The sequence below is a fragment of the Janthinobacterium sp. HH106 genome (genome assembly GCF_001758725.1).
GTDB lineage: Bacteria > Pseudomonadota > Gammaproteobacteria > Burkholderiales > Burkholderiaceae_D > Janthinobacterium.
Map to the genome: position 1 here is coordinate 56,974 of NZ_LRIC01000058.1, position 55,308 is coordinate 112,281.

The 55,308-nt window shown below is 64.5% G+C and carries 57 protein-coding genes (2 of these 57 cut by a window edge); 25 read left to right on the forward strand and 32 right to left on the reverse strand.

Annotated features, from left to right (window positions below; all coding sequences use genetic code 11):
- Nucleotides 1-466, reverse strand: the 5' portion of a protein-coding gene (locus tag JAB8_RS22330) for a LysR family transcriptional regulator (protein WP_070291460.1). 458 nt of this gene lie to the left of the window's left edge; only the first 466 of its 924 coding nucleotides appear in the window; the start codon lies at nt 464-466; its stop codon lies beyond the left edge, outside the window.
- A 123-nt stretch (nt 467-589) separates the two neighbouring features.
- Between JAB8_RS22330 and JAB8_RS22335 the strand changes: the two genes are divergently transcribed.
- Complete coding sequence (locus JAB8_RS22335) at nt 590-1,351, forward strand: SDR family oxidoreductase (RefSeq protein WP_070291461.1); 762 nt, start codon at nt 590-592, stop codon at nt 1,349-1,351.
- Here the strand turns inward: JAB8_RS22335 and JAB8_RS22340 are convergent.
- From JAB8_RS22340 to JAB8_RS22385, 10 genes are all read right to left on the reverse strand, one after another.
- Nucleotides 1,279-2,247, reverse strand: coding sequence for an NAD(P)/FAD-dependent oxidoreductase (locus JAB8_RS22340; protein ID WP_083287867.1), 969 nt, complete (start codon nt 2,245-2,247; stop codon nt 1,279-1,281). The two genes, JAB8_RS22335 and JAB8_RS22340, sit on opposite strands and share 73 nt — an antisense overlap.
- Complete coding sequence (locus JAB8_RS22345) at nt 2,234-2,686, reverse strand: Rrf2 family transcriptional regulator (protein ID WP_070291462.1); 453 nt, start codon at nt 2,684-2,686, stop codon at nt 2,234-2,236. Before JAB8_RS22345 ends, JAB8_RS22340 begins: the two co-directional genes overlap by 14 nt.
- Nucleotides 2,687-2,803: 117 nt before the next feature.
- Complete coding sequence (locus JAB8_RS22350) at nt 2,804-4,213, reverse strand: cytochrome c (protein ID WP_070291463.1); 1,410 nt, start codon at nt 4,211-4,213, stop codon at nt 2,804-2,806.
- Complete coding sequence (locus JAB8_RS22355; RefSeq protein ID WP_070291464.1) at nt 4,210-5,820, reverse strand: GMC family oxidoreductase; 1,611 nt, start codon at nt 5,818-5,820, stop codon at nt 4,210-4,212. The genes JAB8_RS22350 and JAB8_RS22355 overlap by 4 nt, the downstream gene beginning before the upstream one ends.
- Before the next feature lie 9 nt (nt 5,821-5,829).
- Nucleotides 5,830-6,354, reverse strand: coding sequence for a sorbitol dehydrogenase family protein (locus tag JAB8_RS22360; protein WP_254679570.1), 525 nt, complete (start codon nt 6,352-6,354; stop codon nt 5,830-5,832).
- 28 nt (nt 6,355-6,382) lie between these two features.
- Nucleotides 6,383-7,549 (reverse strand): porin, encoded by a 1,167-nt coding sequence (locus tag JAB8_RS22365; RefSeq protein ID WP_254679571.1) that lies wholly within the window; start codon nt 7,547-7,549, stop codon nt 6,383-6,385.
- 300 nt (nt 7,550-7,849) lie between these two features.
- Complete coding sequence (gene hpaR / locus JAB8_RS22370) at nt 7,850-8,305, reverse strand: homoprotocatechuate degradation operon regulator HpaR (RefSeq protein WP_227741981.1); 456 nt, start codon at nt 8,303-8,305, stop codon at nt 7,850-7,852.
- 86 nt (nt 8,306-8,391) lie between these two features.
- Nucleotides 8,392-9,381, reverse strand: a complete 990-nt coding sequence (locus JAB8_RS22375) for a DMT family transporter (RefSeq protein ID WP_070291467.1) — start codon at nt 9,379-9,381, stop codon at nt 8,392-8,394.
- Nucleotides 9,382-9,446: 65 nt separating this feature from the next.
- Nucleotides 9,447-11,264 (reverse strand): DUF885 domain-containing protein, encoded by a 1,818-nt coding sequence (locus JAB8_RS22380; RefSeq protein ID WP_139143141.1) that lies wholly within the window; start codon nt 11,262-11,264, stop codon nt 9,447-9,449.
- A 65-nt stretch (nt 11,265-11,329) separates the two neighbouring features.
- Nucleotides 11,330-12,370, reverse strand: a complete 1,041-nt coding sequence (locus JAB8_RS22385) for a LacI family DNA-binding transcriptional regulator (protein WP_070291468.1) — start codon at nt 12,368-12,370, stop codon at nt 11,330-11,332.
- Nucleotides 12,371-12,474: 104 nt separating this feature from the next.
- Between JAB8_RS22385 and JAB8_RS22390 the strand changes: the two genes are divergently transcribed.
- A complete protein-coding gene (locus tag JAB8_RS22390) occupies nt 12,475-13,668 on the forward strand; it encodes a phytanoyl-CoA dioxygenase family protein (protein ID WP_070291469.1) in 1,194 nt (397 codons plus the stop codon).
- Nucleotides 13,669-13,702: 34 nt separating this feature from the next.
- The gene (locus JAB8_RS22395; protein WP_070291470.1) at nt 13,703-14,821 is read left to right on the forward strand and encodes a Gfo/Idh/MocA family oxidoreductase; all 1,119 of its coding nucleotides are present in this window, start codon (nt 13,703-13,705) and stop codon (nt 14,819-14,821) included.
- 13 nt (nt 14,822-14,834) lie between these two features.
- Here JAB8_RS22395 and JAB8_RS22400 read toward each other — a convergent pair whose 3' ends face one another.
- Nucleotides 14,835-16,544: a glycoside hydrolase family 3 N-terminal domain-containing protein gene (locus JAB8_RS22400; protein WP_217494239.1), complete on the reverse strand. Its 1,710-nt coding sequence runs from the start codon at nt 16,542-16,544 to the stop codon at nt 14,835-14,837.
- Complete coding sequence (locus JAB8_RS29725; RefSeq protein ID WP_217494240.1) at nt 16,504-16,848, reverse strand: hypothetical protein; 345 nt, start codon at nt 16,846-16,848, stop codon at nt 16,504-16,506. Before JAB8_RS29725 ends, JAB8_RS22400 begins: the two co-directional genes overlap by 41 nt.
- 217 nt (nt 16,849-17,065) lie before the next feature.
- Here JAB8_RS29725 and JAB8_RS22405 point away from each other — a divergent pair, with 217 nt between their 5' ends.
- A complete protein-coding gene (locus tag JAB8_RS22405; RefSeq protein WP_175445231.1) occupies nt 17,066-18,103 on the forward strand; it encodes an AraC family transcriptional regulator in 1,038 nt (345 codons plus the stop codon).
- A gap of 221 nt (nt 18,104-18,324) precedes the next feature.
- On the opposite strand, the gene JAB8_RS22410 is transcribed toward JAB8_RS22405, so the two are convergent.
- The 3 genes from JAB8_RS22410 to JAB8_RS22420 form a co-directional block, all read right to left on the reverse strand.
- A complete protein-coding gene (locus JAB8_RS22410; RefSeq protein WP_070291472.1) occupies nt 18,325-21,393 on the reverse strand; it encodes an efflux RND transporter permease subunit in 3,069 nt (1,022 codons plus the stop codon).
- A complete protein-coding gene (locus tag JAB8_RS22415) occupies nt 21,390-22,496 on the reverse strand; it encodes an efflux RND transporter periplasmic adaptor subunit (RefSeq protein ID WP_070291473.1) in 1,107 nt (368 codons plus the stop codon). The genes JAB8_RS22410 and JAB8_RS22415 overlap by 4 nt, the downstream gene beginning before the upstream one ends.
- An 82-nt stretch (nt 22,497-22,578) precedes the next feature.
- Nucleotides 22,579-23,199, reverse strand: coding sequence for a TetR/AcrR family transcriptional regulator (locus JAB8_RS22420; RefSeq protein WP_070291474.1), 621 nt, complete (start codon nt 23,197-23,199; stop codon nt 22,579-22,581).
- Between the two features lie 94 nt (nt 23,200-23,293).
- Here JAB8_RS22420 and JAB8_RS22425 point away from each other — a divergent pair, with 94 nt between their 5' ends.
- Nucleotides 23,294-24,769, forward strand: a complete 1,476-nt coding sequence (locus JAB8_RS22425) for an efflux transporter outer membrane subunit (protein ID WP_070291475.1) — start codon at nt 23,294-23,296, stop codon at nt 24,767-24,769.
- A gap of 220 nt (nt 24,770-24,989) precedes the next feature.
- Here the strand turns inward: JAB8_RS22425 and JAB8_RS22430 are convergent, their stop codons facing one another.
- Nucleotides 24,990-25,385 (reverse strand): helix-turn-helix domain-containing protein, encoded by a 396-nt coding sequence (locus tag JAB8_RS22430; RefSeq protein WP_070291514.1) that lies wholly within the window; start codon nt 25,383-25,385, stop codon nt 24,990-24,992.
- Nucleotides 25,386-25,547: 162 nt separating this feature from the next.
- Here JAB8_RS22430 and JAB8_RS22435 point away from each other — a divergent pair, with 162 nt between their 5' ends.
- The 4 genes from JAB8_RS22435 to JAB8_RS22450 all read left to right on the forward strand — a co-directional run bounded on the left by JAB8_RS22435 (nt 25,548) and on the right by JAB8_RS22450 (nt 27,516).
- Nucleotides 25,548-26,120 carry an NAD(P)H-dependent oxidoreductase gene (locus JAB8_RS22435; protein ID WP_070291476.1) on the forward strand — a complete coding sequence of 191 codons (573 nt, stop codon included), beginning with the start codon at nt 25,548-25,550 and terminating at the stop codon, nt 26,118-26,120.
- Between the two features lie 121 nt (nt 26,121-26,241).
- A complete protein-coding gene (locus JAB8_RS22440) occupies nt 26,242-26,529 on the forward strand; it encodes a putative quinol monooxygenase (RefSeq protein WP_070291477.1) in 288 nt (95 codons plus the stop codon).
- A 124-nt stretch (nt 26,530-26,653) separates the two neighbouring features.
- A complete protein-coding gene (locus JAB8_RS22445) occupies nt 26,654-27,181 on the forward strand; it encodes a hypothetical protein (RefSeq protein ID WP_254679572.1) in 528 nt (175 codons plus the stop codon).
- Nucleotides 27,181-27,516, forward strand: coding sequence for a hypothetical protein (locus JAB8_RS22450; RefSeq protein ID WP_070291478.1), 336 nt, complete (start codon nt 27,181-27,183; stop codon nt 27,514-27,516). Before JAB8_RS22445 ends, JAB8_RS22450 begins: the two co-directional genes overlap by 1 nt.
- On the opposite strand, the gene JAB8_RS29245 is transcribed toward JAB8_RS22450, so the two are convergent.
- Nucleotides 27,471-27,767: a hypothetical protein gene (locus JAB8_RS29245; RefSeq protein WP_070218501.1), complete on the reverse strand. Its 297-nt coding sequence runs from the start codon at nt 27,765-27,767 to the stop codon at nt 27,471-27,473. The genes JAB8_RS22450 and JAB8_RS29245 overlap by 46 nt on opposite strands.
- Before the next feature lie 74 nt (nt 27,768-27,841).
- Entirely contained in the window at nt 27,842-28,327 is a 486-nt protein-coding gene (locus JAB8_RS29250; RefSeq protein WP_139143142.1) for a hypothetical protein, read from the reverse strand.
- A gap of 360 nt (nt 28,328-28,687) precedes the next feature.
- On the opposite strand from JAB8_RS29250, the gene JAB8_RS22460 reads away from it, so the two are divergent.
- Complete coding sequence (locus JAB8_RS22460) at nt 28,688-28,948, forward strand: hypothetical protein (protein ID WP_070218503.1); 261 nt, start codon at nt 28,688-28,690, stop codon at nt 28,946-28,948.
- A gap of 135 nt (nt 28,949-29,083) precedes the next feature.
- Here the strand turns inward: JAB8_RS22460 and JAB8_RS22465 are convergent, their stop codons facing one another.
- The 6 genes from JAB8_RS22465 to folE2 form a co-directional block, all read right to left on the reverse strand.
- Nucleotides 29,084-30,622, reverse strand: coding sequence for a cryptochrome/photolyase family protein (locus tag JAB8_RS22465; protein ID WP_070291479.1), 1,539 nt, complete (start codon nt 30,620-30,622; stop codon nt 29,084-29,086).
- Between the two features lie 31 nt (nt 30,623-30,653).
- On the reverse strand, nt 30,654-33,104 hold the full coding sequence (locus JAB8_RS22470) for a transglycosylase domain-containing protein (RefSeq protein ID WP_070291480.1): 2,451 nt from the start codon (nt 33,102-33,104) through the stop codon (nt 30,654-30,656).
- Between the two features lie 74 nt (nt 33,105-33,178).
- Nucleotides 33,179-33,574 (reverse strand): hypothetical protein, encoded by a 396-nt coding sequence (locus JAB8_RS22475; protein WP_083287869.1) that lies wholly within the window; start codon nt 33,572-33,574, stop codon nt 33,179-33,181.
- Nucleotides 33,571-34,389 (reverse strand): class D beta-lactamase, encoded by an 819-nt coding sequence (gene blaOXA / locus JAB8_RS22480; protein ID WP_070218506.1) that lies wholly within the window; start codon nt 34,387-34,389, stop codon nt 33,571-33,573. The genes JAB8_RS22475 and blaOXA overlap by 4 nt, the downstream gene beginning before the upstream one ends.
- A gap of 86 nt (nt 34,390-34,475) precedes the next feature.
- The gene (locus JAB8_RS29595) at nt 34,476-34,643 is read right to left on the reverse strand and encodes a hypothetical protein (RefSeq protein WP_175445233.1); all 168 of its coding nucleotides are present in this window, start codon (nt 34,641-34,643) and stop codon (nt 34,476-34,478) included.
- A gap of 33 nt (nt 34,644-34,676) precedes the next feature.
- Entirely contained in the window at nt 34,677-35,588 is a 912-nt protein-coding gene (gene folE2 / locus JAB8_RS22485) for a GTP cyclohydrolase FolE2 (RefSeq protein ID WP_070291481.1), read from the reverse strand.
- Between the two features lie 127 nt (nt 35,589-35,715).
- Here folE2 and JAB8_RS22490 point away from each other — a divergent pair, with 127 nt between their 5' ends.
- Genes JAB8_RS22490 through JAB8_RS22500 form a run of 3 tightly spaced genes read left to right on the forward strand, consistent with a single transcriptional unit; the run spans nt 35,716 to nt 36,795 of the window.
- On the forward strand, nt 35,716-36,048 hold the full coding sequence (locus JAB8_RS22490) for a winged helix-turn-helix domain-containing protein (RefSeq protein WP_070291482.1): 333 nt from the start codon (nt 35,716-35,718) through the stop codon (nt 36,046-36,048).
- A gap of 21 nt (nt 36,049-36,069) precedes the next feature.
- The gene (locus JAB8_RS22495) at nt 36,070-36,327 is read left to right on the forward strand and encodes a hypothetical protein (protein ID WP_070291483.1); all 258 of its coding nucleotides are present in this window, start codon (nt 36,070-36,072) and stop codon (nt 36,325-36,327) included.
- A 36-nt stretch (nt 36,328-36,363) separates the two neighbouring features.
- Nucleotides 36,364-36,795 carry a hypothetical protein gene (locus JAB8_RS22500; RefSeq protein WP_070291484.1) on the forward strand — a complete coding sequence of 144 codons (432 nt, stop codon included), beginning with the start codon at nt 36,364-36,366 and terminating at the stop codon, nt 36,793-36,795.
- Here the strand turns inward: JAB8_RS22500 and alkB are convergent.
- The gene (gene alkB / locus JAB8_RS22505) at nt 36,767-37,429 is read right to left on the reverse strand and encodes a DNA oxidative demethylase AlkB (RefSeq protein ID WP_070291485.1); all 663 of its coding nucleotides are present in this window, start codon (nt 37,427-37,429) and stop codon (nt 36,767-36,769) included. The two genes, JAB8_RS22500 and alkB, sit on opposite strands and share 29 nt — an antisense overlap.
- A gap of 83 nt (nt 37,430-37,512) precedes the next feature.
- Between alkB and JAB8_RS22510 the strand changes: the two genes are divergently transcribed.
- Nucleotides 37,513-37,983, forward strand: coding sequence for a heme-degrading domain-containing protein (locus JAB8_RS22510; RefSeq protein WP_070218512.1), 471 nt, complete (start codon nt 37,513-37,515; stop codon nt 37,981-37,983).
- Here the strand turns inward: JAB8_RS22510 and JAB8_RS22515 are convergent, their stop codons facing one another.
- From JAB8_RS22515 to JAB8_RS22525, 3 genes are read right to left on the reverse strand one after another with little or no spacing between them, the layout of a single operon-like run.
- Nucleotides 37,984-38,676, reverse strand: a complete 693-nt coding sequence (locus JAB8_RS22515) for an amino acid racemase (RefSeq protein WP_070218513.1) — start codon at nt 38,674-38,676, stop codon at nt 37,984-37,986.
- 15 nt (nt 38,677-38,691) lie between these two features.
- Nucleotides 38,692-39,459: an SDR family oxidoreductase gene (locus tag JAB8_RS22520; protein ID WP_070291486.1), complete on the reverse strand. Its 768-nt coding sequence runs from the start codon at nt 39,457-39,459 to the stop codon at nt 38,692-38,694.
- Nucleotides 39,434-40,162 carry a GntR family transcriptional regulator gene (locus JAB8_RS22525; RefSeq protein WP_070291487.1) on the reverse strand — a complete coding sequence of 243 codons (729 nt, stop codon included), beginning with the start codon at nt 40,160-40,162 and terminating at the stop codon, nt 39,434-39,436. Before JAB8_RS22525 ends, JAB8_RS22520 begins: the two co-directional genes overlap by 26 nt.
- 142 nt (nt 40,163-40,304) lie before the next feature.
- On the opposite strand from JAB8_RS22525, the gene JAB8_RS22530 reads away from it, so the two are divergent.
- Together JAB8_RS22530 and JAB8_RS22535 are read left to right on the forward strand one after the other, a co-directional pair.
- Nucleotides 40,305-40,745, forward strand: a complete 441-nt coding sequence (locus JAB8_RS22530) for a thioesterase family protein (protein WP_070291488.1) — start codon at nt 40,305-40,307, stop codon at nt 40,743-40,745.
- A gap of 151 nt (nt 40,746-40,896) precedes the next feature.
- Nucleotides 40,897-42,261, forward strand: a complete 1,365-nt coding sequence (locus JAB8_RS22535; RefSeq protein WP_070291489.1) for an amino acid permease — start codon at nt 40,897-40,899, stop codon at nt 42,259-42,261.
- Between the two features lie 88 nt (nt 42,262-42,349).
- Here JAB8_RS22535 and JAB8_RS22540 read toward each other — a convergent pair whose 3' ends face one another.
- Nucleotides 42,350-43,957: a hypothetical protein gene (locus JAB8_RS22540; protein ID WP_139143144.1), complete on the reverse strand. Its 1,608-nt coding sequence runs from the start codon at nt 43,955-43,957 to the stop codon at nt 42,350-42,352.
- Between the two features lie 423 nt (nt 43,958-44,380).
- Between JAB8_RS22540 and JAB8_RS22550 the strand changes: the two genes are divergently transcribed.
- The 6 genes from JAB8_RS22550 (at nt 44,381) to JAB8_RS22575 (ending at nt 50,371) form a co-directional block, all read left to right on the forward strand.
- Entirely contained in the window at nt 44,381-46,090 is a 1,710-nt protein-coding gene (locus JAB8_RS22550) for a methyl-accepting chemotaxis protein (protein ID WP_175444826.1), read from the forward strand.
- Between the two features lie 24 nt (nt 46,091-46,114).
- Nucleotides 46,115-46,744, forward strand: a complete 630-nt coding sequence (gene cysC / locus JAB8_RS22555; protein ID WP_070218576.1) for an adenylyl-sulfate kinase — start codon at nt 46,115-46,117, stop codon at nt 46,742-46,744.
- Nucleotides 46,745-46,777: 33 nt separating this feature from the next.
- On the forward strand, nt 46,778-47,896 hold the full coding sequence (locus tag JAB8_RS22560; RefSeq protein WP_070291492.1) for a sulfotransferase: 1,119 nt from the start codon (nt 46,778-46,780) through the stop codon (nt 47,894-47,896).
- A gap of 194 nt (nt 47,897-48,090) precedes the next feature.
- Nucleotides 48,091-49,431 (forward strand): diguanylate cyclase, encoded by a 1,341-nt coding sequence (locus tag JAB8_RS22565; RefSeq protein ID WP_070291493.1) that lies wholly within the window; start codon nt 48,091-48,093, stop codon nt 49,429-49,431.
- Between the two features lie 41 nt (nt 49,432-49,472).
- Nucleotides 49,473-49,859: a DUF2946 family protein gene (locus tag JAB8_RS22570; RefSeq protein WP_070291494.1), complete on the forward strand. Its 387-nt coding sequence runs from the start codon at nt 49,473-49,475 to the stop codon at nt 49,857-49,859.
- Between the two features lie 68 nt (nt 49,860-49,927).
- Nucleotides 49,928-50,371 carry a DUF411 domain-containing protein gene (locus JAB8_RS22575; RefSeq protein ID WP_070291495.1) on the forward strand — a complete coding sequence of 148 codons (444 nt, stop codon included), beginning with the start codon at nt 49,928-49,930 and terminating at the stop codon, nt 50,369-50,371.
- Nucleotides 50,372-50,495: 124 nt separating this feature from the next.
- On the opposite strand, the gene JAB8_RS22580 is transcribed toward JAB8_RS22575, so the two are convergent.
- Nucleotides 50,496-52,727: an NADP-dependent isocitrate dehydrogenase gene (locus JAB8_RS22580; RefSeq protein WP_070218577.1), complete on the reverse strand. Its 2,232-nt coding sequence runs from the start codon at nt 52,725-52,727 to the stop codon at nt 50,496-50,498.
- Between the two features lie 373 nt (nt 52,728-53,100).
- Complete coding sequence (locus tag JAB8_RS22585) at nt 53,101-53,271, reverse strand: hypothetical protein (protein WP_343216114.1); 171 nt, start codon at nt 53,269-53,271, stop codon at nt 53,101-53,103.
- 214 nt (nt 53,272-53,485) lie between these two features.
- Between JAB8_RS22585 and JAB8_RS22590 the strand changes: the two genes are divergently transcribed.
- The 3 genes in view from JAB8_RS22590 to JAB8_RS22600 are tightly spaced (at most 52 nt apart) and all read left to right on the forward strand, a layout consistent with a single transcriptional unit that may run on beyond the window.
- Complete coding sequence (locus tag JAB8_RS22590) at nt 53,486-53,773, forward strand: hypothetical protein (RefSeq protein ID WP_071650141.1); 288 nt, start codon at nt 53,486-53,488, stop codon at nt 53,771-53,773.
- Between the two features lie 52 nt (nt 53,774-53,825).
- Entirely contained in the window at nt 53,826-55,241 is a 1,416-nt protein-coding gene (locus tag JAB8_RS22595) for a pilus assembly protein TadG-related protein (RefSeq protein WP_070291496.1), read from the forward strand.
- Nucleotides 55,238-55,308, forward strand: the beginning of a protein-coding gene (locus JAB8_RS22600; protein ID WP_070291497.1) for a hypothetical protein. 832 nt of this gene lie beyond the right edge of the window; 71 of the gene's 903 nt are visible here — the first part of the coding sequence; its start codon is at nt 55,238-55,240; its stop codon lies beyond the right edge, outside the window. The genes JAB8_RS22595 and JAB8_RS22600 overlap by 4 nt, the downstream gene beginning before the upstream one ends.

Consider the following 55,308-nt stretch of genomic DNA (forward strand, 5'->3'; position numbering starts at 1 on the left):
GCGCCACCACGCCGGGCGTGAGCTCGATGCCGCCGCCGATGGCCACGTCAAAGCCCTCACCGATCAAGTCGACTTGCCGGTTGTCGAAATGGCAGTCGGGAATGACGCCCGGGTAGCGCGCGATGAACTCGCCCAGCAAGGGCACGACATAGCTGCGCCCGAACGACGGCGCCATGCTGATTTTCAGGATGCCGGCCGGCTGGCCGCCCTCTTCGGCCACGCCGGCGATCGCCTCGCGCAGGGTAGACAGGGCGCCGCCGATCTGCTGCAGGAAGCGTTCGCCCCCTTCCGTCAGGGTCAGGCGGCGCGTACTGCGCTGGAACAGGCGCAGGCCCAGGCTCGTTTCCAGCCGCGCCACGTTCTTGCTGACGGCCGCCGGCGTCAGCCCCAGGCGGCGCGCGGCCGCCGAAAAGCTGCCCAGCTCGGCGGACAGCACAAACGATTGCAAGTGATTGAGGGCATCCATGCGCCTATTCTACCCGCTCATTTGATCGTTTTAGTTGAAAGTGATTGTAGCGATTCATGGCTAGCGCGGCAGGAATGAAACCTAGATACTGAATTCCTCGACTCCTCACACAGAAAGCCCATCATGCAAACCCAAACCAACCATACCCAGTCACTGCTGAACAAGATCGCCTTTGTGACGGGCGGCTCGCGCGGCATCGGCGCGGCCATCGTGCGCCGCCTGGCCAGCCAGGGCGCCCATGTCGTCTTCACGTATCAAAGCTCGGCCGCCGAAGCGCAGGCGCTGGCGGCCACGGTGGAAGCGGCCGGCGGCAAGGCGCTGGGCGTGCAGGCCGATGCGGCCGACGCCGCAGCCCTGACGGCGGCCATAGACAAGGTGGCGGCGCAGTTTGGCCGTGTCGACATCCTCGTCAACAACGCGGGCGTGTTCCTGCCCGGCGCCATCGATGATTTTTCGCTGGCGGACTTCGACAAGACGATTGCCGTCAACGTGCGCGCCGTGTTCGTGGCCATCAAGGCGGCCGTGGCGCACATGCAGACGGGCGGGCGCATCATCAATATCGGCAGCACGAATGCGCACCGCATGCCGTTCGGCGGCGCGGCCGCCTACGCCATGAGCAAATCGGCGCTGAGCGGCCTGACGCAAGGCCTGTCGCGCGACCTGGGACCGCGCGGCATCACCATCAACAACGTGGAACCAGGCCCCGTCGCCACCGACATGAACCCGCCCACGGGCGACTTCGCCGACCTGATGCACGGCCTGATGGCCCTGCCCCGCCACGGCACGGCCGATGAAATCGCCGGCATGGTGGCTTACCTGGCCAGCGACGAAGCGGCGTTCGTCACGGGCGCGGGGCTGAAGATCGACGGGGGTTTTGCCGCCTGATCCAGCCCGAACATCAGCGAACGGTGCGCCGCCACGCCCGCCATGGCGCCGTCGGCCACCGCGAACGCCACGCTGCCGGCCATGCGGCCCGCGTCACCGCAGCAAAAGACGCCGGGCACGCTGCTGGCCTTTTGCTCGTCGGTGCGCACGAACGGACCCATGGCGCCCTCTTCCAGCGCGCAGCCCAGCGTCACAGCCAGGGCACTGGCCAGGCGGGTGCGGGTGGCCACGAACAGGCCGGCCATCGCATGGCGGCTGCCGTCGGCCATGACCACGTCGGCCACGCCGTCGATCCGCGCCACGGGCGTGCGCACCACCGTCACGCCGCGCGCGGCCAGTTGCGCCAGCTGCGCCGCATCGGGCTCGAACGCGCCATTCAGGAAAAAAGTGACCGTGCCCCAGTCGGGCAGCATCAGCGCATGGTGCATCGACAGGGGCCCCGTGGCCAGCACGCCGATGGCGCCCTGCTCCAGTTCATAGCCGTGGCAATAGGGGCAGTGAAAGACGCTGCCGCCCCAGCGCTCGGACAAGCCATCGACGGGCGGCAGCTCGTCGATCACGCCGGTGGCCAGCACCAGGCGGCGGCCGTGAACGACATTGCCGTCCGCCAGGATCACGTCGAAGCCATCGCCATCGCGGCTGGCTGCCGCCTGCACGGCCGTGCCGTCCAGCCAGGACACGGTGGCATACGCCAGCAGCTGCGCCTTGCCCTCGGCGGCGATGGCGGCCGTCCCGCTGCCGTCCTGGGTCAGGAAACCGTGGGAATGGCTGGCGTAGCGGTTGCGGCGCTGGCCGCCGTCGATCACCAGCACGCGGCGGCGGGCGCGCGCCAGTTGCGTGGCGGCGGACAGGCCGGCGTAGCTGCCGCCGATGATGATGGCGTCAAAGATGTGCATGGGGTGCTCCTCGGTGGATGGCATATTCTTGGCTGAAACGGTCGGCCAGGTCGGCCAGGGTAACGGCGCCGAAGCGCCGGATCAGCAGCGCCTCGGCCTCGTCGAAGGCGCCGGTCAGCGACTGGTTGACCACCTGCTCCACCAGACAGCCCGGCTGGTCGACGCGGTTTCCCATGGCGAAGATGTTGGGCGAACCGACGGCCACGTAGATGTCTTGCAGGGTCACCCTGTGCAGGTCGCAGACGATGCGCCAGCCGCCGCCATGCCCCTTGCCCGAGGCCACGTAGCCGCGCTCGCGCAAGCCGGCCATCACGCGCCGCACCAGCACGGGGTTGGTGTCCAGGCAGCCGGCGAGTTCCTCGGACGTCATCGGGCGTCCCGCGTGGGCCATGTGCAGCAGCACATGGAGGATCGATGATAGTTTGCTGTCGCGTCTCATGTAACTAATCATAGTACATAAGTTCCGCATATGCAAACGAGTTGCAAAATCCTGCACAAAAAAAAAGGGGTCAGACCCTGTCGGGTCTGACCCCAGCCTTTGCTTCAGGGTGATTTTTTAAGCTGCGGATGTTTCCTTGCGACGCCGTCCCCGCCACCACAGCAGCAAGGCCAGCAGTACCAGCACGGCGACGATGATGGCGGCGCGGGCCAGGCCGATCAGGTTCGAGGCAGGACCGCCGTTGCGCAGGGTCGTCACCTGTTCCGCCGTCACCTTCACGTCAGGATTGCCGTACATCTTCTGCACGTAATTGCCGAGGGTGACGATCTGCTCGTCCGACAGGGTCTGGCGGAAGGCTGGCATCAGGTGTCCCGCAGTATGATTACCCTTGCCATCCTGCCGCTCCACCCCATCGAGGATTGCCATCACCAGATTGTTGCTGTTGCTGCGGCCCGTCGCCGAGTTGTGGAACAAGGGCGGCAAGCTGCCGTCGAAACTGCCCTCGCCCTTCGCCTGGTGGCAGCTGGCGCACTGCGCATCGTACAGCTGCGCACCCGACATCTTGTTCAATTCCTGCGGCAGCGCCACGCCGCGGATCGCATTGAGCTCATCGCCCGCCTGGCCCCATTGCGTCACCGGTTTCGTATCCGCCTTGTCGCGGATGGCGGGTACGCTCTTGATGTAGTGCGCGATGGCGCTCAGGTCCGCGTCGCTCAGGTGCTTCAGGCTATGGTCGATGGCTTCGGCCATCGGTCCGGCTGCCTGCCCCCGGTGCGCGGCGCGGCCCGTGCGCAGGTAGTCGACCAGGTCTTGCTGGCTCCAGCTGCCGATGCCGCTGTTGGCGTCCGAGCTGATGTTCGGCGCAAACCAGGTGCCCAGATCAAAGCCCCCCAGCTCCTTCGACAGCTGCTCGGCCATCAGCGCGTTGCGCGGCGTGTGGCAGGTGCTGCAGTGGGCCAGCCCTTGCGCCAGGTAGGCGCCGCGGTTCCACTCCATGCTCTTGGCTGGATCGGCCACGAACGGCTTCTTGTCGAGGAAGATCCAATTCCAGCCCGCCATCGACAGGCGGATGTTGAACGGGAACGGCAAGTCCGTCTGTGTTGCCGGCGCCGTGTCCACCGCCGCCACACCATGCATGAAGTAGGCGTACAGGGCGGCCGTGTCGTCATCCGTCACCCTGGCGTAGGCCGTGTAGGGCATGGCCGGGTACAGGTGCGCGCCGTCGGCCCGCACGCCATGGCGCACGGCGTCGGAAAACTGCTTGAGCGTGTAGTTGCCGATGCCGTGCGTTGTCGACGGCGTGATGTTGGTGGCGACAATGGCCCCCAGCGGCGTGGCCAGGGACAGTCCGCCCGCCATCGGCTTGCCGCCCGGGACGCTGTGGCAGGCGATGCAGTCGCCCGCCGTCGCCAGGTAGCGGCCACGTTCGATGGCCTGCACGTCGGCGCCAGGGGCGTTCGCCGCCAGCACGGGCAAGGCCAGTGCCAGCAAGGCGGCGCCGGCCGCCGTTCTGAAGGTTGCCATCATGCTGTTCCTCCCTGTTGTTCGTCGAGGATGTGCTTGACGGTGCGCAGTGCCACGGCCAGGCCGTTTTCCGTCGAATTGCAGGTGCCGGACGTGGGCAGCACGCCGGTGCTGCACAGGAACAGGTTGGCATGGTCGAAGGTGCGGCCCCACTGGTCGCACACGGCCTTGGCCGGATCGGAACCCATCGACAGGGTGCCGCAGATGTGCTGGTTGTTGGCGAACACGCCTTCCTTGCTGTGGCGCAGATTGGTTCCGCCCATCAGTTTGGCGATCTGCTCGAAATCCTGCTTCGAGCGCTCGTGGCCCCGTTTCGTGTACTCGTCGATCGCATAATGCGCCTGCGGCTTGGGGATGCCCATGGCATCCTTCTCGCTGCTGAGGGCGATGCGGTTTTCCGGGTTCGGCAGCACTTCCAGCACGTTTTTCAGGCTCATTTCGCGCGCCGAGCGGAAACGCAGCTGCTGTTCGAATTCCGCGCCAAACACGCCCTTGCCGATCAACTCCCTGGTCGCGCCATCGACGCGCGAGATGTTCGTGAAGTCCAGACGGTACGGCGAATGCTGGCTGCGGAAGTCGCCGTCGCGCATGGTGTTGATGGAATTGGGACTTTGCGGGCCCCGGCCCAGCCACAGGTCTTCATCGGCGTCGAAGGTGATCGAGGTGCTCGGGTGGTCCATCAGGTTGCGGCCCACCATGTCGCTGCTGTTGGCCAGGCCGTTCGGGTACTTGTCCGTGGCGGAAACGAGCAGCAAGCGCGGGCTTTCGATGCCGTTGGCCGCCAGAATGAAGGTCTTGGCCATCACGCGGTGACTCTTTTTATCCACGTCGTAGTACAGCGCGGCCGTGATGCGGCCCTGCGCGTCGTGTTCCAGCTTGTAGACATTGGCGTTGCACACGATTCTGACGCCCGCCTCTTCCGCCTGCTGCGCGGCGATGCCGCCGTGGTATTGCGCGTCGATGGGGCAGATCGGCTGGCAGCTGTTGTTGCCGCAGCAGGCCGGGCGGCCATCGTAGCTGACGCTGTTGCGCGCCACCGTGTTGCCGACCACCTTGAACGACGGGTCGAGGCGTTCGCGGATGCGGCGCATGGCGTACGGCTCCGTCACGGCATCCATCGGGAATGGCTGCTTGCGCGGCGAACCCGTGTTCTCCGCACCCGAGACGCCCATGATCTCTTCCGCTTCCTGGTAGAACGGCTCCAGGTCTTCATAGCTGATGGGCCAGTCGACGCCCACGCCGTACAAGGTGTGGATGCGGAAATCGTTCGGCACGTTGCGCCACGCCTGCGCGGCCCAGTGCCACGAGGTGCCGCCGAACTGGCGGATGTATTCGGCTGGATACGGGTACGGACCGGCCTGCACCAGGTAGCCGTTATCCTTCGGCTGGTAGATCGGGTGCGGCGCCGTGGCCACCGATGGATACGGCGACATCCAGTCGCTGCGGCGCGTCGTGTTGCGGAAACGGGCGACGATTTCGCCGCGCGACACGCGCGGGCCCGCTTCGAGGATCAGCACCGAGGCGCCGGCCAGCGCCAGTTTGCGCGCGGCCAGCGAACCGATGATGCCGGAGCCGATCACGAGGTAATCGGCGGAGAGTGCTTCAGCCATGATGGCTCCTTAAATGGGTTTTCTGGCCCAGCTGCCGTAGGCGCCGTAGGAATACGTGGGAGGCTTGAGGACGTCGGCCACGACGGCCGCGTTCAGCGCCTGCTCGTAGGCGACGCAGACGGCCGCCTCGCCCGTACCGACGATGCCCAGATACCAGGCGCTGGCGATCTGGCGCGGCAGGGCCGCCAGCGGCGACAGTGCCGGGTCGAGCGCATCGAGCGCTTCCTGCAGGCCGGCCGCCTGCAAGCCCTGCGCATTGATCAGGGCCAGCAGCGCGCGCACTTTGGACGGGAAGGCGGCGTCCTGCGCCACCAGCGCCTCGTACAGGCGTTTGGCCAGCACGGGATCGAGCACCTGGCGCCCCACCAGCATGGCCGACACGCCCAGGAAGGCGCCCTGCTCCGCACTGGCGACCGGTTCGGCCAGCGCCCAGGGAATCAGCGCCGCGGCCGAAGCCGACAGCAAGCCGGCCAGCACCATGCGGCGGCCGGGATTCAGGGGGCCGCGGCTCCCCTTGTTATGTGTAGCGTCCAATTGAAGCTCCCGTGAGTTCAGCAACCGTTCAGAAAGAATGCTTGAGACCGACCATCACCACCGTCTGGCCGCCGTTCGACGACGGCGTGCCGTTTTGCGAATCGCCGACCGAGGCGACGGCGTCGACGATGGCGCCGTCCTGGCCCAGGGTCTGGCCGCGCGCCAGCTGGCGCGCTTCGATCAGGTAGATCGCCGTGCGCTTGGACAGCGCGTAATTCTGTTCGAACGACAGCTGGCGGTAGCGCGCACGGTCCGACACGCCGTTGGCGCGGCTGGCGTAGGTGTCGCTGTAGCCGGCGCTCAGGAACCACTGCGGCGTCCACTGGTAGCTGGCGATCAGGCCGGCCGTGTTGAAGATGGCCGTGTCGCGGAAGGTGGAATGGCTGCCCGCCTGGTATTGCACGTTGCTGGCGTTGGCGCCCACCATCCACTTGCCCATCGTGTAGCGGGCGCTGGCGGCGATGAATTCGATGCTGTCGGCCGAGGCGTAGCCCTGGTTGATGGCGGAGATGCCGAAGCTGGCCGAGGCCTTGTCGCTCCAGCCGGTGCCGTTCTCGCCATTTTTCAGTTTCAGGTAGCCGAGCGCGAATTCGGCCGGCGAGGTGCTGTACTTGACGGCGGCGCTGAAGCTGCTGCCCGCGGCATTGCCGTCGGCCGCTTCGCCAAAGCCGTATTGCGCGCTCGCTTGCAGGCCGCGCCAGGCGGGCATGCTGTAGGTGACGGAATTGCTGATGCGCACGGTCGTATCGAGGCCGTCGATATCGCCCGGGTGGGCGCCGGTGGCGCCCGTCAAGACGTTGCTCGATGCCAGGGAACCCACGAGCAGATAGTACGGCGTGTACTGGCGCCCGGCCGTCAGGCTGCCGTAGGCGTGCGATTGCAGGCCCACGTAAGCCTGGCGGTTGAACAGGGCGCTGGCCGAACTTTGCGCGCCCGTATCGCTTTCAAAGCCGTTTTCCAGCAGGAACAGCGCCTTCAGGTCGCCGCCCAGGTCTTCCACGCCCTGGAAACCGATCTTGCTGGCGGACAAGTTACCGCTGCGCATGTAGGTGTTCGAATTGCCGCCCTGGTTGCTCGCGTACGCGGTGGCCGCGTCGACCACGCCATAGATGGTGACATTGCTTTGGGCGCAAACGTTTGCGCCGATGAGTGTGGAGACGGCCAGCGCCGCAGCGCGCATGCATGTATGGTTCATTTTTCCCTGACTTTCCTGTTTTATCTGGCGAAATACGGGCGTGGCGCCGCGTTGCCGCCCCATCAACAATGAGGCATCCGCTGTTCTTCTTGATTTAGATCAAGTGCGCCAAATTATACGCTTATTTACTCACATGTAAGTGATTGACTGTAAGGCGTAGTCTTATAGCAAAACTGACAGAGGTGCGGGCACAAGCCCGGCAGGCTGCGGCAATGCACGGAACAGGCATGGGAAAAGCAGCGGCGGCGCGTGTCGAAAAACACGCGCCCGATGATGCTCAGGCAAGGAGAAGTTCGGGGCTCAGCGCAGGATGGCGGGCGCCACCGGCAGGGTTTCGAGGGCAATGAAGGCTTCCAGCGCGCGGCGCATGTCTTCGAATACCTGCTTGCCGTACGCTTCTTCCAGGTGGGCGTATTGCAGGTCGATCAGTTTACCCATCTGCAGCAGCAGGCTGGCGCCCGCTTCCGACAGGTGCACCTTGCGGCGGCGCTGGTCGCCTTCGAACTTGCTGCGCCCGATCAGGCCGATCTCTTCCATGCGCGCCAGGATGCCGCTCATGCTGGGACTGGAAATCTGGCAGATTTCGCACAGCTCGCGCGGTTCCAGGGTGGGGCTTTCGTTCAGCGCGCGCATGATGCGCCACTGCTGCTCCGTCACGCCGAAGTGATTGAGGATGGGGCGGAAATGCTGGAGCAGGCTGTCGCGCGCCTTCAGCAGCAGTTGCGGCATGTTCGGATAACGGATCGGTAGCTGCAAGCGGAACTCCTTGGGTGACCGGCAAATGAGCGTCATTATACGGCCGGCCCAGGGCAAACGGCGGACTGACAACGATGTATTTTTCGCTACGTCCGCCCTGCCCCACGCCCTTCTCCCCGCCCGTCTGCCCGCCCCTCTGCCTCCTCGTGCGCATGCCGCTGCACGGACCACAGCACGCCCGCCGTCAGCAGGAGCACGGCCACCCACTCCAGCGCCCGCGGCATGCGCTGCGCGTAGGCGAAGCCGTACAGCAGCGCGAACAGGGTCTCCGACAGGATCAGCTGGCCCGACAGGGTGACGGGCACCCGGCGCGACGCCAGATTCCACAGGTAGTTGCCGATCACGGAAGCGCCCAGCGCCAGCAGCAGGCACACGAGCCAGAAGCGAGGCCAGTCGCGCGCCGGAGCGCCATCGGCGCCGCCCGCCGGCTGCAGCGCCAGCATCACGGCGCCCACGACCAGCGCGATGACGCCGCTGGCCAGGCCATACAGCATGGCCCACTCCGCGGCGCTGACATGCGCATGGCGCTTGAGGAAACGGGCATTGTCGAGCGCATACCAGGTCCAGCACGCGAGCGCGCCGATGGCGCACAACACGCCGGCCAGCTTGTGCGCCAGGCTGGCGCCATCCGCGCCCGCGCCGCCTGCCTGGCTGAAGATATCGACATTGATGCAGGCAATGCCTGCGGCCACCACCAGCAGCGGCAAGGCCAGGCGGCGCAAGGGCGGCGCGCCGTGGTCCTTGTGGCCGAACAGCGTCACGCTCAGGGGCAGCAAACCGATGATCAGCGACGTGGGCGCCACGCCGGCCAGCTTGACGCCATACGCCAGCAGCAGGTAATACACGACATTGCCCGCCAGCGCCTGGCGCAGCATGGCCAGCCAGTCGCCGCGCCGCAGCCGCCGCAGCAGGGGCAGGAGGCGCGGCAGCATCAGGCCGGCCGCCAGCGCGCCGTAACAGATGTAGCGGCCCACCATCAGCTCGGCCGGAGAAAAATCCGGCAGCAAGACGGGCACAATGAAAACGGCGCCCCAGAAGGCGCCGGCCAGCAAACCAGATACGATCCCACGCCACATGCAGCCACGCTCACGTCATTATTCAAGGACGCCAGTATAGGGTATGCGGCGCGAGTCGCCCGCCGTCAGCCCTTCGCTTTTCTCTGCCCGGGGATGAAGTGTTCGCGCACGGCCTTGGCCAGCAAGTCCGGCGGCAGCAAGCCCTGTCCCAGCAGGAAGTTGTTGAAGGCCAGGCGGTCGAATCGGTCTCCCAGCGCCAGTTCCGTTTCCGCGCGCAGCTGCAGGATGCGCGTATAGCCGTAGAAATAGCTGCCCGCCTGGCCCGGCATGTTGAAGGTGTAGCGGTCCAGCTCCTGGCGCGCCATCGGTTTCGACAGCATCACCTCATCCGTCAGGATGCGGCCCGCCTCTTCGCGCGTGACTTGTCCCAGGTTCAGCATCGGGTCGAGCATGGCGCGCGCCGCGCGCAGCATGCGGAACTGCAGCGCGATGAACTGGCCCTCGGCCGGCTCGTACGGGATCATCTCCGCTTCCGCGTACAGCGCCCAGCCTTCCACGTTGACGCTGTTGAACGCATACAGGCTGCGCGCCTGCGACACGCCCCGCTCCACCATGGCGCTGAACTGCAGTTCGTGGCCGGGACGGCCTTCGTGCGCGCTCAGTGTCCAGGCCGCGCCCGCGAAGTTGAAATCGTCATACGCTTCGCCCTTGCCGCTGGCGGCCGGATTGCTGACGGGCAGGACGAACTGGCCGTGTTCTCCCGTATTGCCGATCAGCGGAGGCGGACGCATATGCGGCGCCGGCTGGGCCGCCGATTCGGCGCTTGACGCCAGGCGCATGGTCATGGCGCGCGCAGGGATATCGACCACGCGCTGCCGGGCGATGCGTTCCTCGAGCTGGGTATTGACGCCCTTGTAGTGCGCTTCGAGCTGCGCGTTCGGGATGGAATCGCTCTTCAGCGCGCGCAGCACCTGGCGGTAGTCGCTACCGTCGACGCCCTTCAAGACCAGCCTGGCCGCCACCACGGGCGCCAGCGCCAGCATGGCGGCGCGCGTTTCCATGTAAGCCACCTGCGCCCGCTCCACCAGCGCGCGCGGCTCGATGTCGATGCCCACCTGCTTCAGGCGAAACGCGTACAGCTCGGGCGCCATGCGGAAATCCATGCGCGCCAATGGCAGCACCACCTGCTTTTCCCATGCCGCATAGTCGTTCAGCTGCTGCTCCATGGCGGCCAGCGCGGGTTCGGCACCTGCGATCTTCATGTCGGCGAACAGCTTGCGGATGCCGGCGATATACGTCGGCACGTTTTCCAGCGACTGCGCCACCTGCAGGCGCACGGGACCGGCCAGGCCGGGCGTGCCGATTTTCTCCGTGAAGCGCGCCTTCGCCTGCTGCGTGATCGGCGTGCTGCCCGGGAACTGGCCCACATAGCGCTGCAGGCGCTCAAGCGCCTTGGCGCGGCGCGCGGCCGGGCGCTGCTCCTGCAGCAGGCTTTGCATGCTGCCAAAGACCATCTGCGGCACATCGACCCATGGTAAGGTGTATCTGGCTTCCAGCTCGGTGCCGGCGATTTCCTGGTCGACGGCGCCGATCAGAATTTCCAGGTCCTGGCGTATGCGTTCGTCGCGTTCCAGTTCCAGCTTCTGCTGCAATTGCGCGCGCGCCTTCCGCATGGCCGCCACCTGGCGCCCGGTGATGTCCGGCCCCAGGTCGGCGGCCAGGCCGTCGTACTGGGCCAGGCCCCTGTCGGACGCGTCTTCGGGCGAGAACTGCGCCTGCGCCGCCAGCACGATGGCCGCGTTGCGGTTGCTGGCCTCGACCCAGGCGGACGACGCGGAAGCCGCTGCGGAAACGACGGGGTCGGCCGCCATGGCGGGCATGGCCAGCGCGGCTGCAAGCGCGGCGGCAAGTACGGTCTGCTGCAATTTCGGCGTGACGGACATCGGGGGATTCCTTCAAAGGTGAGCGATGAGCGAAGCGGCGAGTATCGGCCAGCCTCGCAGGCCTGTCAATTCACCCCGTTCAGGACGGGCAGGTTCCACGGTGTGACGATCTGGATGGCGGACAGTGACGGCGATTGCGCCAGGGCCGGCAGCGCGCCCTGCGCCCGCAGGATTTCCTGGCAGGCGCGGCGCATGTCCTGGCCCAGGTCGTGGTGCAGCACGGCCTGGATGGCGCCCGACTTGAGCAGCGCCACGTTGTCCGCATCGAGGTCGTGACCGATGAAGACCTGGCAGGGCCGGCCCGCTCGCGCAAAGGCCTGCACGATGGCGGCATTGCCGCCGCCGATCGAATACACGGCGGCGATGCGCGGATGATCTGCCAGGGCTAGACGCACCAGCGCCCCCGTGGCCCCGTCGATGCCGTGGCCCTCGCTCACTTCGACGATGGATAAATGGCGGTGACGTTCGCGCAGCGCGCGGCGAAAGCCGATCTCGCGCTCTTCCTCACCATGAAAACGGTTGCTGCTCAGGGTCACCAGCACCTGCTGTTTTTTCCTGCTGCCCAGCCACTGGCCGACCAGGCAGGCGGCCGTCTCGCCCGCCGCGCGGTTATCCATGCCCACGTAGCTGCGGCGCGCGGAGCCTGGCAAGTCCGTCACCAGGGTCACGACGGGGATGCCGGCCGCCGCCAGCCGGTTCACCGCTTCCGCCACCGCTGGCAAGTCCGGTGCTTTCAGCAGCACCCCGTGGCTGCCGTTCTTGCGGATGCGCTCGAGCAGGTCGACGACGCCGTCCACGTCCAGGGTTTCATGCAGGTGAAAGCGCGAACGCAGCACGGCCGGATGCAGCGACGGCAATTCGACCTCCAGCGCGGCCCGCACGGCGTCCGTGAAGCGGCGCGGCGCCACCATCAGCACATCGAGCATGAATTTTCTGCCGGCCAGGCCCACCTGCGTACTTTGCCGCGCCAGTTCATCGAGCGCCTGCATCACGCGGCGCACAGTATTCGCGTGCACGCCCCCGCGCTGCTTGATCACGCGGTCGACGGTGGCCACGCTGACGCCGGCCTGCAGCGCCACGACCTTGACGGGGAACGGATGCGTCATGCCATATCCAATTCAGATTGATGGTTTTTTGATAGATTTTTTGATGAAAAATGCGGATTTTCATCCCTATACTGATTCTACAACTTAAACAACGGAGACACCGCATGCCCACCACAGACGCCACCGCAGCGCCGCCCAGCCCCTTCTGGCTAGCATCAGAAAACTGCGACCTGCAGGATTTCATCGCCACCGTCAGCCTATGCACGGCGCTGGCCGACTATCCCCACGCCGCCGCGGTGAAAGAAAACATTCTCGTCTACGACTGCGACCGGGTGCGCGTGCTGGCCGCCAGTGCGGTGTCGCTGCGCGCGCTGCAGGCCGAATGGGGCCGGGCGCTGATGGATGGTCCGGGCGTCATCGTGCTGCAACGCGCCGTCGCCGACATGGACACGCTGGAACAGGTAAGCGGCGTGTTTCGCGCGCTGATCGCCGAACAGCATGCGAGCGGCCAGGCGGCCGGCGACCATTTCGCCAAGGCTGGCGCGAATGACCGCATCTGGAACGCCCAGCAAAAACTGTGTCTGCGGGCACCCGAGGCATTCGCGCGCTATTACGCCAACCCCGTCTTCGCGTGGATCGCCGAGGCCTGGCTCGGTCCCGCCTACCAGATGACGGCGCAAGTGAACGTCGTCAACCCGGGCGGAGCGGCCCAGGCGCCGCACCGCGACTATCACCTGGGCTTCCAGAGCGCGGCCAGCTGCGCCGCCTATCCCGCGCCCGTGCACCAGATGTCGACCCTCTTGACCTTGCAGGGCGCCGTCGCCCATTGCGACATGCCGCTGGTATCCGGTCCCACCCTGTACCTGCCCGGGTCGCAGCGCTACCGCGCCGGTTTTCTCGCCTGGCAGCAGCGGCCGTTCCGCGACTACTTTGCGCAGCATTGCGTGCAGCTGCCCCTGTCCCAAGGCGACGCCGTCTTCTTCAACCCCGCCCTCTTCCACGCGGCCGGGCATAACCGCTCGCCCGACATCCGCCGCATGGCCAACCTGCTGCAAGTGTCGTCGCCGTTCGGGCGCGCCATGGAAGCGCTGGACCGCCGCGCCATGAGCGCCGCCCTGTATCCGGCCCTGCAGGCGCTGCGCTCCCGGGGCACCCTCGATGACGACGGCGTGCGCCACGCGATTGCCGCCTGCGCCGAAGGCTATGCCTTCCCCTGCAACCTCGACCGCGACCAACCGATCGCCGGCATGGCGCCGCCCACGCAGCAGCAGCTGATGCACGAAGCGCTGGCGCAAGACTGGCCCGCTGCGCGCTTTATCGACGCGCTGGACAGCCACGCCTGGCGCCGGCAAGCCTGAATCCCTCACCGCGACACGAACGGAGTACCCGCATATGCAAGACATCCACATCGGCCTGATCGGCGCCGGCTACATGGGCAAGGCCCACACCATCGCCTACAAGGCCGTGCGCAGCATTTTTCACACGGCGCTGAATCCCGTGTGCGCCTGCATCGCCACCAGCAGCGAACAGAGTGCGGCGCGCAGCGCGCAGGAACTGGGCTGGAACCGCTCCACGGGCGACTGGCGCGCGCTGGTCAATGATCCCGCCATCGACGCCGTCATCGTCGCCACGCCACCGGCCACGCACAAGGACATCGTGCTGGCGGCGCTGGCCCTGGGCAAGCCCGTATTCTGCGAAAAGCCGCTGGGCATGACGGCCGCCGAATCGCTGCTGCTGGCGCAGGCGGCGGAAAGCGCGGGCGTGGCCAATATGGTCGGCTATAACTACATCCGCACGCCCGCCAGCCAGCTGGCGCGGCAGATCATCGAATCGGGAGAGATCGGCGAGATCATCCACGTCGCCGCCGAACACGTGGAAGACTACCTGCACGACCCGCGCGCACCCGCTTCGTGGCGCACGCGCGAGGCGACGGCAACGCGCGCCGGCGCGCTGGCCGACGTGGGCTCGCACCTGCTCAACCTGGCCCTGCGCCTGGGCGGTCCCGTCGACGCGCTGGTGGCCGACATGAACACCGTGCACGCGCAGCGGCAAGGCCCGCACGGCATGGAAGCGGTGGAAAACGACGACCAGGGCAATATGATGCTGCGCTTTGCCAGCGGCGCGCTCGGCGCCCTCACCTTCAGCCGCGTGGCGGCCGGCCGCAAGATGGGCTACACCTATCGCATCACGGGGACCAAAGGCGCGATCGCCTTCGACCAGGAAGACCAGAATGCACTGTGGCTGTACGACGCCGGCCGTCCCGCGCAGCGCCAGGGTTTCCAGCGCCTGCTGATGGGGCCCGCCCACCCCGACTACCTGGCGTTCAGCCAGGGCGCGGGGCACGGCACCGGGTACAACGAGCAGATCGTCATCGAAGCGCGCGATTTTCTGCAGGCCATCGCCGGCGGTGCGCCCGTCTGGCCCACCTTCCGCGACGGCTACGAGGTGGACCGGCTGATAGCCGCCGCGCTGCGCTCCGCACGGGAGCGCAGCTGGATTTCCGTGCGTTGACAACAGGGACGGTTTAGTAAGCCAGCCCGTAGCCGAACTTGTACAGCGGATGCGCCGTGTCATACGGCACGTCCGATCTCTGCACCTGCACTTCGGCCATCGACGACGGCAGCTCGAACGGTAGCTTGCCCTGCGGCTTGGCCTTGCCCGTCAGGACATCGAACAGCGCGCCGTCGCTCACGCCGAAGTTGGCGAGGATGGCGCTGGCCTTGTCCTGCACGTTGCCGAGGATGGCCGGGCGGTCCAGGTACACGGTGACGACCGTCTTCGGCGCATACTTGGCCGCGTTCTTGATCGCCTCGTAGTCGGCGTTGCCGTCGACGTAATCGAGGCGGCCCTCGTGCTGCATGCTGCCGAAGATGTAGTTCGGGTGCAGGGTTTCATACGGCGCGGCCACGCGCAGTAGGGCCACGTCCGCTTCCTGCGGCGTGGCGACCACCGTGTAGCCATACTGCTGCGCCACGGCCGCATCGATGCCGTACAGGTAGACCTTCTTGACCGTGGCGGCCAGCGGCAAGACCTTGTCCTTGTTTTCCAGCAAGACCAGCGAGCGGCGCTGGGCTTCCAGGCCAGCTTCGATGAAGTCCGCCTTGCCCACGGTGGCGGCCGCCTTGGCCGCATCGACGAACGGATGCTCGAACAGGCCCTGCTTGAATTTCTGGATCAGGATGCGCCGCGCCGACGCGTCGATGCGCGCTTCCGTCAGCTGGCCCCGTTGCACCGCTTGCGTCAGATAAGGCGCTTCCGTCACGCCGCCGAACTGGTCCATCCCCGCCGTGACGGCCTTCACGTAGCGCTCGGCCTTGGTGGCGTCTTCCATGCCCCACGGCGTGCCGAAGCCGATGAAGGACGGCGCCACGCCAGGCGCCGTGCCGTTGCGGCAGTTGGCGTCGCAGTCGGAGGTGATGCCCCAATCGGACAGGATCACGCCCTCGAAACCGTATTTGCCGCGCAGCAGATCCGTCAGCATGGTCTTGCTGAAGCCGGCCGCCACTTGTTCCAGGGTGATGCCGTCGATGGTGATATTGCCGTCCGGCAGGGCGTAGGTCGGCATGACGGAGGCCGCCTTGGCCATGAACGCCCCTTCGAACGGCTTGACGTGGTAAGCGAAGTTGTTGCCCGGGTAGGTCATGTAGCGGCCATAGTAATTGTGGCCGTCGAAGCCCTCTTTCGTGGCGCCATAGCCGACCCAGTGCTTGACGACGGCCACCACGCTGCCGTCATGCAAGCCCGTATTGCCATCCTGAAAACCCTCGATATAGTGCTGCACCATGCGCCTGGCCAGGTCCGCGTCTTCGCCGAAGGTGCCGTTGATGCGCGACCAGCGCGGCTCGGTGGCCAGGTCCGCCTGCGGCGACAGCGCTTGCGTGATGCCGACGGCCAGGTATTCCTGGCGCGCGATGTCGCCGAAGCGGCGCACCAGCGCATCGTCGCCGATGGCGGCCAGGCCCAGGGTTTCCGGCCACTGCGAGAAGCCGGAGGTAGCCGCGCTGGCACCCACCGTGTACTGGAAATGGTGGCGCGGGTCCGTGCTGATGGAGACGGGAATGCCGTGGCGCGAAGTTTCGCTCAGGGCCTGCACCTTGTTGTACTGGGCCGCCATATTGGCCGTGTCGCCCGCCATGCGGGTAATGAAGGTGTTGACGTATTGCTTGACGATCAGGTCTTGCAAGGCCGTCAAGTCATACGCGCCGCCCTGGCCGATGCCGGTGGGGTCGGCCACGGTTGGGCGCCGTGCCGTGCATCATCAGGCCCGCCTTTTCATCGAGGCTCATGCGCGACAACAGGTCGTCCGCGCGCGCCTCGGCCGGCAGGCGCCAGTCTTCGTACGGGTCGATCTTGCCGTTGCGGTTCATGTCCTTGAAGGTATAGCCGTCGACTTTCAACTGGGTGTAGGTGGTGGCGCCGAACACGGGCTGCGTGTATCCCTCGCTGCCGGTGTGGTTGTTGCCGCAAGCGGCCAGGGCAAGCGTGGCGACGCAGCCGGCGACCACGCGGGCCATCGGTTTCAAAGTGCAATTCATCATTATCTCCAAGACTGTTTTTGTAGGTATCAAGGCGCGGCAGCAAGGCCGGCCGAAAACAATATAGCGTGAGAATGCGTGAGTTTCTTGACTGCGCAGCACGCGTTTTATACCCGCGAGAACAATTTTTGGTTAGATGGCACAACAACCAACAATCTCCTACAAAGTGCTAATATTTGTGAAAAATTACTACAACAAGCAGAATAAGCAGGAGGCAGCCTTGCACAAACCCGACACGCGCACGGTTTCGAACCGCATCGCGCAGCAATGCGCGCGCGCCATGCAGGCCGATGGCCACGATCCCGCCGACTTTTTTCGCCAGACGGGCATCACGCCGGCGCAGCTGGACGAGCCGGGCGGCCGCATCAACGCCGAGCGGCACCGCCGCATGACGGCCTACGCCCAGCAGCTGCCGCAGCACCGCGGCCTGCTCGACCTCGACGTGACGCACTGGTTCGCGCATTACTCGGGCATCGCCCACGTCTGCTTCAATCGCCCCACCCTGCGCAGCGCGCTGCACGAGCTGCTGCACTTGCGGGGCCTGATCGGCGAATTCGACTTCATGCTGATGAGCGAAAATGGCACGCGCATCGAGATCGAATACCTGTCCGAGTTCTGCCAGCTGGGGGGCGCCATGCAGGCGCTGGCCAATTTCCGCATGCTGTCGCTGGTCGCGCGCGCCTACGACGACGGCGCGCCCACCGCCTTCCATGCCGGCTTCCAGGGCAAGGCGCCGTGGTTCGCGCCGGCCATTGCCGAATGCTTCGGCGCCGCCGTCACCTTCGGCCAGGCGCGCAACACCCTGACGTTCGACGCGCCTGCGCTGGATCGTCCCTTCGCCCAGTTCAACGCCATGCTGGCGCCGCACGCGCTGTGCTACGCGCAGGGGCAATTGCAGCAATTACAGGGAGCGCAGCTGTTTTCGGCCCGCGTGGAGCAGGCCATCATCGATTTGCTGGGCCGGCAAGGCGCCGGGGACGCCGACGGCACCGCATTGCTGCCGGCCCTGTGCGACGGTCTGGCGATGAACCGCTGGACCTTGCAGCGCCAGCTGCAGCAGGAACAGACCTCGTTCCGCGCGCTGGAATTGCGCGCGAAAAGCCGCGAATCGCGCCGTTTGCTGTGCGAAACGAGCCTGAGCGTGGCGGAAATCGGCGAGCGCCTGGGTTTTTCCTCGCAAAGCGCATTTACCCGCTTCTTCAAGAACCAGTTCGAACTGCCGCCGGCGCGCTACCGGCAGGATGCCGCCGGAGCCTAGAGAAAGAGACAAGCAACAAGAAACAAGAAACAAGCAAACAAGCAAACCGGCAAGCCACGAAACGGCCCAAGTCAGAAAGACAGGCGCCCCGGGCCAAGCGGACCTGAAAAATGTCGGGGGCAAGGCGCGGCGACGCAGACAGTACGCAAGTACGGCAAGGAAGGCGCAACGCCGCCATCGGCATTTTCTCAGGCTCGCGTCTCCGGCCCGCTGTTTTCAATCTACACCACCCTTGCCTGCGGCCGTATCCTGAACCAGATCGCATACATGGCCGGCAGGAACACCAGGGTCAGCACCGTGCCGGCAAACGTGCCGCCGATCAGGGTATAGGCCAAGGTGCCCCAGAAGACCGAATGGGTCAGCGGAATAAAGGCCAGGATGGCCGCCAGCGCCGTGAGGATCACGGGACGCGCGCGCTGCACGGTCGCTTCGACCACGGCGTCGAACGGCGCCAGGCCGGCCGCCTCGTTCTGGTGGATCTGGCCGATCAGGATCAGGGTATTGCGCATCAGGATGCCCGACAGCGCGATCAGGCCGACCAGCGCATTGATGCCGAACGGCTGCTGGAACAGCAGCAAGGTGGGCACGACGCCGATCAGGCCCAACGGGCTGGTCAGGAACACCATCACCATCGCCGAGATCGAGCGCACCTGCAGGATGATCATCAGCAGGGTCAGCGCCAGCATGATGGGGAACAGCGGCAGCATCGCTTGCGTCGCCTTCGCCGATTCCTCGATGGAGCCGGCCTGCTCGATGCGGTAGCCGGCCGGCAGCTTGTCGATGACGGCTTGCAGCTGCGCCGTGATGGCGCCCGAGACGTCGGGCGGCTGCATGCCGTCGGCGATGTCGCCGCGCACGGTAATCGTCGGCTGGCGGTCGCGCCGGCGCATCACGGGTTCTTCCGAGCGCACCTCGACGCCGCCCACCTGCGACAGCGCAATGCGCTCGCCATTCGCGCCGGCCAGGGTCAGGTCGGCGATGCGCGCCGGGTCCAGCCGCACGTCGCCTGCCGCGCGCGCCACCACCTGCACCGTGCGGATATCTTCGCGCACGGCGGTGACGGGCACGCCGCTGAGCAGGAACTGCAGCTGCTGCGCCACGGCGGCCGACGTCAGGCCCATCGCCTGCAAGCGGTCCTGCTGCAGGCTGAAATGCAGGGTGGGCGTGCGCGTGCCCCAATCGGTATTGACGGTACGCATCATCGGGCTGGCCTGCATCACGCGCCGCACCTCGTCGGCGATGCCGCGCAACACCTCGGAATCGGGGCCGCTGACCCGGTAGGCCACGGGAAACGGCGAGTACGGGCCGAACACCAGTTGCGTCACGCGCACGCGCGCCTCCGGCGCCAGGCCGGCGGCAACGGCCTCGCGCAAGCGCTGCTTGAGGCTGTCGCGCGCCTGCTGGCTGTCGGTGCGCACGACGATCTTGGCAAACGAAGGATCGGGCAACTCCGGCCCCATCGCCAGGTAAAAGCGCGGTGCGCCCTGGCCCACATAGGCCGTGACGATCTTCGCTTCGGGCTGGCGCGCCAGCCAGGCTTCCACTTTCGCCGCCGCGCCGCTGGTCTGTCCGATCGCGCTGCCGTAGGGCAGTTGCACTTCGATCAGCACTTCAGGGCGGTCCGAGATCGGGAAGAACTGTTTCTTGACGACGGCCATGCCCAGCACGGCCAGCACGAACAGGCCGATCACGGTGCAGAACACCAGCCATTTGCGGGCGATCACGCGCCCCAGCAGCCGGCGAAAGCGGTGGTAACGCGGCGTGTCGTACAGCGCATCATGGCCGCCGGCGACCTTTTTCAGCTCGGGCAGCAGCTTCACGCCCAGGTAGGGCGTAAACACCACCGCCACCACCCACGACGCGATCAGCGCGATGCCGACGATCCAGAACATATTGCTCGTGTATTCGCCGGCGCTGGAGCGGGCAAAGCCGTTGGGCATGAAGCCGACGGCCGTCACCAGGGTGCCGGCCAGCATGGGTGCGGCCGTATGGCTCCAGGCGTAGGCGGAGGCGGCGATGCGGCTGTAGCCCTCCTCCATTTTCACGACCATCATTTCGATGGCGATGATGGCGTCGTCCACCAGCAGGCCGAGGCCCAGGATCAGGGAACCGAGGGTGATGCGGTCGAAATTCTTGCCTGTCGCGGCCATCACGATGAACACCACGGCCAGGGTCAGCGGCACGGCGGCGGCCACCACGATGCCGACGCGCCAGCCCATGCTGATAAAGCACACCAGCATCACCACCAGCAGCGCGGCGAGGAACTTGAGCATGAATTCATCGACGGCCGCGCTGATATTGACAGCCTGGTCGGTAACCTTGGCCAGGCTCATGCCCAGCGGCATGGCGGCACCGATGGCCGTCACTTCCCCGTCCAGCGCCTTGCCCAGGTCCAGCCCGTTCCAGCCGTCGCGCATGACCACGCCCAGCAGCAGCGCCGGCTCGCCGCCATTGCGCACCAGGAAACTGGCCGGGTCTTCCTGGCCACGGCGCACGGTGGCGATATCGGACAGGGCCAAGGTGCGCCCCTGCGCCACCACGGGCGTGTCGCGGATCTTTTGCAGCGCGTCGAGCGCGCCGTCGAGGCGGATGGACACCTGCGGCCCGCGCGTTTCGACCGAGCCGGCCGGCGTGAGGGCATTCTGGCCGTGCAGTGCCGCGAACACGTCCTGCGCCCGCACGCCCAGGGTGGCCAGGCGTTCCTGCGAAAACTCCACGTAGATGCGTTCGGCCTGTTCGCCGATGATATTGACCTTTTTGACGCCCGGCACGTGCAGCAGCCGCTGGCGCAAGGTTTCCGCCTCGCGCACCAGCAGGCGCTGCGGCTCGCCTTTGGCTTTCAGCGCATACAGGGCAAAGGTGACGTCCGCGTATTCGTCATTGATCATGGGGCCGATCACGCCGGCCGGCAAATTGGCCGCCTCGTCGCCGGCCTTCTTGCGCGCCTGGTAAAACTCGGCCTGCACCTGCCCGGGCGGCGTGCTGTCGAGCAGTGTCAGGGTCGTGAAAGCCAGCCCCGGCCTGGTGTAGGTTTCGGCGCGCTCGTACCAGCGCAGCTCCTGCAGGCGCTTTTCGATCTTGTCGGCCACCTGGTCCTGCATTTCGCGCGCGCTGGCGCCAGGCCAGGCGGTGACGATGGTCATCACCTTGACCGTGAAGGCCGGGTCTTCCGCGCGCCCCAGCTTGAAGAACGACAGCAGGCCGGCCAGCGAAATGAGACAGATCAGGAACAGGGTGACGGAACGCTCGCGCACGGCCAGCGCCGACAGGTTGAAGCCCGCCGCGCTCATGGATGCGCTCCCGCGCCGGCGGCCACTGGCGCCGGCTCGAGCCTGACCCGCTCTCCCTGGTGCAGCAGATGGGCGCCCAGCGCGACGATGCGTTCGCCCGCCTTCAGGCCGCTGACGTCGGCGCCGTCATCGTGCAGCCCCTGCACCTTCACCGGCCGCCAGGTCACTTGCGCCGGCGTACCGGCGATCACCCACACGCCCTGACCCTTGCCCGCATCGTGCAGGGCCGCCAGCGGCACTTGCACAGTGCCGCTGGCGGCATGCGCGCCGGGCAGGCGCAGGGTGACGGTGGCGCCCAGCGGCGCGCTTGAGAGCGCCGCGTCGAGCACATAGCGCGCCTCGAAAGTACGCGTTTGCCGGTCCGCCGTCTGCGCCAGCTGGCGCAAGGTGGCCGGCACGCTGGCGCCCGGCCTGCCGAACAGGGTGGCCTGGGCCTTGGAGCCGAGCGCGGGGCGTACGGTTTCCGGCAGCTGGATCGCCGCTTCGCGCCGGCCGTCATGGGCCAGGCGCACCACCACCTGCCCGGCCGCGACCACCTGGCCCGGTTCGGCCAGGGTGTCCATCACGACACCGTCGGCGTCGGCCAGCAGCACCGCGTACTGCAACGCATTGCGCGCCACCCCGGCCAGGGCTTCGGACGCTTTCAATTGGGCGCCGGCCGCGTCAGCCACCGCCTTCACCTGGTCGTAATTGGATGCCGAGATGGCGCCGGTGCCGCGCAAGTCGCGGTAGCGCGCCTCCTCGTCCGCCGCCTGGCGCGCGCGGGCGCGGTCGGCCGTGACGGACTCCTGCCGCGCCTGCGCCAGCAGTTGCAGGTCGTCGGCGTCGAGGCGCATCAATGGCTGGCCACGGCGCACGACCTGGCCGGCGTCGACCAGCCGTTCGCTCACCTTGCCGGCCACGCGGAAACCGAGGTCGCTTTGCACGCGCGGCGCGACCACGCCCGTAAAGCTGCGCGTGCCCGCTTCGGCGCCCTGCACCGGGACGGCGCGCACCAGCGGCGTGGCGGTGCGCGGATCGGCCTGCGCCTTGTCGGCGCAGGCGCTCAAGGCCAGGGGCAAGGTGGAGATGACTACAGATGAAGCGAGGCGGCGCCAGCGCATAAGAATCCCATGAATGAGTGATCAGGGTTCTCATTCTGGTACTAGTGACCAAATAAGTCAATGGTCACAAATTAGTGCAAAACTATGGCGACAGGCTGCGCAACACCAGGCTGGACAGTTGCAGCACCGCCGTTTCGCTGCTGTCGACGCTGTGCTGCAGCAGCAAGGGATTGACGTAGGGGCGCATCACCAGATAGATCGCGCTGGCCGTTTCGTCGAGCGGCGTCTTGCGTTCAAAGTCGCCCGTCTTGCGTCCCTGCTGCAAGATATCCTGCAGCAAGGCGCCCATGGCCAGCTCGTAGGCCTGCACGGCAGGCCAGCGCCCGGTGGCGGCCGAGGCGGCGATGTCGTACAGCTTGCGGTCCTGGAAAAACAGCCGCAAGCTGGCCTCGACGCTGGCCCGGAACATGCGCCGCAGCTGCTCCGGCGGCTGGCCGGCCGCCGCCACCGCGTTTCTCACCTCGGTTTCGATCTGGCGCAGGCAGCTGGCGCAGATATGCTCGCCGATGGCTTGCTTGGATTCGAAGAATTTATAGATATAGGCCTTGGAAAAGCCGATCGCCCTGGCCAGGTCGGAGACCGTCGTCTTTTCATAGCCGTAGCGGCTGAAGTAATCGGTGGCGGCGGCAACGATCTGGTCGCGCACGTCGTGGCCGGCCGGGCCGCGCGCAGGGCTTGGTGTGTCGGGTGTGATGGAATTCATGGCGACAGCTTAACGCGCCGCGACGGAATGCACAATAAGTGACCAATATGTATTATAGTCACACATTATTTCTTTTTTGAACTGGAAGACCACCATGCCACTGCCACGCCTGCGCCTCCCCTTTCTGCTGATCGCCGCCGGCCTGGCCGCCACCGGCTGCACTGCTGGCCTGGACTACCGCCGGCCCGAAGCGCCGCTAGCGGCGCAGTATCTGCACCAGGCGGCGCTCGGCGCGCGCCAGGACGCGGACGCCGCCGAACTGCGGCAGTGGTGGACAGCGTTCGGCGATCCGCGCCTGACCCGTCTGGTAACGGTGGCGCTGGCGCAAAACCTCGACCTGGAGCAGGCGCAGGCCAGGGTCAGGCAGGCGCGCGCCGCCACCGGGGCGGCAGACGCCGCGCTGCTGCCGTCGGCCAGCATTGGCGGTCAGGCGGCGCGCGCCTACCAGTCGGTGCAAACGCCGCTGGGCAAGGTCTTGAACGCCACGCCAGGCCATGACCGCGCCGGCAGCGCGCGGGAATTGAACCTGCAGGCGTCGTGGGAACTCGACCTGTTCGGCGGCCTGCGCCGCGAACGTGAAGCGGCGCGCGCCGATTACGAGGCCAGCGAGGCTGGATGGGCCGCAACGCGCCTGGCCGTGGCGGCGCAAACGGCGGACCTTTACCTGTCCATCCAGGGTCTGCAGGCGCGGCTCGACCTCGCACGCCGGCAGGTCGACACCGACGCGGCGCTGCTGGAACTCGCCACGCTGCTATACGACAAGGGATTGGCGAACGAGCCGGCCCTGCGGCAGGCCGAAGCATCGCTGGCGCAGGCGCGCGCCGCCGTGCCCGGCCTGGACACGGCGCGCGAGGTGGCGCTGCATGCGCTCGACGTGATGCTGGGCGCGGCACCCGGCACCTACGGCGATGAAATGGCCGCCGCCGGCGTGATGGCGCGCGCGCCGCGTATCACGGCCGGCGGCTCGCCAGGCGAACTGCTGCGGCGCCGGCCCGACCTGATCGCCGCCGAGCGGCGCCTGGCCGCCGCCAGCGCGCGCACCGGCGCGGCCGTTGCCGAGTACTACCCGAAATTCAATTTTGGCGCCTTGTTTGGCAGCGCCACGGCCGGCGGCACCCTGTTCGGCAGCGGCTCCGGCCAGGCCGCCGGCATGCTGGGCCTGCGCTGGCGCCTGTTCGATTTCGGCCGCATCGATGCGCAGATCGAGGCTTCGCGTGGCCAGGAAGCCGAGCTGCTGGCGGCCTACCGGCTCGCCGCGCTGCATGCTGCCGAAGACGTGGAAAACGCCTGTTCGGCTCTGCTGCGCCATGAAGAACAGGCCACTCTACAGGCGCATGGCGTAGAGGCGCTTGAGCGCGCCCGCGCCGCTTCGCTGGCAGCCTACGAGAAAGGCGTCACCAGCCGGCTTGATCTACTGCAGGCCGATACGAGGCTGCTGCGTGCAAGGGACGCGCGCGCGCAGGCGCAAACGGCGTCGGCGCGCGCGGCAGTCGCCGCCTACCGGGCGCTGGGCGGCGGCTGGCAGGCGCCGCAGGCCGGGGCCGAGGCGGTCGCCGCCAGGTCAATGTGATGGCGGCCCGAGCCACAGCCGCCGTGCCCTCGGTGTTCCACCGCCGTTTGATGCAGGTGGTGGAACAGTAGGAAATCCGCGCCCGCCCGGATGCGCGCAGCATCGAAATCTGCTACAAGCCCGGTAATACCAACGCGAAACAGTTCTATGCCAGCATGGGTTTCGTGGAAAAAGGCATGGATGCGGATGGCAATGACATGCTGGCAGTGATCGAACTAAGCTAGCTGCCTGGCGTCGCGCCCGCATCGGCCCTGGCATCGAACGCCAGCCGTGCCGCATCGATGGCGTCGCGGTGGCCGTAGGCCCAGGCGCCCAGCGCGCTGATGGGAATCAATAGCGAACGCCCCAGGTCCGTCAGCGCATAGTCGACGCGCGGCGGCACGGTGGGAAACACCGTGCGCGTGACGAGACCGTCGCGCTCCAGGCCGCGCAGGGTCAAAGTCAGCATGCGCTGCGAAATGCCGCCGATCAGGCGGCGCATCTCGTTGAAGCGCTTGGTGCCATTGCCCAGCAACATCACCACCATCACGCTCCATTTGTCGCCCACGCGGGTCAGGATATCCGTGATCGGGCGGCACGAGTCCGCCACGCCCGCATGGCCGCCATGGTCGCGCATGCGCTTTTCCAGCTCGGCCCCGCGCGCGGCCACCTCGCTCATGGCCACATCCGTGTGCCCCAGTGTGGAAAAAGTGCCTTCTTGTGCGTTCATTTGATAGTCACTATATTTAACCCGGTTACAAAAACATACCACCCGATCATACCATCCAAGAAGGCAACCATGAACATCCTGCATATCGATTCCAGCGTCCTTGGCGAGCATTCCGTCAGCCGCCAACTGAGCGCCGCCATCGTGGCCCGCCTGCAAGCGGCCGCGCCCGGCGCCACCGTCCACTACCGCGACCTGGCCGCCCAGCCCCTGCCGCAATTTACGGCCGCACCCGGTGCCGCCGAGGGGGCAATCCTTGCCGCCGCGCTGGAGCAAGTGCTGGCCGCCGACGTCATCGTCATCGGCGCGCCCATGTACAACTTCGCCATCCCCAGCCAGCTCAAATCGTGGCTCGACGCGCTGGCCGTGCCCGGCAAGACCTTCCAGTACGGCGCCAATGGCCCGGAAGGCTTGCTGGGAGCCAAGCGCGTGATCATCGCCTCGACGCGCGGCGGCTACTACGGCGCCGACACGCCGATGGCCGCCCTGGAACACCAGGAAAGCCATCTGCGCGCCTTCCTCGGCTTTCTCGGCATCCAGCAGATCGAGATCGTGCGCGCCGAAGGCGTCAAGGTCAGCGACGCGGCCAGGGCGCAGGCCATGACAGCGGCCTTCGAGCAGATCGGCGCGCTGCAGGCGGCGTAGGTTCAGCTTGATTCTCTGGCTGCGGCGGAAACTGTTTCGGCGCAGCCAGACTGGGCATGGCGGACAAGAAAGGGCAAGATGCGCTAAGCTGCATCCGCCCCACCACTTTACAAGGACCACCATGACCCTGACCGTCGTCGCCACCATCGATGCCCAACCTCAACATATCGACGCCGTGCGCGCCGCCCTGGAAGCCGTCGTGCCGCCGAGCCGCGCGGAAAGCGGCTGCCTGCGCTACGAACTGCACCTCGACAACAAGATTCCCACGCGCTTCATCATACTGGAAGAATGGACGAACAACGCGGCCCTGACGGCGCACTACGCGATGCCCCACTTCCACGCACTCGTGGCCGCCACCGAGGGCAAGGTCGTCAAGATCGACGTGGCGGAATTGAGCAAGCTGAAGTAACAAGCGGCGCGCTGCGCAAGCGCGCGGCCATCTTGGCAAGTTACCATCTATAATATGGCAACTTTTCTTTATGGCCATCATGATTCCATTTTCCTGCCTACGCGGCGCCGCAGCGGCAGCCGCCTTGACTCTCTGCGCCGGCGCCTTCGCCCAAGCTCCCCTTCCCCTGACCAAGCTGGTGGGCGAATACAATCTGCTCTCGTCGAAGACCGTGCCGCCCAGTAACTGGGGCTATTCCAAGGGACGCATCTCGGTCAAGCAACTCGATGAGGATCACCTGCTGATCGTCCTGTCCTGCGAGTGGAAACGCGAGCCGAAGGCCGTCTGCGGCGATTATTTCTATGCCCAGTGGCGCGACGACGGCCTGTACCTGCAGGACATGAACACGTTTGCCATGCGCCTGTACTTCGATCCCGCCACGCGCAAGCTCACCATCATTTCGCGCGGCGCCGACGCCAAGCAAAGCGTGCGCCACGAAGTGTTCGGCACGACGACCGAACCGCTGGTCGATACCGCCCTCGTGCGGCGCATGAAGCGCGAGCAATCGAATGCCGACAGCAAGGAAAACCGGCGCGTGTTCGGCCCCTACACCAAGTGGACCTACCAGGAAAACCGCATCGAATTCCAGCGCCAGGACTTGACGGCGCCGTGATGCAACGGCTGAGCCAGCCCCTGCGGCGCCAGCTGCTGCGCGTCGCCGGCGTCCTGCTGTGCTCGCCCGTGCTTGCGCGCGCGGCAGACAACGACCTGCCCCGCGCCGTGCGCCAGCGCATCCTGTCCACACTAGACTCTCTGCTGCCCAAGGTGCTCAATGTGCACGATCCGGCGCTGATGCGGCGTTTCAATATCGGCTGGTCGCCCGTGGAAAGCGGCGGCCGCACGCCATGCAAGCAGGAATCTGTTCCAGCGATGACCCGGCACAGCAGCTTATTCCCGTGCTGTCAATCCGATTCGGCGCCTGTCTCGCTCAACCTCGACGGGGGATGATGGGCAGGCCCTTTTTCGAGTCCGATCATTTTGGGCGGCGATGGATCTTTTCTGCGCTCGCAGACCAATACGCGCAATGCGACAGATAGCGGCACGCCATTTGTATGCAAGTATTTTGCTGCCACGGCCGTGCCAAGCATTTCCTGAAAAATAATCGCCACATCAATTTTTTGTGCTGTCAATGCATCGATCCGCCTGGGATGATCCGGCTCCACCTGCACGGGGCCGCCGATGTAATTTTTAGTCACCATGTCAATTCATGTCAAGTAGAGGGACAAGCACCGCATGCTCCCGCTTCGGGCTACCGCAATTCGGCAGGCCGCCTTTATTGATACTCTTCCGGTCTCTTGCGTATCTCCGCCCTTACTCTGTGCATACGGCTTCGCACTGTTCCCATTCGGTACGCCATCTTTATCGCAATTTCGCCATCGCCCATACCTTCATCCTCACGCAACAATAATGCCTTTCCCAGGGAAGGCAGGAAATGGGCGATAAAAAGAACGATGTTCATTCCAGTTTCCATTGCACCGAAAATCTCTTCTTCATGAAAAATATTCAACGCATCAATTGCACAATCTACGCCGCCAATTAAACCATCAGAACCTGATTTAATTCTGCCGGCATTGCAATAATGGGTTTTATAGCATTCACGGCCATTAACAATCTGAACCATACCATCAATATATTTCTCACGATGAATATATTGGCGCGGAAAATATCGTATGCGGATACGCCATCTGCTATACGGCACCTCAAATATCTCTTCGGCACCCGCACAAAAAATTTTCCAAAAATAACTTTCATTTCCCATGAGCATGCTTCACTCGGCGAAGCCAGAGTTGAGCCATATCCTAACAGCAAGAATACCTCCTCAAATTAATACGCAGAAAACATTGATTTATATCAATATAAGAAATACAAGATAATAAATATTGCAAAACATATAAACACATATCCATCGGGAAACAATTAACCTGAAACTGTTTCTGCGATGTGCAAAAATAACGCCGCTCCATGGTTGAACTTTAATTTATTAAAAATAATAAATATTTCTTTATGGAAAATTTTTATAATGCCGTCTTCTTTGTTACATTCGCCTTCGTGCGCGATGGAAATTTTTTATGTAGTAATATTTAAAAAAATTTCAAAGCATTTTGGGTGAGCATTTCCAATGACAAAAAAGACAAGCACTTCCTACGTCATCGAGTTTACGCAACGAACGACGCGAGTGTTGAGGTCGCTCAATGTGAAGTCTGGAAGAGTGAAGATTGATATCAAAGATACGGCGATGCCGTTCGACACGCGAATAGTCGATGCCTGGGTCAACATCGAAGACGGCGTCCTGTGGCTGGAGCATGAAACGGGAGAAGACTATACGGTGAGAATCAGGCTTGCCACAGTGCTGCGCTGGTCACGTCAACCAAAATGGTAGGCAGCCTGCCGCCACCGCTCGGCAGTTTTTCGGGCCTTGCCCGCTACCGTTTCCCATAACATGAGGAAATCCTGAGTCCCGGCTCCATCGTCCGGTTGGACATCCACCGTGGGAAACAGACCACATTGCCCTGCGTTACAAGGAATCGAGCCTGTCCAGCATGGCGGCCGCCTGCTGGCGGAAAGCGACGATTGTTTCCTCGTCCATCTTCTCCAGCTGGCGATACGCCATGCCGATGCGGGGATTGCGCTCCAGCGTATCGGCGTTGCGGTGGAAAAAATCCCAGTACAGGGCATTGAACGGGCAGGCACGCTCGCCGGTGCGCGCCTTCTTGTCGTAATGGCAGCCCTTGCAGTAATCGCCCATGCGGTCGATATACGCGGCACTGGAGACATACGGCTTGGTGGCCAGCAGGCCGCCATCGGCGAACTGGCTCATGCCGACGGTATTGGGCAGCTCCACCCATTCGAAGGCGTCGATGTAGATGCCCAGGTACCAGCCATGCACTTCGGCGGGATCGAGGCCGGCCAGCAGCGCGAAGTTGCCGATCACCATCAGGCGCTGGATATGATGCGCATGGGCCTGCTCCAGCGACTGCGTGATCGCCTGCGACAAACAATGCATCTTCGTCTTGCCGTCCCAGAACCAGGATGGCAGCGGACGCACATGGCCAAAAAAATTCTTCTCGGCATACCCGGGCATCTGCGCCCAGTAGACGCCGCGCACATATTCGCGCCAGCCCAGTATCTGGCGGATGAAGCCCTCGACCGCGGCCAGGGGAGCATGGCCGGCGTGATAGGCGGCCTGCGCCCTGTCGACGACTTCGCGCGGGTTGAGCATTTTCACGTTCAGCGCGAACGACAGCAGGGAGTGGAACAAGCGCCAGGCCTTGCTGCTCATGGCATCCTGGAAATCGCCAAAATGCGGCAAGGCCCGCTCGATGAAGGCATCGAGCTGCTGCAGCGCCTCATCCCGGTTCAGCGCCCAGGCCAGCCGGTCCGCACGGGGCGCGCCGAAGCTCTTCACGCCGGCGGCGCCGATGCTTTCCCATAGACGGGAATGGTCATGCACGGTGCGCGGGTCTTGCGGCTCGGCGGGCGTGCCGCGCCAGGGCTTGCGGTTATCGTGATCGAAATTCCACTGGCCGCCGACGGGTTTTTTCGCGTCTTCCATCAACACCTGATGCGCGCTGCGCATCTGGCGGTAGAAAAACTCCATCAGCCACTGCTTGCGCCCGGCGAAAATATCGGCCGCCTCGTGGCGGGCCGTATAGAAATGCTCGCTGTCGACCATCAGCCACGGGATGGCCGAGCGCCGTCCGGCCTGGTAGAGCTGCTGGTCGAGGCGCCACTCGTCGGGCGCCTGGTATTCGACGGCGCCGGCGTCATAGTGGCGAATCAGCGCTTCGATATTCTCTGGTATCGAGCGCGTGCTTTCCGCGTCGTCGATGGCGATGTAATGCACGGTGTGGCCCGCTTCGCGCAGCTGGCGCGCAAAGTCGCGCATGGCAGCGAAGATGGCCAGGATTTTCTGCGCATGGTGCAGCACATAATCGGTTTCTTGCCGCACTTCCATCAAGACATAGATGGTGGCGTCATCGACGTCGGTAAACCAGCGGTGCTGCGTATTGAGCTGGTCACCGAGGATCAGGCGCAAGGTGGGCTTCGGTGTCATTATTGTCCTGTATCAAATAACATCGTGGCCGCTAGCCTTGCGGCATTGGCTGCGGCGCCGGGACGGGCGCGGGAGCCGGTTCCGGCACCGCCTTGCCATGCGCTTCCTGCCCGCCCTCTTCCGCCGGCACGGCCAGCGGCGCGGGCGGCGCGCCTTCCTGCAGCAGATCGCCCGGCTCTTCCACCGGTTCATCCTGCGGTTCCTCGACGGGTTCCACGTGGCGCAGCGGCGGCGGTGGCTTGCCGCCGGGGAAGATGGCGTCGCGCGCGATTTTGCCCGTGTCGAGCGCCGTCTTGAAGAAGTCGCCCACCACCAGCACGGCGTTGTGGCCGCCCTGGCCCCAGTAATTGCTGCGCATGGTGACGCGCGCGTCGTTGAAACCCACCCAGGCGCCGCCGACGAGTTGCGGGTGCATCAGGATGAACCAGCCGTCCGCATTGTTTTGCGTGGTGCCGCTCTTGCCGGCCACGTCGGAACGGATGCCGAAGCGGCTGCGGATGGCCGTGCCCGTGCCCCGGTCGATGACGCCGCGCATCATGTCCGTCAGGGTGGCGGCCGATTCGGCCTGCATGGCGCGCTTGGGCTTGTCTTCGCCGAAGCGGGCAATGACCTTGCCTTCGCGGTCCGTGATGTGCGTGACGACGAACGGCAGACGGGCTTCGCCCTGGGCCGCGATGCTGGCGTAGGCGTTGACCATTTCCAATAAGGTGACGGGACTGGTACCCAGCGCCAAGGACGGCACTTTTTCCAGCTTGCTGTCGCGGATGCCGAGCGCGCGCGCCAGCTTGATGATCGGCGGCAAGCCGACGTCCTGCATCACTTGCGCCGTGATCGTGTTCTTTGAATAAACAAGACCGTCGCGCATGGTCATGTCGCGGCCCGTCGTGCCGCTCATGTCCGTCGGGCGCCATTTGGTGCCGTCGGCCGCCTTGATGTCCATCACGGCATCGCGGTAGACGTGCTCAGGGCTTAAGCCCTTTTCCAGCGCCGCGCCGTACACGATGGGTTTGAAGGTGGAACCGGGCTGGCGCGCCGCCTGCGACACGTGGTCGAACTGTTCGCGCGCAAAGTCTCGGCTGCCCACCCAGGCGCGCACGGCGCCCGTGGCCGGGTCCATGGCCGCAAAGCCCGCTTCCAGCCGCGTCTTCGACTTGCGCAGGGCCGCCATGAAGGCGCGGTCGCCCTTCAGCTGCGCCAGCGCCGCTTCGGGCGTGCCGCCGGCCGCCGTCAGCTTGCGGTAGTCGGCGGACTCGCGCACGAAGGCGTCCAGCAGCGCCGGATGCGATTTCCAGAAATAATCGAAGGGCACGCTGCCGCCCTGCATGCCCGCGTACATGCCCGTCGACGTGGACGACGGCACGCCGGCGCGGCTCCATTCCACGTCGGCAATCGCCTGCAAGGCATTCGCCTGGCGCTCGACGGCGCGCTCGGCCGCCTGCTGCAAATCGTGGTCGAGCGTGGTGTGCACCACCAGCGCATCGAGTTCCAGGTTGTAGTCGTTCTCGTCGGCCCAGTCGATCAGCCACTTGCGCACATAGGCCGTGAAATGGCTGTCCGACTGCGCCCGCTCGCTCTGGCGCTCGAAATGCAGGCGCAACGGTCGCTTGATCAGCTGCTTGTAGCGCGCCTCGTCGATGACGTCGTGCTTGCGCATCTGGCCCAGCACCACGTTGCGCCGCTGCAGGGAGCGTTCGGGATTGCCGACGGGATTGTAGTAATTCGTGCCCTTCAGCATGCCGACCAGGGTGGCGCTTTCCAGGATATCGAGGCGCGCGGCGGGCTTGTCGAAATACGTGCGGGCCGCCATTTCGATGCCGTAGGTGTTATACAGAAAGGGAACCGTGTTCAGGTAGGCTTCCAGGATTTCCGTCTTGCTGTAGGTGGCCTCGATTTTCAGGGCCGTGATCAATTCCTTGAGCTTGCGGTTCAGGTTGCGCGAGCGGCCGATTTCCTCTGGGAACATATTGCGCGCCAGCTGCTGCGTGATGGTGGAACCGCCTTGCGGGTTGCCCCCTGCCGTATGCAGGATGGCGCCGGCCGTGCGCGTGAAGTCGATGCCGTGGTGTGCGTAGAAACGGTGGTCTTCCGTGGAGATCAGCGCGCTGATCACATTCGGCGAAATCTGCTTTAACGTGACCCGCTCCTGCAAGCCCTGGTCGAAGCGGGCAAGTTCCTTGCCATCGGCGCTGACCATGGTGGTCGGCGCGGCCGCGCGCGCCTGGCGCAAGTCGTGGATGCTCGGTGTCAGGGGGAGCAGCAACAGCATGTACAGGATCACCAGCGCCAGCAGGGCCAGAAACGACCATAAGGCCAGCACCAGCGCACGCCGCACGGGCGGCAAGGTCATCAAGTGCGCGTGGCCGCGCCGGTACAGCGCCACTGCCTTGATCCACGCCACTCCCGCCACGCGCACTGCCTGCGCGCGCGCCCGTATGAACGCCTGCCGTGCTTTTTCCTGAAACTGCTCCATGCCTGATGCCATGCTTGTAACCTTGTCTGATGCCGGGGAATCCGTTTCAGCAAGTATATAGGGCGGGCAACAAAGCGGGCCGGAATTTACGCCAGGCAAGCATCGAGGCGCGCCAAGGTGACGCCGACATACGCGCCCACGCAGCGCCCGTCATGCGTCGTAAACGGGTTTTCCAGCTGTAGCAGGCCGCAATCGCAGACGACGGGATCGACCTGGGTCACGATGCCGAGCGCCAGGTAGCGCCAGCCATCGAGGCGCACCAGGCGCTTTTCCCGGCCAGGATTGGCGCGGAAGATGGCGTCCCAGTCATCGATTTCGCTGGCCATGGGCCACAGTTCGAGCTGGACTTGCGTGCCGGCGGCCAGTTGCCCGCCGCCGAACTCGTCCATCACGTGCAGGCGCTGGCCGCCCACCTCGATGACGGCTTCCAGGTACTCGCCCTCGGTAGCGATGAAGGTGGCGGCGACGATGCTGGCCGTCACTTCTGCGCCTGCTCCAGCAGGGCCGGCAATTCCTTCAGCATGGCCTCGCGCGTGCGCAAGCCTGCGGACTGCTGGCCCTTCTGCTCATCCTGCACCAGGCGCGCGAACACGATGCTGCGCCCGCCCTTGCTGGCCCAGCCCACGAACCAGCCGTAGCCATGCGCTTCGTCAAAGCTGCCGTCAGGCTTGCGCGGGAAGGCGGCGCCCGTCTTGCCATGCACTTGCCAGCCGCCCACGTCCGCCAGGCGCGTCAGGCGTCGCGTCTGCTCCATGGCCTGCTTGGTGACGGGCAATTGATCGTTGACCAGTTTGCGCAGGAAACCCAGCTGTTCCAGCGGAGAGATCTTCAGCGAAGAGCTGATCCACGAGCGTTCCAGGCTGTTGTCCTTGCCCGGGTCGCCCGAGACGTCCGCATTGCCGTAGCGCAAAGCCTTGGCGTATTTCTGGAAGCGCTCGGCGCCCAGCGCCTGCGTGATCTGCTGCGAATACCAGACCACCGAGTACTGCATCCAGCGCGACGGGTCCGTATCCTGGCGCCACGCTTCGCCGCCCCAGTCCACATAGCCCTGGCGGAATGGCAAGCTGGGCTTGTGCTCGTCCTTGAGGAAGCCGGCGTCATAGCCCATCAGGCTGAGCGCGATCTTGAACGTGGACGCGGGGGTAACGCGGTCGATGCAATTGCCCTCCTGCAGCAAGACGGCGCCTGTCTTGGCGTCGGCCATGGCGGTGCAGATGGTGGCGGAATGGGCTTGCGAGCCGGCCAGGACGGCGCCTGTCAGGCCGAGGATAAACTGGAACAATGCGCGATATTTCATGGGACTCCGGGGCTGAGGGAGAATGACAAAGCGAAATTGTACCGGGCGGCGCGGCGCGATGCCAGCGCTGATGCAGTGCATGCGCATTAGCGCCCCGCCGGCGCGCCCGGCTGGCGTTCCCGCTTCAAGTGTTCCTCTTCCAGCTCGTCCATGCCCAGCTTCTCCTCGTCGATCAGCGCATGCTCGCGCCGCTCGCGCTCCAGTTCCTCTTCCAGGCTGTCTTCGCCCGGCTCCTGCGTGATGTTCTCCGGCATGCGGTCTTCCTCCACGGTGGTTGAGTGAAAAGTTCAGGCAAGCTGGCCCGCCTGTGCCACGGCATCGTGCGGATGCAGGCTTTCCATATGCCGTACGGTAACACGCGCCTGCGCATGATGCGGCGCCAGCGCCGCCTGCACGCGGCGGGCCGCGTCTTCCACATACATCAGATTAGCACCATTCAAGCGCGCAAACGCCTGTTCGTCCGCCCGCTTCACGGCCGTCTGCAAGGGTGTCGCCAGCGCCGCTTCCACCCGATCGATCAGGGGGAACAGGTCCAGCTCGGCCTGCTGCGTCAATGGCACGGTCACCGTCGCCGTGCTGCGCTGGCTGTGCGGCGTGGCCAGGCTCGCGTGTTCCTGCAGCCAGTCGCTGGCGGCTGCGCCGTCGATGCCGCCTTTGCCGAACTGCGCCGCAAAGGCCTCGGCCAGCAATTGCCGCGCCAGCGCCGCCGAACAGGGACAGGTCGACGAGTAGCCGATCTCCACCGTCAGGGACAGGGCAAAACCCTGCGGAGAAATACTGGCCTGCAGGCGCACGGGATACGATTTCCATCCCGCCAGCCCCGCCGTCAGCAGCGCCGGCTGGCGCCGCAGCACGGGAAACGCCAGCGCGATGCGCGCCTGCGTGCTGCCGCAGTCGGCGTGACTGTCCACCATGCGCCGCAGCACGGCGGCCAGGGCGCCCGCATCGAGCGGCTGCGCGGCGGCAAACGCGTCGAGCAGCAGATACAGGCGCGACATATGGATGCCCTTCACACGCGGATCGGGCAGATCGACGTGCACGTCGGCCCAGGCATGCACTTGCTGCGCCTGCCCGCCCTCTTCCAGCCACAGCGGCAAGGCGATGCCCTGCATACCGACCCATTCCAATGGCAAGGGGTGACCAAGATGGGGGCCGGCCGCCACGTCGGGCAGGGGCGAAGAAAGGGAATCGCGCTTCATGATCAAGGCTCCATATGCAAATAAGTTGCATATCATGGAGAAAAAGCGCCGTATTTGCAAGTATCCTGCATTAATGCGGCGAATGATTTATCTTGACTCGCTAACACATGTCAGATAATGTTGACACATGACAGATACAAATACACCCCGCCCCACCGGCGACCGCTTGCTGGCCATGCTGGCGGCGCTCGACAATCCGCACCGGCTGCGCATCATCGCGGCGCTGGCCAGCGGCGGGCGCAACTACATCAGCCAGCTGGCGCGCGACCTGGGCATCAGCCGGCCCTTGCTGCATTTGCACCTGCAAAAGCTGGAACACGCGGGACTCGTCACCAGCCAGCTGGAACTGTCGCATGACGGCAAGGCCCTTAATTACTTCGAGGCCAGCCCATTTGAATTGCTGCTGACGCCCGCCAGCATCGCCGCCGCGGCGTCCTCGCTCACTTCCAATGCCGATTAATCCTGAACTGTAGAGGTCATCATGTCTGAAAATATCTTTTTCGCCGCCTTCTTCTTCCCCTGCACGGCCGCCGTCATCATCTTCGCCTTCAAATATACGTCCGGCATCGTGCAGGCGCGCGCCCGGCTGGCGCAGGACGGCGCCTACCAGGAACTGGCCAGGTCCATGGCCGCCGCGCAGGCGGAAACGGCAGCGTCGCTGGCCGTATTGAACGCCTCCGTGGCGCAGATCCAGGCGCGCCTGGGCAGCCTGGAGACCATCCTCAAGGAAGTCGAGTAAACCCTGACGCTGCCAACCCACAAGCAGGAGAGCACCATGAATACCGTATCGACCGCCCGTCTGTATGCGCTGCGCGCCATGTATCTGCTGGTTGTCCTGGGGCTGGGCAGCGTGCTGTGGCCCGGCATCGTCACGCCGCACGCGCCGTGGGAACTGGCGCGGGGCACCGTCAACTGCATGCTGGCCGCGTTTTCGCTGCTATGTCTGCTGGGCTTGCGCTATCCGCTGCAGATGCTGCCCCTGCTGCTGTGGGAGGCGCTGTGGAAGACCATCTGGCTGCTGCTCGTGCCGCTGCCGCAATGGCTGAACGGCCAGATCGATCCCGCCACTACGGCAACCACGTTTGAATGCGCGTTCGTGGTGCTGGTCTACCTGGCCATTCCGTGGCGTTATGTGCATGCGCATTACATCGTCAAGCCGGCCACGCCGTGGCGCCAGCTCAGGCAGCCTTGCGAAACGTCAAATTGATGCGCTGCGCGCCCAGCAGCGCGTGTTCGCCCTCCTTCAGCGGCGCCACGCCGTGGAAGCGCAGACGGTCGGCGCCGCCCCACACGACCACGTCGCCATGCAGCAGCGCGATGCGGGCCGCCTTGTCGCTGCGCTCGGCGCCGCCGAACAAAAAGGTGGCGGGCAAACCGAGCGAGACGGAAACGATGGGCGCGTTGAAATCGCATTCGTCGCGGTCCTGGTGCAGGGCCATGCGCGCACCGGGCGCATAGCGGTTGACCAGGCAGGCGTCGGGCGTGAAGCCCGGATAGCCGGCCGCCAGCGCCGCTTGCTGCGCCAGGCACAGGAACACGGGCGGCATGGGCGGCCAGGGTACACCGCTGGCGGGATCGAGCCGCGCATAGCGGTAGCCGCGCCCATCCGTGACCCAGCCCAGGGGGCCGCAATTGCTCATGGCCGCGGACATGCGCAAACCGCCCGGCGTGGCCATGTGGCGCAGGGGCGCGGCCAGCACGATGGCGTCCAGCGCCGGCAGCAGCTCGGGCAGATACGGCAGCGCAAAACGGCGCAGCAGGACCGACGCGGACGAGCCGGGCACCAGCGGCACCGGTCCGGTCGGGACGTCGTCTTCATCGGCAAACAGGGTCAGGTTCATGCCGCCTATTTTAGCCGCATTACACAAAAAGCCCCCACGGTGCGCTACAGTAGCGCTTCCAGCCACTACCACCCGCCTCCACGATGGATCATTACGCCGATTTGCTGCACACCCTGGCGCAGCAGGAAGAATCCCTGCAATTCGAACGCTTCGACAACGACGCGGCGCTGGCCGTGGGCCTGTGGATCGTCGAGGAAGTGCGCAAGCGGGGCAAGGCCGTCACCGTCAACATCACGCGCAACGGCCAGGTGCTGTTCCACCACGCCATGACGGGCGCCACGGCGGACCAGGCGGACTGGATACGCCGCAAAAACAACACGGTGCAGCGCTTTTGCCGCAGCTCCTACTACATGGGCATCTCGTATAAAAGCCGGGGCAGCACCTTCGAAGACGTGAAGTACCTCGATGACATCGAGTACGCGGGCCACGGCGGCGCGTTTCCCCTGCTGATACGCGGCGTGGGACTGGTCGGCACGGTCACCGTGTCCGGCCTGGCGCAGGCGGACGATCACGCGCTGGTGGTGGCGGCCCTGCAGGCGCAGCTGGACAAATAGTCAGGCGTCCAGCGCCCGGCGCAAGGCGGCGCGCGCCAGCAAGCGCGTGGAATCGAGCGTCGGCAGCGGCGAATTGGCGTCGCCGATGATCAGCGGGATTTCCGTGCAGCCAAGGATGACGGCGTCGCAGCCCTGCTCACGCAAGCCGGCGATGACGGCCTGGAAGCGGGTGACGCTTTTCGGCCGGATCACGCCCGGCACCAGTTCTTCCATGATGATGCGGTTGATTTCGCTGCGCTCGTCTTCGCCCGGCCGCACACAATCGATGCCGCGCGCGGCCAGCCTGTCCGGATACACGGCGCTGTCGACCAGCCAGCGCGTGCCCGTCAATCCCACGCGCTGGTAGCCGCGCGCGGCCGCCTCGCTGGCCACCACATCGGCGATATGCAGCCAGGGCAGCGGCGAGCGAGGTGCCACCAGCGCGAATGCCTGGTGGATGGTGTTGTCGGGGCAGATCAGGAAATCGGCGCCCGCCGCGGCAAGCTTGTGCGCCGACGCCAGCATCAGTTCGGCCACGCCGGCCAGGTCGCCCGCATTCAGGCAAGCCACATAGCGCGCCAGCGGCGGCGTGTGCAGCGTGACTTCCGGATGTTCATACGCTCCCAGCGCATGCGCGCCCTCTTCGCAAATCGTGCGGTAGCACAGGGCCGCGCCTTCGGCCGAGCAGCCGACGATGCCGATATGTTTGCTCATGATCTTCCTCCTGGATTAAATACGTTGGCCGCCGTCGATGGGAATTTCCGCGCCCGTGATGTACGAGGCGCGCTCGCTGCATAAAAATTCCACCAGATCCGCCACTTCGGCCGTCGTGCCCAGCCGGCGCAGGGGGATTTGCGTGTCGACGATGTGCGAGGTGCCTGGCGACAGGATCGCCGTGTCGATCTCGCCCGGCGCGATAGCATTCACGCGCACGTTCAGCGGCGCCATGTCGTTGGCCATTTCGCGCGTCAGCGAGGCCAGCGCCGCCTTCGAGCTGGCGTAGGCGGAGCCGGCGAACGGGTGCACGCGGTAGCCGGCGATCGAGCACAGGTTCACCACGGAGCCGTGCGCATTCGACAGTTCCTGCGCAAAGCCGCGCGTCAGGGCCAGCGGCGCAAAGAAATTCGTGTTGTACATCTCCTGCCAGGTCTGCATGTCGGTGGTCAGCGAATTGACGCGCGAACCGCCCGGCCCCTTCGGCGACACGCCCGCGTTGTTCACCAGCGCGTGCAATTTCGAGTCGCCCAGCATGGGACGCAGGGTGTCGACCATCTGCCCGATCTGGCTCAGGTCCGACAGATCCATGCACACATGCGTGTTGTGCTCCTGGCTGCGCGGGCAGCCGCCCGGAATCGGGCTGCGCGAGACGGTGATGACCCGCCAGCCCAGGCTGCGGAAGCGCTCGGCCACGGCGTGGCCGATGCCGCGGCTGGCGCCCGTGACGATGGCCGTTTTCTGTTCAATCTTCTGTTCAGTCTGGTACGTGTTCTGCGTCATGTGCTTCCTTGTCTTGTTCTGGTGCGCCGGCGTGGATGCGCTCCTGGCGCATTACATAGGCCAGCATCTGCGTGCCGCCGTCGAGGATGTCCTGTTCGATGGCGCGCCGCGCGGCCGCCCCGTCGCGCTGGCGCAGCGCGGCGATGATGGCGTGGTGGTGGCCGACGCGCATGTCGGGCGAAAAGCTGGCGTAGCCGGCGGCGATCAGGGGTGCCGTCTGCATCCACAAATGGTCGACGAAGCGTTTTAACGTCGGCATGCCGGCCGCCTGCGACAGGCCCAGGTGAAACGCCTGGTTGCATTGCAGGGCCGCCGGCAGGTCGTGCCGCGCAATCGCCTCTTCGTTCGCCTGCAGCAGGCGCTCCAGGTCGGCCAGGGTGGCGTCGTCGATGCGCTGCGCCGCCTCGAATGCACCCAGCCCTTCCAGTTCCAGCCGCAGCGCGCGGATTTCCAGGTAGCGCGCCACGCTGAGCACGGGCACGCGGAAATCGCGCGGCGAGCGCAGCACCAGCGCCTCTTCCTGCACCAGCTGCAGCATCGCGTCGCGCACGGGCGTGACGCTGGTACCGAGCTGCAGCGCCAGCTCGCGGATGCGCAGGCGGTCATTCGGCTGGAAACGCCCGGCCGCCAGCGCGTCGCGCAGCATGGCGTACACGGACTTGCCCAGGTTGACGTGCTGCAGAGTGTCCAATTGCTGATTCATGCGTGTTTTTGATCTTTTAAAATTATGATGCATCATACATCAATGTGAAAAACAGTGTTTTCCAGACGTGCGCTGCGGACAGGAAACAAGGAAACACCGCAAGCACGTACAATCAGCCGCCACCGCATCGAAAGGAGCGCTATTGAACTGGGATTATCCGCACGCCCACACCCTGCCCGTCACGCCCGAACCGGGCGACATCGACGGCTTGCAGCACACCAACAACGCCGTCTACGTGCGCTGGTGCGAGCATATCGCCTGGCACCACTCGGCCACACTGGGGCTGGACCTCGACGATTACCGGCGCCTGGACCGGGCCATGGCGATCCGCCGCGGCGAATACGACTACCTGCTGCCGACGCGGGCCGGCGAAGCGCTGACCCTGGCCACCTGGCTGTGCGCCAGCGATGGGCGCTCCAGCATGGAACGGCGCTTCCAGCTGATCCGCGACAGCGACGGCGCCACCGTCGTGCGCGGACGCTGGGACTTGATCTGCATCGAATTGAGCAGCGGCCGCGCGCGCCGCCTGCCGCCAGAGTTCCTGGCCGTGTACGAACCGGCCATCGTCGCGGCTGCCGCGTAAAGCGTCGCCCGGGCCGCCGTTTTGCGCGCCGTTCGGCGAAGATGCGGGGCGTTTCTTGCGCCTTCGCAGTGCAACATGCATTTCGCTCCTGCTTTGCCCGTGCATGCTTTAGAATCAGCGACCTCAGCCCCGTAAAAACAGGATAAAACATATGACGGCAGTCGGGAATACCGAACCACAAGAGCTCAAGCGCGGCCTGAAAAGCCGCCACATCCAGCTCATCGCCCTGGGCGGCGCCATCGGCACCGGCCTGTTTCTGGGCATCGCGCAAACAATCAAGATGGCCGGCCCTTCCGTGCTGCTCGGCTATGGCATTGCCGGCGTCATCGCCTTTTTGATCATGCGCCAGCTGGGCGAGATGGTGGTCGACGAACCCGTCGCCGGCTCCTTCAGCTATTTCGCCGACAAATACTGCGGCCACCTGCCCGGCTTCCTGTCGGGCTGGAATTACTGGGTACTGTATGTGCTCGTCAGCATGGCCGAGCTGACGGCCGTCGGCATCTACGTGCAGTACTGGTGGCCCGGCGTGCCGACCTGGGTCTCGGCACTGATCTTCTTTTGCGCCATCAACGCCATCAGTTTGCTCAATGTCAAAGCGTTTGGCGAGATGGAATTCTGGTTCGCCATCATCAAGGTGGTCGCCATCATCGGCATGATCGTCTTCGGCGCGTATCTGCTCGCTTCCGGCGACGCGGGGCCGCAGGCGTCCGTGGCCAACCTGTGGCAGCACGGCGGCTTTTTCCCGAATGGCTGGCAGGGGCTGGTGATGGCCATGGCCGTCATCATGTTCTCGTTCGGCGGCCTGGAGCTGGTAGGCATCACGGCGGCCGAGGCGGATGATCCGAGCACGACGATTCCGCGCGCCACCAACCAGGCCATCTACCGTATCCTGATCTTTTACATCGGCGCGCTCGGCATCCTGCTGTCGCTGTACCCGTGGCAAAACGTCGTCACCGGCGGCAGCCCTTTTGTCCTGATCTTCCATGCGCTCGACAGCAACCTGGTGGCCACGGCCCTGAACGTGGTGGTGCTGACGGCGGCACTCTCCGTCTACAACAGCGGCGTGTACTGCAACACGCGCATGCTGTTCGGCCTGGCCAAGCAAGGCAATGCGCCGCGCGCGCTGCTGCACCTGAACCGCCGCGGCGTGCCGCTGGTGGCGCTGGGCGTGTCCGCGCTGGCGACGGGCGCCTGCGTGGTGGTCAATTACTTCATGCCGGGCGAAGCGTTCGAAGTGCTGATGGGCCTTGTCGTGTCGGCGCTGATCATCAACTGGGCCATGATCAGCTGGATCCATTTGCGTTTCCGCGCGCAAAAGAAGGCCGAGGGCAAGACGACCCTGTTCCAGAGCCTGGGCTACCCGTTCACCAACTACCTGTGCCTGGTGTTCCTGGCCGGCATCCTGGTGATCATGTACCTGACGCCGGGCCTGCGCATCTCCGTCTACCTGATTCCCGTGTGGCTGGCCGCGCTGGGCGTCGGCTACTGGATCAAGCAAAACAAGGCCAAGGCATAGGCTGTTTTGCGCCGCATCCAGCCAAGCAACAAGCAAACAAAAAGCCCGTCTTCGCAGACGGGCTTTTTGCATGGACGCGCGGTCATGTCTACGCGACGGCGGCTCCGCCCTCTTCCGGCTGTGCATCGGTTCGCCACATGCTGACGGTCTGGCCCGCATACGATTGCAGCAGCACATCGTCGCTCAAGGTCAGCATCGCCTGCTGGCGCTGCTCCGCCTTCTTCTCGGGCGTCATGCCGAGCTCTCCGGTCCGGTACGGTCCCAGCACGGGCAGCAAATCGCGCAGCACGGAATAATTGCCTGGTATGGTCTTGTCCGATTCCAGCTTGGCCAGGAAATACTTCATGACATGCTCGGACTGCTTGCCCTCCTGCCGCAAGCTCGCCTTCACCATCTTGCCATCCTTGTAGGCCACCTGCGCATCGCTGCTGGCCGTATCCTCGATCTGATGATACGTATAGTTCTGCGATTCCGTGCTGTCCGTCAGGCGCAGCGGCACGCCGGGGACGAGGGTCTCATGGAAGCTGGCGCTCAGCTTCGATTGCTGCTGCTGCCTGACTGACCGCTCGTCCTGGCTGGCGCCGGCCTGCAGTGTCTTTTGCGACACTTCATAATTGAAGCCATCCTTTTCCGAACTGCGCATGGGATTGCTGAATTTCACGGCCTGCGATACGGAGGCGCTGAAATCGGCCAGCCCCGTCAGGATGGACTTGTCCTCGGCCGCCAGCCGCCACTTGCCCGTCTCGGGTGTGTCCGTGGCCGCTTGCGGCGCGGCGGTATTGCTGTGCAAGGCCGTAAAGCTATCCTTGAGCATGGCCACCAGGCCCGCGTCGCCATGGCCGCGCGACGCCGCCTGGTCGAACTGCTTCATGTAACTGCCCAGCGCCTTGGCTTGCCGCTCCTTGCTGCCCAGGGTATTGAGTTGGCTGGCGTCGACCTTCAGGTCCAGGGAGCCGGCCACGCCGCTGAAGCTGACCTGGCGCTGCGCGCCATCGGCCTGGAAATCCAGGGTTTGCACGCCCTCTATCTCGCCGCGCACCTTGACTTCCGCATGCAGTTTCACCGACGCCAGCAACTGCTGGTCGAACTGCATCAAGCCTTCCAGCTTGATTTTCGGCGTATCCCGTCCCATGCCATCGATGGCGTCCTGAAAACCCTTCGCCAGGTCGCCCAGGGCGCTGGCTTCAGCGTCGCTGAGGTCGCCACTGGTCGTCATGCTCACGGCCAGGCCGTCGCCCTGACTGTCGAGCGACAGCTTGACTTCCACACCGCTTTTGGTCGTGATGCTGAGGGTAACCTTGTCTTCGCCATTGCCATGCAGGCTGCCCGGCGCGATGCCGGACGCCGCATACACATTCGGCGTGGTGCTCGGCGGCGGCTGCCGCATCGCCTGCGAGAAATTGTAGTTGCCCAGCTTGGCCTGCCCCAGCATGGCCGCGCCCAGGCCGCTGAAACGGCCGCCAAACGCATGCGAAGAGAAACTCTTTGTCATCGCCTCGCTCACCTTGTTGCGCGTCGCGCTTTCCCATATCGTCGGCGAAGGCAGCAGCTGCGCGACGGCTTGCGTCGCCCCGATGTCGACAATGGAGGACGGACTCGGCGCCGGAGACGGCGCGGCATCCGCCTTGGTGGCAGCGGCATTAAGCGCGCGTGAGGGACTTGGATTCCAGCTCGGGATCGAGGAGACGGAGGTCATGGGTCTTATGCCTTGCTAAACGAAGATGGGTGGTTAGGTAAAGTATGCATAACTTTCATTTTTTGATAACTGGTAGCCGTCGAGTACTGCCATGTTTTCTCAGAGCATGGGATGGGTCGCATCTCAAGCGCTAAGCAGACACTGCTATAACGACGTGAAATGTGAAATCATGAGCGCAAGGGAGCATGAAAATTTTTCATTCTTGATACAAATCATGCTCCGCCGCCATGCCAGCGTTCGCAGGTGTTCGCCATCTAACTCAATTTGAACAGTTGCCACAAGTAAATTTCTACTGTTGCTCAAATGCTGAAAGTGACGAAGTGTGATATTTCGCCGGCCCGCAATCAATATGATCGCTGAGTGCTTCGTGATAAAGCTGCATATGCTTATTCGGAACCGCAAGCACGGCCTTAAGGAGGCAATATGAAATTTATGCACTTAACCATCGCCAAGCGGCTCGGCATGGGCTTTGGCCTGGTCGCCCTGTTCCTGTTGCTGGTCATCGCGCTGGGGCTGACCAGCATGCGACAAATCCAGGACCGCATGGATGAAGCAACCAAGGTCAACAACGTCGAAACAAGGCTGGCCCAGACTATGGACTTGACAGTGACCGAGCGGGCGCTGGCGCTGCGCAATCTGATTTTGCTGAAGGAGGAGAAGGAGATCCAGATCGAGGTCGCGCGCATCGCCGAGCAGGAAAAAAAATACGCCGCTGCCCAGCAAAAGCTGGGGGAAATGTTCGCCAAACTGGAAGGCACCTCGAGCGAAGAAAAAAGCCTGCTCGAACAGATCCGCACACAAAGCGACCTGGCGGCGCCCTTCATTCAGCGGGCCGCCGCGCTGGCGCTGGAGCACAAGCAGGACGATGCCTACAAACTGCTGCGCTATGAATTCCGCCCCGTGCAAAAGCGCTGGTGGGAATTGCTGCGCACCTTGATCGCCGTCGAGGAAAAGCAGAATAACGAGGCCTCCAGCATGGCCGAGGCGGCCTACAGCCAGGCGCGCCTGGTGATGCTGAGCATCGGCTCGCTGGCCCTCATCACCAGCCTGCTGGCCGCCGTGCTGATCACGCGCAGCGTGACGCGCCAACTCGGTTGCGAGCCCGACGAAGCGGCGGCGATCGCCGGGCAGATTGCCAGCGGCAACCTGGCCGTGCCCATTCATACCCGCCCCGGCGACACGCACAGCCTGCTGCACGCCATGCAATCGATGCGCGACAGCCTGGCGCAGATCGTCCAGCAAGTTCACGCCAGCACCGAGACCATCGCCACGGCGGCAGGCCAGATCGCCATGGGCAACCTGGACTTGTCTTCGCGCACGGAACAGCAGGCCAGTACGCTGGAGCAAACCGCTTCATCCATGGAAGAACTAACCAGCACCGTGCGCATCAACACCGACCATGCACGCCAAGCCAACGGGCTGGTCGAATCGGCCTCCAATGTCGCCACCAAGGGCGGCGCCGTGGTGGCGCAGGTGGTCGACACCATGGCGGCCATCGATGTCTCGGCGCGCAAGATCGTCGACATCATCGCCGTCATCGACGGCATCGCCTTCCAGACGAATATCCTGGCGCTGAACGCGGCGGTCGAGGCGGCCCGTGCCGGGGAACAGGGGCGCGGCTTTGCCGTGGTGGCCACCGAGGTGCGCAATCTGGCGCAGCGCTCGGCCGCCGCAGCCAAGGAAATCAAGGACCTGATCGGCGACTCGGTCGACAAGGTCCAGGCCGGCAACCGGCTGGTCGAACAGGCAGGATCGACCATGCACGAGGTGGTCGCCAGCGTCAAGCGCGTCACCGGCATCATGTCTGAAATGATGTCCGCCAGCCAGGAACAATCCGCTGGCATCGAGCAAATCAATATGGCCGTGACGCAAATGGACAATGTGACGCAGCAAAATGCGGCACTGGTCGAAGAAGCCGCCGCCGCAGCGCAAGCGATGCAGGAACAGGTCAACAGCCTGAACGATGTCGTCAGCGTCTTCCGCGTGGGCAACATCGCTGGCGGCCGCGATGCGGGACTGCGCCTGGTCAGCCGTCAGCCACCGCCGCCGGCAGTACGGCGCGCGCCCGCCACGGCAAAGCCGGCTCGTCCGGCCGTCGCCAAGCCCAGCGAAATCGAGTGGGAACAGTTTTGAGCCGGCAACGGGGGAGTGGCACACGTGGGGAAACTGGAACAGATCGCCGCTGCGGGCGAAGTGGTAGCGACGCACATCTTCCCGCATGCAAGCCATATCGGCAAGGAACAACGGGGCCTGCTGGCCGGTCAGCAAGGCGCGACGCTGTGGCTGACCGGCCTGAGCGGCGCAGGCAAGTCGACGCTGGCGTACGCGCTGGAAAGGCGGCTGCTGGCAGAGGGTCACCTGAGCTGCGTGCTCGACGGCGACAATATGCGGCACCACCTGAATGGAGACCTGGGTTTCTCTCCCCGCGATCGCCAGGAAAACATCCGCCGCAGCGCCGTCGTGGCCAGGCTGATGAACGATGCCGGCATGATGGTCATCTGCGCCTTCATCTCGCCGCTGCGCAGCGACCGCGAGATGGCGCGCCAGATCATCGGCAGTGACAATTTTATCGAAGCCTATATCAGCACGCCGAGCGCGCTATGCGAGGAACGCGACCCCAAGGGACTGTACAAAAAAGCGCGAGCCGGACTGATCCCTGCATTTACGGGCGTCTCCGCGCCCTACGAGGCACCGCTGGCGCCGGCGCTTATGCTGGACACGGGCGTGCTGTCGCTGGAACAGGCCTGCGAGCGGCTGTTCCAGCAACTGTGCCCGCACTTCATCTGATGCCGCGCGGCCACCTTTTCGAGGAATGATGAGATGATCAGCAGCCACCATCCCGGCCAAGGCGCGCGCCCGCGCCCCGTCATGATGATCCCCTTGCGCCGCTGCGGCAGCCATGCCCTGCGCCTGCGCCTGAACCTGTCGCCGCAGTTTTATTCGCCGTATCCACTGCACCTGGTTGACATGATGCCGCTGCTGCCCCTGTACGGCGACTTGCGCGATGACCGCGCCTACTTTCGCCTGGTGGTCGATGTGGTGGGCCTGACGGCGGCCAGCATGGTCAAGTGGCCGGGGGTCGTCTTCGATCCGGTGGAAGTGTTCGAGACGCTGCGCGGCCAGCCGCGCAGCATCCACCGCGTGGCGTGGGAGCTGCTGCTGCGCGCGGGCGAACGCCGCCAGGCGCAGGTGGTGATGGACAAGTCGCTCGACAGCGTGCACTACGCCGACGACATCGTGCGGCTATATCCCGACATGCTGTTCCTGAACGTGGTGCGCGATCCGCGCGCGCAAGTGGCGTCGATGAACCGCGCCATCATCCACGATTTCGACACGCTGCTCAATGCCAGGACCTGGCTGGCCGCCCATGCGGCAGCCGACCATGTCGTGCAACGCTATCCGCGGCGCGTGCTGACGATACGCTATGAAGATTTCCTGTCGCGGCAACAAGAGACGCTGGAAACGGTATGTGATTTTCTCGGCATCGCCTTCCTGCCGCAAATGCTGGACGTGGCCGCGTCGGCGGAGGCGCGGCGAATCGCGCAGTTGTCATCGCTCTGGTCGGCCAACTGCCATGCGCCGATCGCGACCAACATCGACAAATTCAGGCAGCAGCTATCGGACGATGACATCAACCTCATCGAAACGCTCACCGGCCCGTATATGGACCGCTACGGCTACGCGCGCCTGAGCCGCGGCGACGCCAACATCACGCCCGCGCTGATCGAGCTGGCCGGCAAGCGCTCGGCGCAAGGACGCGAACGCGCCTGGCACGCCTTGGAACAGGATAACTTCCGCGATTACGTGCTGCGCCGCTGCCGCGCCGACTATCTGGCCCAGCTGCATGCACGGCTCAGCCAGGCCAGCGGCGCGCAGGGCAGCAGCACCATCGTCACGCTGGATCAGCTCGACCAGGGCGCGTTTGTCGTCAGCGATTAAAGCCTGGCCATCGCCAGTTCCAGGCTGCCCTCCTGCGCCTGGCGAGCAGCTGCTTGCCCGATAGTTCTTTCTAGGTGACAAGCTTGGGCATGCCGCCGCCATTGCCTCCCGGGCAAGTCACGCTGCCCAGTCACTTATCCCTAAAAACAACAATTTCAATATCGATCGGCAATGTCCACTAGAATGGTGGGCATATGAAACATATGATTAGCGCGCCGGTCGCCAGTTTCACCGATTTGCTGCTTGACGCCGTGTGCATGGTTGACGTGGACGGGCGCTTCGTGTTCGTCAGCGCCGCCTGCGAACGCATCTTCGGCTACACGCAGCAGGAAATGATCGGCAAGCTCATGCTCGACATGGTCGCCCCCGCCGACCGCGCGCGCACCCTGGCCGCCGCGCGCGCCATCATGGATGGCCATGCGCAGACGCACTTTGAAAACCGCTACCTGCGCAAGGATGGCAGCCTGGCCCACATCATGTGGTCGGCCCGCTGGTCCGCCGCCGACCAGCTGCGCGTGGCCGTGGCGCGCGACATCACCTTGCTGAAACAGGCGCAGGCAAAGCAGGCTGCGCTGTACGCCATTTCCGAAGCCATGCAGGCGACGCAGGACTTGCCCGCCTTGCTGTACCGCATACAGCACATCATCGGCGAGCACTTGCCTGCGCGCAGCCTGACCTTGCTGCTGCAGGACGAACATGGCGCACAGCCTTTGATGACCTGCCATGCCGGCGACAGCGGGCCGCAGCCGACGCCGTCCCTGGCCAGCCTGCTGTGCGACGAAGTCCTGCGCAGCGGCCGCCCCTTGCTGCTGCAGGCGGGACAACTGGCCGGCCTGCCGCCGGCGCTGCAAACGGCGGCTGGCGCCCTGTCCTCGTGCTGGCTTGCCGTGCCCCTGTATTCCTCGATGGGCAGCATCGGCGCGCTGGCCTTGCAAGGCGGCCAGGATGCCGTCATCGGCACGGCGCAAGACCAGGATTTGCTGCAATTTGTCGCAAAGCAACTAGCGACCGCCATCGAGCGCCGGCAGTTGCAGACGCAAATGCAGTTCATGGCCATGCACGATGAACTGACCCGTTTGCCGAACCGCCGCCTGTTCCACGACCGCCTGCACACGGCGTTCGCCCGCGCGCACCGCCAGGAAGGCCGGCTGTCGCTGCTGTTCCTGGACTTGAACAACTTCAAGCGCGTCAACGATGACCACGGCCATGCCTGTGGCGACCTGCTGCTGCAAACGGTGGCGAACCGCCTGCGCGATTGCATGCGCGAAACCGACACCTTGGCCAGGATGGGCGGCGATGAATTCGTCGTGCTTCTGGAAAGCAATGTCACACCGGCCGATGTCAGCCTGATCGAGCAAAAGATCCACGCAGCCCTGGCCCCGCCGCTGCACCTGGGCAACGGACAGCAATTGCGGATCACCGTCAGCATCGGCGTGGCCCACTATCCGGAAGACGGCGATACCATGCAACTGCTGTTGCGCCATGCGGACCGGGCCATGTATGCATCGAAGATGCTTGCCGCCGCCTCGCGCTAGCCTGCCCTGGCGACAGTACCCGCATGCTATACTTTCCGGCAATGCTGAGACTCTTCAAAACATGGCTGATCCTGCTGCTGATCGCGGCGGTGCCGCTGCAGGCGGCCGCCGCAGGCGCCATGCGGGCGTGCGCGCCGCTTGCGGCATCGCCTGCCGCCGCGATGGCAGGGGCTTGCCAGCATCACGCCGCGCAGTCATCCGCCATCACGGACAGCGCCGGCACGCCGGAAGAAAACAAGACCCCTGCCAAGCATGCCGCGTGCGGCGCCTGTTCCCTCTTTTGCCTGGGCGCACTGATGCCGCCCGGCCTCGCCCTGCCCGCCGCGCCCGTCAACGGCGCGGAACATGCGGCCCTGACCACTGCCACCTTGCTGCCGGGATTCATTCCCGACGGCCCGCGCCGGCCGCCGCGGCCGCTTTCCGCTTAAATTCCAAGCTCGTCCGAAGCAGGCCACCGCGGTGGCCACGATAGCCCTATTCCGTCTGAAAGCGACACATGATCAAACATTACATACTGCGCGGCGCCTTCGCCGCCATGCTGGGCTTGCCCACGTTCGCCATGGCGGCCCTGCCCGTCATTGAAGTCTACAAGAGCGCCTCGTGCGGCTGCTGTTCCGAATGGATCAAGCACCTGGAAGCGAACGGTTTCACGGTGCGCGCGAAAAACGTCGAGATGCCGGCGCAATACCGCAAGCTGGCCGGCATTCCCGACGCGCTCGGCTCCTGCCACACGGGCCTCGTCAACGGCTACGCCATCGAAGGCCATGTGCCGGCCAGCGACATCAAGCAGCTGCTGCGCGAAAAACCCAAGGCGAAGGGCCTGGCCTTGCCGGCAATGCCGATGGGCTCGCCAGGCATGGAAGGGCCGCGCAAGGATGCATACGACGTCTTGCTGGTCAAGAGCAATGGCAGCACCAGTGTTTACAAGCACTACCAGTAAGATGCAGGGCCAGTAAGATGCAGGGCCAGTAAGATGCAGGGAAAATGAAAAACGCCGCCGGAATCGCTTCCGGCGGCGTTTTTTTTGTCAGGCAGTAAAGAACTTACTGCCTGTCAGGACTGCATCAGATGGTGTCGAGCACGGCATTCAGGCTGGCGCTAGGACGCATGACCGCTTCCGTCTTCGCGGGATCCGGCAGGTAGTAGCCGCCGATATCCGTTTCCTTGCCTTGGACTGCTTTCAGCTCGGCAACGATCTTTTCTTCGTTGTCTGCCAGGGCTTTTGCCACTGGCGCAAAATGCGCTGCCAGTTCCGCATCGTCCTTCTGCGCTGCCAGGGCTTGCGCCCAGTACATGGCCAGGTAGAAATGGCTGCCGCGGTTGTCCAGCTCGCCCGTGCGTGGCGATGGCGACTTGTTATTGTCCAGCAGTTTGCCGGTGGCTTCATCGAGGGTTTTCGCGAGGATCTTGGCTTTCGCATTGCCCGTCTTGATGCCCATGTCTTCCAGCGACACGGCCAGCGCCAGGAACTCGCCCAGCGAATCCCAGCGCAGATGGTTTTCTTCCACCAGCTGCTTGACGTGTTTCGGTGCCGAACCGCCGGCGCCCGTTTCGTACATGCCGCCACCGGCCATCAATGGCACGATCGACAGCATCTTGGCGGACGTGCCCAGTTCCAGGATCGGGAACAGATCGGTCAGGTAGTCGCGCAGGATGTTGCCGGTTACGGAAATGGTGTCCAGGCCGCGGAAGGCGCGTTCCAGCGTGTAGCGCATGGCGCGCGTCTGCGACATGATCTGGATGTCCAGACCCTTGGTGTCGTGCTCCTTCAGGTAAACCTGGACCTTCTTGATGACTTCGTTCTCGTGCGGACGGTAGGAATCGAGCCAGAACACGGCAGGCATGCCCGAATTGCGCGCGCGCGTGACGGCCAGCTTGACCCAGTCGCGGATCGGGGCGTCCTTGACCTGGCACATGCGCCAGATATCGCCCTCTTCCACCGTTTGCGTCAGCAGCACTTCGCCCGTTTCCAGGTCGGTGATGTTGGCGGTGCCGCCTTCAGGCACTTCAAACGTCTTGTCGTGCGAACCGTATTCTTCCGCTTGCTGCGCCATCAGGCCCACGTTCGGCACGGTGCCCATGGTCTTCGGATCGAAGTTGCCATGCCATTTGCAGAAGCCGATCATTTCCTGGTAGATGCGTGCGAAAGTCGATTCCGGCATGACTGCCTTGACGTCTTTCGGACGGCCGTCGGCACCCCACATCTTGCCGCCGATACGGATCATGGCCGGCATCGACGCGTCGACGATGATGTCGTTCGGCGAATGGAAGTTGGTGATGCCCTTGGCCGAATCGACCATGGCCAGTTCCGGACGATGCGCGTGGCAGGCGTGCAGGTCCTTGAGGATTTCATCCTTTTGCGACGCTGGCAACGTGTCGATCTTGTCGTACAGGTTGCTCATGCCATTGTTGACATTCACGCCCAGCTTGTCGAACAGTTCCGCGTGCTTGGCGAACGCGTCCTTGTAGAAGATGCGCACGCAGTGGCCGAAGACGATCGGGTGCGAGACCTTCATCATGGTGGCCTTGACGTGCAGCGAGAACATCACGCCCGTCTTGAAGGCGTCGTCGATTTCCTTCTCGTAGAACTCCAGCAGTGCTTTCTTGCTCATGAACATGCTGTCGATGATCTCGCCCGCTTGCAGGGAAACCTTCGGTTTCAGCACGATGGTCTTGCCCGAGGCTGTGACCAGTTCCATCTTGACATCGCGCGCTTTTTCCAGGGTCAGCGATTTTTCGCCGTGGTAGAAGTCGCCATGGTGCATGTGCGAGACGTGGGTTTGCGACGATTGGCTCCACTCGCCCATCGAGTGCGGGTGCTTGCGCGCATACTCTTTGACGGCTTTCGGTGCGCGGCGGTCGGAATTGCCTTCACGCAGCACCGGATTGACCGAGCTGCCGATGCATTTGCCGTAGCGGGCCTTCAAGGCTTTTTCTTCTTCGGTCTTCGCATCTTCCGGATAGTCGGGCAGCTTGTAGCCACGGCCTTGCAGTTCGCGCACGCAAGCGATCAACTGACCTTGCGAGGCGCTGATGTTCGGCAGCTTGATGATGTTGGTGTCCGGATTCTGGGTCAATTTGCCCAGTTCAGCCAGGGTATTCGGGACTTTTTGCGCGTCCGTCAGGAATTCGGGAAATTCAGCCAGTACACGTGCCGCCACCGAAATATCGCTGGACACCACGTCCACGCCAGCCGGCGCGGTGAATTTTTTGATAATCGGCAGCAGGGAATACGTCGCGAGCAGCGGCGCCTCGTCAGTCAGCGTGTAGATGATTTTGGATTTTTGTGTTGCCATGTTCATTCCCTTGTATGCGGTGATGCCTGGTGGTTAACTTTCTTCATTCCAAACACAGGACGGTTAGCCTTGCTTTGGACGGCTAGTGTGCCGGCGGTGACGCCGTGCTTGCCCACCGCGTATTTTAGACTGTCCTGCCGCTGTTTGTGTATCCGATGGCGACGAATCTTATATAAGACAGCAAATATCCGGAACTACCGGGCCAGAATGGCCATTTTCCGCCTTGAAATGGATGCGGGGCAGCGGCACGGCATGTATGCCGCCCCGAAAAAACATTCCATATTGACAATATTCAAGTGGAAGCGACGTCACGGTCCCTCGTTCTTGACGATGCCGCGCACATTCGTCAGCGCCAGGCAAACGTTCAGCACGATCAAGGCCCAGGCTTCGTCTTGCCAGCCCCAGCACACCACAGCACGTTGCTGAACAGGAAAACCCAGAACCCGGCAAGGCGCCGCGCGGCCATGCGCGAGCCCACCAGCCAGGCCGCCAGCAGCGAAGCGGCCATGGCGGGCCATTGCAACAGTTCGATAATGTCCGACATGGCGCCTCCTGTGCATCGTTCAGTTGGCAATATTGTCTGTTGTTTTATCAGCGCACGCCTGCCAATCCCGCTCCACTTCCCCGTAAATCCTCAGTCGGCTTGATGTCGATTAAGCCAGCTTATTAAAACAGCCATACGATGAGCGTGCTTGCTTCTTTTATTCATCCATTGTTTGTCTTTTCTCAACTGAAAGGTATTTCAAATGAAACCTGCTATGCGGAAAATCAAGTCAATACGGCAACAATTGGGACAGGGCATGACGGAATACATCGTCATCGTGGCCCTGATCGCCGTCGCCGCCATCGGCGTATATCAATTGTTCGGCGCCACCATACGCAACCAGACGGCCGGCATCGCCATGGAGGTGTCGGGCAAGAACGGCACAGCCGCCATCGCCAAGGCCGGCGGGGCCGCCACCAAGGCCGAGACCGCCGCCAAGGACACGGCGAAGAACAGCCTGTCCACGTACGGCGACCAGGCCACCACCGGCAAGCAGGACTAGGCTGCCGCCGCCAGCGAGCCCCCGAGCCAATGAGCGCCTCAGCCACATCATCATGACACCGCTACAGGCAGTCCGCCTGCCCCCCTTCGCGCAACGCCGCCAGCAAGGCCAGGCGCTCATCTATGGCATCGTCGTTCTCATGGGCGGCCTGGCCGCCCTGCTCTTCGTTTTCAATACGGGCCAGCTCACGGCGGAAAAAACCAAGCTCGTCAATACGGCCGACGCCGTCGCCTACAGCGCCGCTGTCATGCAGGCGCGCGCCCTCAATTTCGACGCCTACACCAACCGCGCGCTGATGGCCAACGAGGTCATGATCGCGCAAGCCGTCAGCATCGCCGCGTGGTCCGCCCATGTCGTCAAACATACGGAAAACGTTACGCCCCTCAACTGCCGCAGCTATTACTCCGTGCCGGCGGCGCTGCTGCTGATCGATTACATCCCCGTCTGCTACCTGCTCAGCTTGCCTACCGCCAGGAATACCGCGCAAGCCGTCGACCAGGTGGCGCAGCAAGCAGCGCAGGCCAGCGTGCTGGCGTCCGAAGCGGCCAAGGCCGTCCTGCAGGGGGCGCAGGCGAACATGGCGACCACCATCCTGCCTGCCCGTAAAACGCTGATGCAGCAGGTGGCCGACGCCAACTATGCGGGCGACGGCAGCGTACATGTCGACAGCATGCCCATCACCGATACGTTCACGCAGTTCGAAGGAAGCAGCTTCATCCGCGCGTATGCGGGCGCCGAACGGGGCCGCTTCAAGCAGGCGGCGCTCGCTGCCGCCCAGCGCGATGCCTTCGTCCGGCAGCGCTCCTGGACCTCGGCCAATCACCTGCCTTGCCTGTTGGGCAACAAGGCGGAGTTCCGCCGGCGCGGCGGTACGGAGCTCGTCGACTTCGACGAGTGGAAAGCCATGGACACGGCGTCGCTGCACCACTGGTCCTGGCATACGCACGGCCTGTTTCGCCTGCCCACCTGCGACGACGATGAAATGCCGCTCGGCTACGGCACGCAGGCGGCGGCCCACGGCACGCCCGACGACAGCGGCGCCGCTTACGGCCAGTCGCGCCCTGGCAATCCCCGCGCCAGCGCCCTGGCCAGCAGCAGCGACTGGCATTACAGCGGTTTGCCCACCTTTTACGACATCGCCGTGCCGGCCCTGGCCTACGCGTCGACGGACCCGCAGCCGCGCCTGACCTTCGCCATCCGCCTGACGCGGGCGAAAGACCAGCTCAGGACATCCGATGGCAGCTCCGGCATCAAGCCGGGCGGCCGCCTGGCCCTCATTGACGGCAAGCCGGCCCACGCCGTGCTGGCGGCAGTGTCCTCCGCACAAGTGTATTTCGAACGGCCAAGCGGGCGCGACGATGGCATGACGGAGTTGGCCAGCCTGTTCAACCCGTATTGGCAAGTGCGCCTCGTGCCGACCTCGGCGGCCGATCTGGCGGCCGCCACAGCAATGGGAGGCGCGCGATGAAGCCGTTTGGCCTGTCCTTGTTGCTCCTGCTTTGCATCCTGCTGCCGGCCAGGGCCAGCACGCAGGC

Bases quoted from the DNA above. Each gene is read 5' to 3' on its own strand.
- JAB8_RS22420 (WP_070291474.1), bottom strand. From the start codon at position 23,199: ATGAATTCCATCACACCCGACACACCAAGCCCTGCGCGCGGCCCGGCC.
- JAB8_RS29725 (WP_217494240.1), bottom strand. From the start codon at position 16,848: ATGATGAATTGCACTTTGAAACCGATGGCCCGCGTGGTCGCCGGCTGC.
- JAB8_RS22470 (WP_070291480.1), bottom strand. From the start codon at position 33,104: ATGGCATCAGGCATGGAGCAGTTTCAGGAAAAAGCACGGCAGGCGTTC.
- alkB (WP_070291485.1), bottom strand. From the start codon at position 37,429: ATGAACCTGACCCTGTTTGCCGATGAAGACGACGTCCCGACCGGACCG.
- JAB8_RS22355 (WP_070291464.1), bottom strand. From the start codon at position 5,820: ATGGCTGAAGCACTCTCCGCCGATTACCTCGTGATCGGCTCCGGCATC.
- JAB8_RS22425 (WP_070291475.1), top strand. From the start codon at position 23,294: ATGCCACTGCCACGCCTGCGCCTCCCCTTTCTGCTGATCGCCGCCGGC.
- JAB8_RS22575 (WP_070291495.1), top strand. From the start codon at position 49,928: ATGATCAAACATTACATACTGCGCGGCGCCTTCGCCGCCATGCTGGGC.
- JAB8_RS22415 (WP_070291473.1), bottom strand. From the start codon at position 22,496: ATGCGCTGGCGCCGCCTCGCTTCATCTGTAGTCATCTCCACCTTGCCC.
- JAB8_RS29245 (WP_070218501.1), bottom strand. From the start codon at position 27,767: ATGGTGACTAAAAATTACATCGGCGGCCCCGTGCAGGTGGAGCCGGAT.
- JAB8_RS22435 (WP_070291476.1), top strand. From the start codon at position 25,548: ATGAACATCCTGCATATCGATTCCAGCGTCCTTGGCGAGCATTCCGTC.
- JAB8_RS22410 (WP_070291472.1), bottom strand. From the start codon at position 21,393: ATGAGCGCGGCGGGCTTCAACCTGTCGGCGCTGGCCGTGCGCGAGCGT.
- JAB8_RS22510 (WP_070218512.1), top strand. From the start codon at position 37,513: ATGGATCATTACGCCGATTTGCTGCACACCCTGGCGCAGCAGGAAGAA.
- JAB8_RS22490 (WP_070291482.1), top strand. From the start codon at position 35,716: ATGACAGATACAAATACACCCCGCCCCACCGGCGACCGCTTGCTGGCC.
- JAB8_RS22495 (WP_070291483.1), top strand. From the start codon at position 36,070: ATGTCTGAAAATATCTTTTTCGCCGCCTTCTTCTTCCCCTGCACGGCC.
- JAB8_RS22595 (WP_070291496.1), top strand. From the start codon at position 53,826: ATGACACCGCTACAGGCAGTCCGCCTGCCCCCCTTCGCGCAACGCCGC.
- JAB8_RS22350 (WP_070291463.1), bottom strand. From the start codon at position 4,213: ATGATGGCAACCTTCAGAACGGCGGCCGGCGCCGCCTTGCTGGCACTG.
- JAB8_RS22515 (WP_070218513.1), bottom strand. From the start codon at position 38,676: ATGAGCAAACATATCGGCATCGTCGGCTGCTCGGCCGAAGGCGCGGCC.
- JAB8_RS22385 (WP_070291468.1), bottom strand. From the start codon at position 12,370: ATGACGCATCCGTTCCCCGTCAAGGTCGTGGCGCTGCAGGCCGGCGTC.
- JAB8_RS22540 (WP_139143144.1), bottom strand. From the start codon at position 43,957: ATGACCTCCGTCTCCTCGATCCCGAGCTGGAATCCAAGTCCCTCACGC.
- JAB8_RS22390 (WP_070291469.1), top strand. From the start codon at position 12,475: ATGCCCACCACAGACGCCACCGCAGCGCCGCCCAGCCCCTTCTGGCTA.
- JAB8_RS22430 (WP_070291514.1), bottom strand. From the start codon at position 25,385: ATGCGCGACCATGGCGGCCATGCGGGCGTGGCGGACTCGTGCCGCCCG.
- JAB8_RS22535 (WP_070291489.1), top strand. From the start codon at position 40,897: ATGACGGCAGTCGGGAATACCGAACCACAAGAGCTCAAGCGCGGCCTG.
- JAB8_RS22340 (WP_083287867.1), bottom strand. From the start codon at position 2,247: ATGCACATCTTTGACGCCATCATCATCGGCGGCAGCTACGCCGGCCTG.
- JAB8_RS29595 (WP_175445233.1), bottom strand. From the start codon at position 34,643: ATGCCGGAGAACATCACGCAGGAGCCGGGCGAAGACAGCCTGGAAGAG.
- JAB8_RS22440 (WP_070291477.1), top strand. From the start codon at position 26,242: ATGACCCTGACCGTCGTCGCCACCATCGATGCCCAACCTCAACATATC.
- JAB8_RS22560 (WP_070291492.1), top strand. From the start codon at position 46,778: ATGATCAGCAGCCACCATCCCGGCCAAGGCGCGCGCCCGCGCCCCGTC.
- JAB8_RS22460 (WP_070218503.1), top strand. From the start codon at position 28,688: ATGACAAAAAAGACAAGCACTTCCTACGTCATCGAGTTTACGCAACGA.
- JAB8_RS22570 (WP_070291494.1), top strand. From the start codon at position 49,473: ATGCTGAGACTCTTCAAAACATGGCTGATCCTGCTGCTGATCGCGGCG.
- JAB8_RS22525 (WP_070291487.1), bottom strand. From the start codon at position 40,162: ATGAATCAGCAATTGGACACTCTGCAGCACGTCAACCTGGGCAAGTCC.
- JAB8_RS22580 (WP_070218577.1), bottom strand. From the start codon at position 52,727: ATGGCAACACAAAAATCCAAAATCATCTACACGCTGACTGACGAGGCG.
- JAB8_RS22450 (WP_070291478.1), top strand. From the start codon at position 27,181: ATGCAACGGCTGAGCCAGCCCCTGCGGCGCCAGCTGCTGCGCGTCGCC.
- JAB8_RS22365 (WP_254679571.1), bottom strand. From the start codon at position 7,549: ATGAACCATACATGCATGCGCGCTGCGGCGCTGGCCGTCTCCACACTC.
- JAB8_RS22335 (WP_070291461.1), top strand. From the start codon at position 590: ATGCAAACCCAAACCAACCATACCCAGTCACTGCTGAACAAGATCGCC.
- JAB8_RS22375 (WP_070291467.1), bottom strand. From the start codon at position 9,381: ATGTGGCGTGGGATCGTATCTGGTTTGCTGGCCGGCGCCTTCTGGGGC.
- JAB8_RS22500 (WP_070291484.1), top strand. From the start codon at position 36,364: ATGAATACCGTATCGACCGCCCGTCTGTATGCGCTGCGCGCCATGTAT.
- JAB8_RS22585 (WP_343216114.1), bottom strand. From the start codon at position 53,271: ATGTCGGACATTATCGAACTGTTGCAATGGCCCGCCATGGCCGCTTCG.
- JAB8_RS22565 (WP_070291493.1), top strand. From the start codon at position 48,091: ATGAAACATATGATTAGCGCGCCGGTCGCCAGTTTCACCGATTTGCTG.
- JAB8_RS29250 (WP_139143142.1), bottom strand. From the start codon at position 28,327: ATGGGAAATGAAAGTTATTTTTGGAAAATTTTTTGTGCGGGTGCCGAA.
- JAB8_RS22590 (WP_071650141.1), top strand. From the start codon at position 53,486: ATGCGGAAAATCAAGTCAATACGGCAACAATTGGGACAGGGCATGACG.
- JAB8_RS22395 (WP_070291470.1), top strand. From the start codon at position 13,703: ATGCAAGACATCCACATCGGCCTGATCGGCGCCGGCTACATGGGCAAG.
- JAB8_RS22520 (WP_070291486.1), bottom strand. From the start codon at position 39,459: ATGACGCAGAACACGTACCAGACTGAACAGAAGATTGAACAGAAAACG.
- JAB8_RS22465 (WP_070291479.1), bottom strand. From the start codon at position 30,622: ATGACACCGAAGCCCACCTTGCGCCTGATCCTCGGTGACCAGCTCAAT.
- blaOXA (WP_070218506.1), bottom strand. From the start codon at position 34,389: ATGAAATATCGCGCATTGTTCCAGTTTATCCTCGGCCTGACAGGCGCC.
- JAB8_RS22345 (WP_070291462.1), bottom strand. From the start codon at position 2,686: ATGAGACGCGACAGCAAACTATCATCGATCCTCCATGTGCTGCTGCAC.
- JAB8_RS22550 (WP_175444826.1), top strand. From the start codon at position 44,381: ATGAAATTTATGCACTTAACCATCGCCAAGCGGCTCGGCATGGGCTTT.
- folE2 (WP_070291481.1), bottom strand. From the start codon at position 35,588: ATGAAGCGCGATTCCCTTTCTTCGCCCCTGCCCGACGTGGCGGCCGGC.
- JAB8_RS22380 (WP_139143141.1), bottom strand. From the start codon at position 11,264: ATGTCCGTCACGCCGAAATTGCAGCAGACCGTACTTGCCGCCGCGCTT.